This window comes from Streptomyces sp. NPDC012935, from assembly GCF_042900345.1.
GTDB lineage: Bacteria > Actinomycetota > Actinomycetes > Streptomycetales > Streptomycetaceae > Streptomyces.
Genome location: NZ_JBIBBC010000013.1, coordinates 56480 through 113489 on the forward strand (window position 1 = coordinate 56480; position 57010 = coordinate 113489).

49 protein-coding genes (2 of these 49 cut by a window edge) are annotated in these 57010 nt (G+C 70.4%); 21 read left to right on the forward strand and 28 right to left on the reverse strand.

Annotated features, from left to right (window positions below; translation table 11 throughout):
* Positions 1–946 carry the 5' portion of a phosphatase PAP2 family protein gene (locus ACFY5C_RS27880; RefSeq protein ID WP_389448753.1) on the reverse strand. The gene continues 92 nt to the left of window position 1, outside the view, so 946 of the gene's 1038 nt are visible here — the first part of the coding sequence; the start codon lies at positions 944–946; the stop codon falls past the left edge of the window.
* Between the two features lie 435 nt (positions 947–1381).
* On the opposite strand from ACFY5C_RS27880, the gene ACFY5C_RS27885 reads away from it, so the two are divergent.
* Positions 1382–2983, forward strand: coding sequence for an MFS transporter (locus ACFY5C_RS27885; RefSeq protein ID WP_389448756.1), 1602 nt, complete (start codon positions 1382–1384; stop codon positions 2981–2983).
* Between the two features lie 126 nt (positions 2984–3109).
* Entirely contained in the window at positions 3110–4300 is a 1191-nt protein-coding gene (locus tag ACFY5C_RS27890) for an acyl-CoA dehydrogenase family protein (protein WP_389448759.1), read from the forward strand.
* 37 nt (positions 4301–4337) lie between these two features.
* On the opposite strand, the gene ACFY5C_RS27895 is transcribed toward ACFY5C_RS27890, so the two are convergent.
* Positions 4338–4775, reverse strand: coding sequence for a cell division protein SepF (locus ACFY5C_RS27895; RefSeq protein WP_328882623.1), 438 nt, complete (start codon positions 4773–4775; stop codon positions 4338–4340).
* A gap of 321 nt (positions 4776–5096) precedes the next feature.
* Here ACFY5C_RS27895 and ACFY5C_RS27900 point away from each other — a divergent pair, with 321 nt between their 5' ends.
* The 5 genes from ACFY5C_RS27900 (at position 5097) to ACFY5C_RS27920 (ending at position 10723) form a co-directional block, all read left to right on the forward strand.
* A complete protein-coding gene (locus ACFY5C_RS27900; protein ID WP_389448762.1) occupies positions 5097–6344 on the forward strand; it encodes a DUF5685 family protein in 1248 nt (415 codons plus the stop codon).
* 61 nt (positions 6345–6405) lie between these two features.
* Positions 6406–7188, forward strand: a complete 783-nt coding sequence (locus ACFY5C_RS27905; protein ID WP_389448765.1) for a DUF1684 domain-containing protein — start codon at positions 6406–6408, stop codon at positions 7186–7188.
* A gap of 227 nt (positions 7189–7415) precedes the next feature.
* Positions 7416–8321: a S1 family peptidase gene (locus ACFY5C_RS27910; protein WP_389448768.1), complete on the forward strand. Its 906-nt coding sequence runs from the start codon at positions 7416–7418 to the stop codon at positions 8319–8321.
* Between the two features lie 155 nt (positions 8322–8476).
* Complete coding sequence (locus tag ACFY5C_RS27915; RefSeq protein WP_389449198.1) at positions 8477–9364, forward strand: slipin family protein; 888 nt, start codon at positions 8477–8479, stop codon at positions 9362–9364.
* 276 nt (positions 9365–9640) lie between these two features.
* Positions 9641–10723, forward strand: a complete 1083-nt coding sequence (locus ACFY5C_RS27920; protein ID WP_389448771.1) for a S1 family peptidase — start codon at positions 9641–9643, stop codon at positions 10721–10723.
* Positions 10724–11030: 307 nt separating this feature from the next.
* Here the strand turns inward: ACFY5C_RS27920 and ACFY5C_RS27925 are convergent, their stop codons facing one another.
* Positions 11031–12071 (reverse strand): ABC transporter permease, encoded by a 1041-nt coding sequence (locus ACFY5C_RS27925; protein ID WP_389448774.1) that lies wholly within the window; start codon positions 12069–12071, stop codon positions 11031–11033.
* Positions 12072–12228: 157 nt separating this feature from the next.
* On the opposite strand from ACFY5C_RS27925, the gene ACFY5C_RS27930 reads away from it, so the two are divergent.
* Entirely contained in the window at positions 12229–15681 is a 3453-nt protein-coding gene (locus tag ACFY5C_RS27930) for a DNA polymerase III subunit alpha (RefSeq protein ID WP_389448777.1), read from the forward strand.
* Positions 15678–16652 (forward strand): hypothetical protein, encoded by a 975-nt coding sequence (locus ACFY5C_RS27935; protein WP_389448780.1) that lies wholly within the window; start codon positions 15678–15680, stop codon positions 16650–16652. Before ACFY5C_RS27930 ends, ACFY5C_RS27935 begins: the two co-directional genes overlap by 4 nt.
* Positions 16653–16669: 17 nt before the next feature.
* On the opposite strand, the gene ACFY5C_RS27940 is transcribed toward ACFY5C_RS27935, so the two are convergent.
* Positions 16670–17044 (reverse strand): cupin domain-containing protein, encoded by a 375-nt coding sequence (locus ACFY5C_RS27940; protein WP_328884529.1) that lies wholly within the window; start codon positions 17042–17044, stop codon positions 16670–16672.
* Positions 17045–17139: 95 nt separating this feature from the next.
* Here ACFY5C_RS27940 and ACFY5C_RS27945 point away from each other — a divergent pair, with 95 nt between their 5' ends.
* Entirely contained in the window at positions 17140–17586 is a 447-nt protein-coding gene (locus ACFY5C_RS27945) for a MarR family winged helix-turn-helix transcriptional regulator (protein WP_389448783.1), read from the forward strand.
* A gap of 173 nt (positions 17587–17759) precedes the next feature.
* On the forward strand, positions 17760–18629 hold the full coding sequence (locus tag ACFY5C_RS27950; RefSeq protein ID WP_389448785.1) for an esterase/lipase family protein: 870 nt from the start codon (positions 17760–17762) through the stop codon (positions 18627–18629).
* 88 nt (positions 18630–18717) lie between these two features.
* Here the strand turns inward: ACFY5C_RS27950 and ACFY5C_RS27955 are convergent, their stop codons facing one another.
* The 3 genes from ACFY5C_RS27955 to ACFY5C_RS27965 all read right to left on the reverse strand — a co-directional run bounded on the left by ACFY5C_RS27955 (position 18718) and on the right by ACFY5C_RS27965 (position 23036).
* Positions 18718–19770 carry a lytic polysaccharide monooxygenase gene (locus tag ACFY5C_RS27955; RefSeq protein WP_389448788.1) on the reverse strand — a complete coding sequence of 351 codons (1053 nt, stop codon included), beginning with the start codon at positions 19768–19770 and terminating at the stop codon, positions 18718–18720.
* Positions 19771–21014: 1244 nt separating this feature from the next.
* Positions 21015–21416 carry a hypothetical protein gene (locus ACFY5C_RS27960; RefSeq protein ID WP_389448791.1) on the reverse strand — a complete coding sequence of 134 codons (402 nt, stop codon included), beginning with the start codon at positions 21414–21416 and terminating at the stop codon, positions 21015–21017.
* 1038 nt (positions 21417–22454) lie between these two features.
* The gene (locus tag ACFY5C_RS27965) at positions 22455–23036 is read right to left on the reverse strand and encodes a hypothetical protein (RefSeq protein WP_389448794.1); all 582 of its coding nucleotides are present in this window, start codon (positions 23034–23036) and stop codon (positions 22455–22457) included.
* A gap of 721 nt (positions 23037–23757) precedes the next feature.
* Here ACFY5C_RS27965 and ACFY5C_RS27970 point away from each other — a divergent pair.
* The gene (locus tag ACFY5C_RS27970; RefSeq protein WP_389448797.1) at positions 23758–24219 is read left to right on the forward strand and encodes a GNAT family N-acetyltransferase; all 462 of its coding nucleotides are present in this window, start codon (positions 23758–23760) and stop codon (positions 24217–24219) included.
* 27 nt (positions 24220–24246) lie between these two features.
* On the opposite strand, the gene ACFY5C_RS27975 is transcribed toward ACFY5C_RS27970, so the two are convergent.
* Positions 24247–24384, reverse strand: coding sequence for a hypothetical protein (locus ACFY5C_RS27975; RefSeq protein WP_389448799.1), 138 nt, complete (start codon positions 24382–24384; stop codon positions 24247–24249).
* A 149-nt stretch (positions 24385–24533) separates the two neighbouring features.
* Here ACFY5C_RS27975 and ACFY5C_RS27980 point away from each other — a divergent pair, with 149 nt between their 5' ends.
* Positions 24534–25148, forward strand: a complete 615-nt coding sequence (locus ACFY5C_RS27980) for a class I SAM-dependent methyltransferase (RefSeq protein ID WP_389449201.1) — start codon at positions 24534–24536, stop codon at positions 25146–25148.
* On the opposite strand, the gene ACFY5C_RS27985 is transcribed toward ACFY5C_RS27980, so the two are convergent.
* Both ACFY5C_RS27985 and ACFY5C_RS27990 read right to left on the reverse strand, forming a co-directional pair.
* Positions 25145–25672, reverse strand: a complete 528-nt coding sequence (locus ACFY5C_RS27985) for a DUF402 domain-containing protein (protein ID WP_389448802.1) — start codon at positions 25670–25672, stop codon at positions 25145–25147. The two genes, ACFY5C_RS27980 and ACFY5C_RS27985, sit on opposite strands and share 4 nt — an antisense overlap.
* The gene (locus ACFY5C_RS27990) at positions 25653–26582 is read right to left on the reverse strand and encodes a GNAT family N-acetyltransferase (protein WP_389448804.1); all 930 of its coding nucleotides are present in this window, start codon (positions 26580–26582) and stop codon (positions 25653–25655) included. The genes ACFY5C_RS27985 and ACFY5C_RS27990 overlap by 20 nt, the downstream gene beginning before the upstream one ends.
* Before the next feature lie 72 nt (positions 26583–26654).
* On the opposite strand from ACFY5C_RS27990, the gene ACFY5C_RS27995 reads away from it, so the two are divergent.
* On the forward strand, positions 26655–27023 hold the full coding sequence (locus ACFY5C_RS27995; protein ID WP_389448807.1) for a GntR family transcriptional regulator: 369 nt from the start codon (positions 26655–26657) through the stop codon (positions 27021–27023).
* 149 nt (positions 27024–27172) lie between these two features.
* Here the strand turns inward: ACFY5C_RS27995 and ACFY5C_RS28000 are convergent, their stop codons facing one another.
* Together ACFY5C_RS28000 and ACFY5C_RS28005 are read right to left on the reverse strand one after the other, a co-directional pair.
* The gene (locus ACFY5C_RS28000; RefSeq protein ID WP_389448810.1) at positions 27173–27943 is read right to left on the reverse strand and encodes a DUF72 domain-containing protein; all 771 of its coding nucleotides are present in this window, start codon (positions 27941–27943) and stop codon (positions 27173–27175) included.
* 23 nt (positions 27944–27966) lie between these two features.
* The gene (locus ACFY5C_RS28005) at positions 27967–29061 is read right to left on the reverse strand and encodes a DUF5925 domain-containing protein (RefSeq protein WP_389448812.1); all 1095 of its coding nucleotides are present in this window, start codon (positions 29059–29061) and stop codon (positions 27967–27969) included.
* Between the two features lie 181 nt (positions 29062–29242).
* On the opposite strand from ACFY5C_RS28005, the gene ACFY5C_RS28010 reads away from it, so the two are divergent.
* Positions 29243–30655 (forward strand): xylan 1,4-beta-xylosidase, encoded by a 1413-nt coding sequence (locus ACFY5C_RS28010; protein ID WP_389448815.1) that lies wholly within the window; start codon positions 29243–29245, stop codon positions 30653–30655.
* Between the two features lie 21 nt (positions 30656–30676).
* Here ACFY5C_RS28010 and ACFY5C_RS28015 read toward each other — a convergent pair whose 3' ends face one another.
* The 7 genes from ACFY5C_RS28015 to ACFY5C_RS28045 form a co-directional block, all read right to left on the reverse strand.
* Positions 30677–34513, reverse strand: coding sequence for a lipopolysaccharide biosynthesis protein (locus ACFY5C_RS28015; RefSeq protein WP_389448818.1), 3837 nt, complete (start codon positions 34511–34513; stop codon positions 30677–30679).
* On the reverse strand, positions 34506–35306 hold the full coding sequence (locus ACFY5C_RS28020) for a polysaccharide deacetylase family protein (protein ID WP_389448821.1): 801 nt from the start codon (positions 35304–35306) through the stop codon (positions 34506–34508). Before ACFY5C_RS28020 ends, ACFY5C_RS28015 begins: the two co-directional genes overlap by 8 nt.
* Positions 35303–36325 (reverse strand): glycosyltransferase family 2 protein, encoded by a 1023-nt coding sequence (locus tag ACFY5C_RS28025; protein ID WP_389448824.1) that lies wholly within the window; start codon positions 36323–36325, stop codon positions 35303–35305. The genes ACFY5C_RS28020 and ACFY5C_RS28025 overlap by 4 nt, the downstream gene beginning before the upstream one ends.
* A complete protein-coding gene (locus ACFY5C_RS28030; RefSeq protein ID WP_389448827.1) occupies positions 36322–37185 on the reverse strand; it encodes a glycosyltransferase family 2 protein in 864 nt (287 codons plus the stop codon). The genes ACFY5C_RS28025 and ACFY5C_RS28030 overlap by 4 nt, the downstream gene beginning before the upstream one ends.
* Before the next feature lie 389 nt (positions 37186–37574).
* Positions 37575–38672: a GNAT family N-acetyltransferase gene (locus tag ACFY5C_RS28035; protein ID WP_389449204.1), complete on the reverse strand. Its 1098-nt coding sequence runs from the start codon at positions 38670–38672 to the stop codon at positions 37575–37577.
* A 1-nt stretch (position 38673) separates the two neighbouring features.
* Complete coding sequence (locus ACFY5C_RS28040) at positions 38674–39099, reverse strand: hypothetical protein (RefSeq protein WP_389448830.1); 426 nt, start codon at positions 39097–39099, stop codon at positions 38674–38676.
* Positions 39100–39232: 133 nt separating this feature from the next.
* A complete protein-coding gene (locus tag ACFY5C_RS28045) occupies positions 39233–40441 on the reverse strand; it encodes a S8 family peptidase (protein WP_389448833.1) in 1209 nt (402 codons plus the stop codon).
* Positions 40442–40708: 267 nt separating this feature from the next.
* Between ACFY5C_RS28045 and ACFY5C_RS28050 the strand changes: the two genes are divergently transcribed.
* Positions 40709–41518, forward strand: a complete 810-nt coding sequence (locus tag ACFY5C_RS28050; protein ID WP_389448836.1) for an SGNH/GDSL hydrolase family protein — start codon at positions 40709–40711, stop codon at positions 41516–41518.
* A 2-nt stretch (positions 41519–41520) separates the two neighbouring features.
* Here the strand turns inward: ACFY5C_RS28050 and ACFY5C_RS28055 are convergent, their stop codons facing one another.
* The 4 genes from ACFY5C_RS28055 to ACFY5C_RS28070 all read right to left on the reverse strand — a co-directional run bounded on the left by ACFY5C_RS28055 (position 41521) and on the right by ACFY5C_RS28070 (position 48318).
* Positions 41521–43146 carry a serine/threonine-protein kinase gene (locus ACFY5C_RS28055; protein ID WP_389448839.1) on the reverse strand — a complete coding sequence of 542 codons (1626 nt, stop codon included), beginning with the start codon at positions 43144–43146 and terminating at the stop codon, positions 41521–41523.
* Between the two features lie 63 nt (positions 43147–43209).
* The gene (locus ACFY5C_RS28060) at positions 43210–45036 is read right to left on the reverse strand and encodes a nickel transporter (RefSeq protein WP_389448842.1); all 1827 of its coding nucleotides are present in this window, start codon (positions 45034–45036) and stop codon (positions 43210–43212) included.
* Positions 45033–46484, reverse strand: coding sequence for a tetratricopeptide repeat protein (locus tag ACFY5C_RS28065; protein WP_389448845.1), 1452 nt, complete (start codon positions 46482–46484; stop codon positions 45033–45035). The genes ACFY5C_RS28060 and ACFY5C_RS28065 overlap by 4 nt, the downstream gene beginning before the upstream one ends.
* Before the next feature lie 298 nt (positions 46485–46782).
* Positions 46783–48318 (reverse strand): DUF4331 domain-containing protein, encoded by a 1536-nt coding sequence (locus ACFY5C_RS28070; protein ID WP_389448848.1) that lies wholly within the window; start codon positions 48316–48318, stop codon positions 46783–46785.
* A 209-nt stretch (positions 48319–48527) separates the two neighbouring features.
* Here ACFY5C_RS28070 and ACFY5C_RS28075 point away from each other — a divergent pair, with 209 nt between their 5' ends.
* From ACFY5C_RS28075 to ACFY5C_RS28085, 3 genes are all read left to right on the forward strand, one after another.
* Positions 48528–49070: a sigma-70 family RNA polymerase sigma factor gene (locus tag ACFY5C_RS28075; protein WP_190073442.1), complete on the forward strand. Its 543-nt coding sequence runs from the start codon at positions 48528–48530 to the stop codon at positions 49068–49070.
* Positions 49067–49897 carry an anti-sigma factor domain-containing protein gene (locus tag ACFY5C_RS28080; protein WP_389448851.1) on the forward strand — a complete coding sequence of 277 codons (831 nt, stop codon included), beginning with the start codon at positions 49067–49069 and terminating at the stop codon, positions 49895–49897. Before ACFY5C_RS28075 ends, ACFY5C_RS28080 begins: the two co-directional genes overlap by 4 nt.
* A 126-nt stretch (positions 49898–50023) precedes the next feature.
* The gene (locus ACFY5C_RS28085) at positions 50024–50293 is read left to right on the forward strand and encodes a hypothetical protein (RefSeq protein WP_328882664.1); all 270 of its coding nucleotides are present in this window, start codon (positions 50024–50026) and stop codon (positions 50291–50293) included.
* A gap of 299 nt (positions 50294–50592) precedes the next feature.
* Here ACFY5C_RS28085 and ACFY5C_RS28090 read toward each other — a convergent pair whose 3' ends face one another.
* Both ACFY5C_RS28090 and ACFY5C_RS28095 read right to left on the reverse strand, forming a co-directional pair.
* Complete coding sequence (locus ACFY5C_RS28090; protein ID WP_389448854.1) at positions 50593–51375, reverse strand: ABC transporter permease; 783 nt, start codon at positions 51373–51375, stop codon at positions 50593–50595.
* Positions 51372–52343, reverse strand: coding sequence for an ATP-binding cassette domain-containing protein (locus ACFY5C_RS28095; protein ID WP_389448857.1), 972 nt, complete (start codon positions 52341–52343; stop codon positions 51372–51374). Before ACFY5C_RS28095 ends, ACFY5C_RS28090 begins: the two co-directional genes overlap by 4 nt.
* Positions 52344–52406: 63 nt before the next feature.
* On the opposite strand from ACFY5C_RS28095, the gene ACFY5C_RS28100 reads away from it, so the two are divergent.
* Positions 52407–53123: a TetR/AcrR family transcriptional regulator gene (locus ACFY5C_RS28100; protein ID WP_389448860.1), complete on the forward strand. Its 717-nt coding sequence runs from the start codon at positions 52407–52409 to the stop codon at positions 53121–53123.
* Here ACFY5C_RS28100 and ACFY5C_RS28105 read toward each other — a convergent pair.
* The 3 genes from ACFY5C_RS28105 to hmgA all read right to left on the reverse strand — a co-directional run bounded on the left by ACFY5C_RS28105 (position 53120) and on the right by hmgA (position 56451).
* Positions 53120–54262: a type ISP restriction/modification enzyme gene (locus ACFY5C_RS28105; RefSeq protein ID WP_389448864.1), complete on the reverse strand. Its 1143-nt coding sequence runs from the start codon at positions 54260–54262 to the stop codon at positions 53120–53122. The two genes, ACFY5C_RS28100 and ACFY5C_RS28105, sit on opposite strands and share 4 nt — an antisense overlap.
* Positions 54263–54357: 95 nt before the next feature.
* Positions 54358–55107: a GntR family transcriptional regulator gene (locus tag ACFY5C_RS28110; RefSeq protein WP_389448867.1), complete on the reverse strand. Its 750-nt coding sequence runs from the start codon at positions 55105–55107 to the stop codon at positions 54358–54360.
* Positions 55108–55134: 27 nt separating this feature from the next.
* A complete protein-coding gene (gene hmgA, locus ACFY5C_RS28115) occupies positions 55135–56451 on the reverse strand; it encodes a homogentisate 1,2-dioxygenase (RefSeq protein ID WP_389448870.1) in 1317 nt (438 codons plus the stop codon).
* A 161-nt stretch (positions 56452–56612) separates the two neighbouring features.
* Here hmgA and ACFY5C_RS28120 point away from each other — a divergent pair, with 161 nt between their 5' ends.
* Positions 56613–57010, forward strand: partial view of a hypothetical protein gene (locus ACFY5C_RS28120; RefSeq protein WP_389448872.1) — the 5' portion only. It continues 232 nt past the right edge of the window; 398 of the gene's 630 nt are visible here — the first part of the coding sequence; it begins with the start codon at positions 56613–56615; the stop codon falls past the right edge of the window.

Sequence of the window (57010 nt, forward strand, 5' to 3'; positions counted from 1 at the left end):
GTGTGCGTTCCCCGCGGGCCGTGTGCGGGCCGGGGGCCAGGTAGGCGGGCGGGTGGACCGTCGTGCGGGGCGAGTGGGCCGGGGAGGCCGCCTCGCGTGCCACGGCCTCGTCGTCGACCGCGACGGGGCGCGGCTTGAGCAGCACCGGTGTCTCGACCGGGGTGGTCGGTACCGCCACCGTGCCGGCCCGGCGCTCGCGCCAGCGGTCGCGCAGGTCGAAGATCCAGGACTCGGACCGGGCGATCAGCGGCTCGAACCACGGCAGGGCGAGCAGGATCAGCAGGCCCGCGGCCCAGCCGAGCAGGACATCGCTCAGCCAGTGCGTACCGAGGTACACGGTGGACAGGCCGACGCCCAGCGAGGTCACCGCCGACAGGGCCGACAGCCAGCGGCGCGCTCTCGGGGTCGAGGCCAGATAGGCCAGGATTCCCCAGGTCACCACGGCGTTGGCGGTGTGGCCGCTGGGAAATATATCGCCGCCGAGCCACATCTCGTTGGAGCCGACGGTCGTCGCGTAGTGCGGGCCGAGGCGGCCCATGCCGAGCTTGGCGGCACCCACCGTGACGTTCAGCAGCAGCAGGGAGACGCCGAGCGCGAGCAGCGGGCGCAGCGTGTGCTGCCGCCAGGAACGCCAGCCCAGCCAGGCCGCGACCATCACGGCCGTCGGGCCGCGCTGGCCGAGGACCACGTAGTAGTCGACGATGGCGTGGATCTCGGCCCACTGCTGGTACGGGCGGAAGAACATGACCTGCCAGTCGAGCCGGACCAGCCACGAGGTGATGATGATGGCCCACACGATGGCCACGTAGAAGGCCAGGGTCGAGGTGAACAGCACGACCCTGTGCCGCGTCATCCGCGGCACATCGATGTGGGCCGGGCGTTCCGGCTCCCGGTCCAGCCTGGCGAAGACCCGGTCCAGACGGGTCAGCTTTCGTTCGGTACACACCCAATCGACGTTACAGCGAGTGAGCGCAGTTCAACGGCGATTCCACGGCTTTGTGATGACGATGTGATGTGGGATTCCTCTCAGGTGGGGGTTTATTTCCAAGGAATCCGTAATCACCGGGCGGTACATCCTTCAATTCCTTTGATCATTCTGTTGGTTCGTTTTTTACTGCTTATGAATTCGTTCACCGAATCATGGTGTGGAATTCCCCCGGAGCTCACCGCCCGGGGGTGGCGGATGTGGTGTACGCCACACGCGTTCGCGTGGAGTCTGAGAGGTCCGCCACTCGGCACCGACGCGGACTCGCGTACTCTGACGAGTCACTCGCCCTTCGTTGCGCGGGCCGGAGACCACCGCTCCTCTCCGGCCGAGTCACGGGGAGTCCCCACCCCGTGTGCCCCGCCGAGGGCGAGGGAACATCTGGGAGGTACGTACATGTCCGGGACGACCACGGCTGCCGCTGCGCTGCGCCGTCGGGCGGCCGGGGCCGGTGCCAACCGCTGGGTCGTCCTCGTCGTCCTCTGTGTCAGCCTGCTGCTCGTCGCGGTCGACGCGACCGTGCTGCACGTGGCGGTGCCGGCTGTCACCGAGGACCTCAGGCCCGGCGCGATAGAGCTGCTCTGGATCGTCGACATCTATCCACTGGTCTGCGCCTCGCTGCTGATCCTCTTCGGCACGCTCGGTGACCGGGTGGGCCGCAGACGGGTTCTGCTGCTGGGGTACGGCCTCTTCGGCGTCGCCTCCGGCCTCGCGGCCCTCGCGCACGACCCACAGGTTCTGATCCTGGCCCGCGCCCTGCTCGGGGTCGGCGGCGCGATGATCATGCCCGCGACCCTGTCGATCCTGCGCCAGGTCTTCCCCGACCGGCGCGAGCGGGCCCTCGCCATCGGCATCTGGAGCGCCGTCGCCGCCGTCGGCGCGGCGGTCGGGCCGCTGCTCGGCGGCTTCCTCCTGGAGCACTTCTGGTGGGGCTCGGTCTTCCTCGTCAACATCCCGCTGATGCTGGTCAGCCTTCCGGTGGGACGCCTGCTGCTGCCCGAGTCCAAGGGCGACGGCAAGGGTCCCTGGGACGTGGTCGGCGCGCTGCTCGCGGCGGGCGGGCTGTTCGGCATGGTGCTGGGCGTCAAGCGGCTCGGTGGCGGAGAGCCGGTGGGCAGCCTGTTCACCGTGGTGCCGCTGGTGGTCGGTGTGGTGCTGCTGGTGCTCTTCGTACGACGGCAGCGACGGCGGGCGTATCCACTGGTCGACCTCGGGATGTTCGCGCGGCCCGCGTTCAGTACGTCGGTCGGGTGCATCGTGCTGGCGATGCTCGCCCTCGTGGGGCTCGAGCTGATCGCCGCGCAGTATCTGCAACTGGTGCTGGGTCTGTCGCCACTGGAGACAGGGCTACGGCTGCTGCCTCTGACCTTCGCCGCGATGGCGGCCGGGCTGGCCGGCGCGCGGATGCTGCGGCGGTTCGGCCCGCGGCGCATGGTGTGCGCCGGGTTCTGCGTGACGGCTGTGGCGGTGCTGCTGCTCACGGCGATGGGCGGCGAGGACAACCCCGGCCTGCTGCTCTTCGGGTTCGTGCTGCTGGGCTTCGGGCTGGAGACGACGCTCTTCGGGGCGTACGAGTCGATGCTGAGCGAGGCTCCACAGGAGCAGGCCGGCGGGGCCGCGGCGATCGGCGAGACGTCGTACCAGCTGGGCGCCGGGATCGGTATCGCCCTGCTCGGCAGCGTGATGAACGCGGCGTACGCGCCGGGGCTGGCGGACGTGTCGGGAGTCCCGGCATCGTCCTCCACGGCCGCTTCGCACTCCCTGGGTGAGGCGTACGAGGTCGCTGCCCAGCTGGGCGGGTCGGCAGGGGTTGCCCTGCGCCATGCGGCGCAGAACGCCTTCGTGCACGGGCTGCATGTGACGCTGCTGGTGAGTGCGGGGCTGCTGCTGCTGGGCGCGGTGATGGCGTTGCGGTTGCCGCGGGTCATGCAGTGCGACGCGCCGACCGTGGAGCTGCCCAAGCCGAGGGAAGTCGCGGAGTCCCGCGTCTCCGCCTGACCCGCCTTCTCCCCTGTCGGCTGCCGTGACCGGGAGTCGTACTGGACGTGCACCGCACCGCGTCGTAGCGTCAGGGCCGAGCCGTGACTAGCGGCGCTAGTTTTAGTCGTTGCCGGAGGGTGTCCCATGTCCGCGTCCTCGAAGTTGCCCCCGTTCGACCCCGCCGACCCCCTCGGCATCGACGACCTCCTGGAGCCCGAGGATCTGGCGATTCGCAGCACCGTGCGGCAGTGGGCCGCGGATCGGGTGCTGCCGTACGTCGCCGACTGGTACGAGAAGGGTGAGCTGCCGGAGATTCGTGAGCTCGCCCGGGAGCTCGGGGAGATCGGTGCGCTCGGGATGTCCCTGAGCGGCTACGGGTGCGCCGGAGCCTCCGCCGTGCAGTACGGGCTCGCCTGTCTGGAACTGGAGGCCGCCGACTCCGGCATCCGGTCCCTCGTCTCCGTGCAGGGATCCCTGGCCATGTACGCCATCCACCGGTTCGGCAGCGAGGAGCACAAGCAGCAGTGGCTGCCGCGCATGGCCTCCGGCGAGGTCATCGGGTGCTTCGGACTGACCGAGCCGGACCACGGGTCCGACCCGGCGTCCATGCGGACCTACGCCAAGCGTGACGGGTCCGACTGGGTGCTCACCGGGCGCAAGATGTGGATCACCAACGGGTCCGTCTCCGGCGTCGCCGTCGTGTGGGCGCAGACCGACGAGGGGATCCGCGGGTTCGTCGTGCCGACCGACAGCGCCGGGTTCTCCGCTCCGGAGATCAAGCACAAGCTGTCGCTGCGCGCCTCCGTCACCAGTGAGCTGGTCATGGACGACGTACGGCTGCCGGCCGATGCGGTGCTTCCCGATGTCGTCGGGCTGAAGGGGCCGCTCAGCTGTCTCTCGCACGCCAGGTACGGGATCGTGTGGGGGGCCATGGGTGCGGCGCGGTCCTGTTTCGAGGCCGCTGTCGACTACTCGAAGTCGCGGGAGCAGTTCGGCCGGCCGATCGGGGGCTTCCAGCTCACCCAGGCCAAGCTCGCCGACATGGCGCTCGAACTGCACAAGGGGATTCTGCTCGCCCATCATCTGGGGCGGCGCATGGACGCCGGCCGCCTGCGTCCCGAACAGGTCAGCTTCGGCAAGCTCAACAACGTCCGCGAGGCCATCGACATCTGCCGTACGTCGCGGACGATCCTCGGTGCCAACGGGATCTCGCTCGAATACCCCGTGATGCGGCACGCGACCAACCTCGAATCGGTGCTCACCTATGAGGGCACCGTCGAGATGCACCAGCTCGTGCTGGGCAAGGCTCTCACCGGGCTCGACGCCTTCCGCTGAACCCCACCAGCGGGCAGGGCCGATGAGCGGCCCTGCCTCAGCTCTGGTTGTAGAAGCCGTCCGAACGGTGTGCCGACGCCTCCCCGCTGATGATCTCCGTGTCGGCCGGAGTCAGCAGGAACACGCGGTTGGACACGCGGTCGATCGAACCGCGCAGACCGAAGATGAGCCCCGCCGCGAAGTCGACGACACGCTTGGCGTCGGCGGGCTCCATGGCCGTGAGGTTCATGATGACCGGGACCCCGTCCCGGAACAGCTCGCCGATGGCGCGGGCGTCCCGGAAGCTGTCCGGGGTGACCGTGCCGATCCGGCGGCCCTTCTCCTCGGCGACGTCCGTGGCCACCTTGACCCTCGGGTCGGTGACCCAGGCATCCCCGGGCTCGGTCCCTTCGGAGTAGTCGTCGTCGTAGTAACGCTCGTCATCGTTGTCGTCAACGAGGCCCAGCCAGGCACTCGCCTTGCGCACCGATCCCATGGACGCCTCCTCTCACAGCGGTCTTCTTACATTCCGCATCCCTATGGTCATCCATGATGCGGACGTCGCGCCAAGTGGATAGACGCCGCGCGGGGGGTTTGTGACGGTACTGGTGCACAGCGAATACGTCGAGAGTCCGTGTCCCCCAAGGGGCATGCCACGTACGGCTGCTGACTGTGAGTGAAATATGATTCTTCACGGCGTATGGGTGATGCGGGGTGCGTACGGGTGAACGAGTCGGCCATGGCGATCTGTGCCACGGTCGGTACGATGCGGCAGCTCAGCGTCGTCGCAGCGTCGCAAGAACCACGGGGGAGCATCGTGTTCGGAATCGTCAGGCCCTGTCGTCATCGGCTCGGAGACAAGCTCACCGGTCAATGGATGGCGCATTTGTGCGGGTTGTGCCTCTCGTTGCGTGGGGACCACGGTCAGTTCGCGCGGATCGTTACGAACTACGACGGTCTCCTTATCTCCGTTCTGACAGAAGCTCAAGCCGAAAAGAACAGCGGAATGCGGCGTACCGCCGGACCGTGCCCCCTGCGCGGGATGCGCACCGCGTCCGTGGCGCAGGGTGAGGGCGCCCGGCTCGCCGCCGCCGTCTCGCTGGTGCTGGCCTCGGCCAAGGTGCGTGACCATGTGGCCGACGGGGACGGGCTGCTGGCCCGCAGGCCGCTGGCGCTCGCCGCTCGCCGGGTGGCCACCGGGTGGGGGGCCGCGGGTGCGCGCAGCGGCTCGGCCGTCGGGTTCGACACCGCCGTACTGGTCGACGCCGTGGACCGGCAGGTCGGCATCGAGGCGCTCGCCGGGCCCGGGACGCCGATCCTCGCGGTCACCGAACCGACCGAGACGGCGACCGCCGCCGCCTTCGCCCACACCGCGATCCTGGCCGGACGGCCGGACAACGCCGAACCGCTCGCCGAGGCCGGGCGCCTCTTCGGCCGGCTGGCGCATCTCCTGGACGCCGTGGAGGACCAGGCGGCCGACGCCGCGGCGGGTGCGTGGAACCCGCTGACGGCCACGGGGACCTCGCTCGCCGAGGCGCGGCGGCTCGCCGACGACGCCGTGCACGGGGTGCGGCTGGCGCTGCGCGAGACCGAGTTCTGCGACGCGGGACTCGCACACCTGCTGCTCGTGCACGAGCTGCGGCGCTCGGTGGACCGGGCGTTCGGCACGGTGCCGGCCTGTGGGTCCCATCAGCCGGGGCCGTACGGTCAGCCGCATCAGCAAGGGCAGGGGCATGGCCCGTACGGGGCGCCGCAGAATCCGTACGGCGGGCAGAACCCGTACGCGGGCGGGATTCCGTACGCCGGTGGCGGGGGAGCACCCGGCGGTGGCGGCGGTGGCGGCGGTGGCGGTGACTTCGGTGGGTTCGGTGGTGGGCCGGCGCCCCAGCCACGGGGGCGGCGTGGGTTCTGGGCCGGCTGCGGGATGTTCTGGCTGCTGTGCTGCACCTGCAAGCTGTGCTGCGCGAAGGAGTACGAGGGCCCGTGGTCCCGTAAGAAGCGCGAGGGCTGCTGCCGTGACTGCGACTGTGACTGCGGCGACTGCTGCCCCTGCGACGGCTGCTAGGTATCAGGGCTCCGGCGGCCCGATATCGGAAATTTGGTCCCGGTATGGAAGGGTTGACGGCATGACCCCGGACTCGGTCGACGCCTGGCAGCAGTGGCACGAGCACCGCGTCGCGTCGGTTTCGGCGCCCTACGGGCCGCTCGCGCTGACCGGGACCCACTGGCTGGAGGACTGTCCGGAGAGGCGACTTCCGGACATCCCCGGGGGATGGGCCGCCGACGGTGACGAGGTCGTCCTCACGGCCGCCGAGGGGGACGGGCTGACCTTGGACGGGCAGCCCTTCGACGGTGTGGTCAGGCTCGTGGCCGATACAGGCTCGCCGAGCGGGGCGCGCGTGGCGTACGGGGAGCGCCGGCTGGTTGTGTTGAGGCGCGACGGGGCGTGGGGCGTACGCGACTTCGACCCCGCCTCCGAGGCGCGCCGGGTGTTCCGGGGCATCGAGGCCACACCGTACGATCCGCGCTGGTCGGCGCCGGGGCACTTCACGCCGTACGGCGAGGACCGGACCGTGCGGGTCGAGAACGTCGACGGGCGCCGGCGCGGTCTCGGACTCGGCGGAAAACTGGCGTTCGCCCTGGACGGGCAGGAGTTCACGCTTCAGGTCACCGTCGAGGGCGACGGCTCGCTGTGGGCCGTCTTCGCCGACGTGACCAGCGGTGACAGCAGTTACCGCTTCCGGTTCCTGCGGCCCGCCGCGCCCGACGCCGACGGCCGTACGACGGTCGACTTCAACCGTGCCCTGCTGCCACCGTGCGCCTTCGCCGACCACTTCGTGTGCCCCTTCCCGCCACCGGGGAACACCCTCGGACTCGCGATCCCGGCGGGGGAGCGCAACCTGCGCTGAGGTAGCGAGAGCGGGCTGACCGGGACAGGGACGGTCAACTCGCACAGATCGTTCAAAGATTGACGGCCGAAAGGCGCCCTTGCGGCTACCCGCCGTTCGGCCGAATACTCCCCCTCAGCGCTTGTCAGGGGCACGGCATGTTCGGAATCCGGACATCCTGCCGTTGGCTGCGCCTCACGGGCCCCGACCCCACGCGGGCCCCCGACTTCCCTTGGAGGGAACGAAACGTGAGGATCGAGCGCACCACCCCCCGCAGTGGCATTGCGAGACGGACCCGGCTGATCGCCGTATCCACCGGCCTCGTGGCTGCAGCCGCGATCGCGATCCCCAACGCGACCGCCGCGGAGATCCCTGAAACCTTCAGCGCCGCCCAGCTCAAGAGCGCCAGCGGCTCCGTGCTGAAGGCCGACATCCCGGGCACCGCCTGGGCCGTCGACAGCAAGACCAACCGCGTCACGGTGACCGTGGACTCCACGGTCTCGCAGGCGGAGATAGCGAAGATCAAGGAGCAGGCCGGCGCCAACGCCGACGCGCTCACGATCAAGCGCACCGCCGGCAAGTTCAGCAAGTTCATCCAGGGCGGCGACGCCATCTATGCGAGTAGCTGGCGCTGCTCGCTCGGCTTCAACGTCCAGGACAGCAGCGGCAACCAGTACTTCCTGACCGCCGGCCACTGCACCGACGGTGCGGGCACCTGGTACTCCAACTCCGGCCGCACCAACGTCATCGGCTCGACCGCCGGCTCCAGCTTCCCGGGCAACGACTACGGCATCGTGCGGTACTCCGGTTCCGTCAGCCGGCCCGGCACCGCGAACGGCGTGGACATCACCCGCGCGGCCACGCCGAGCGTGGGTACCACCGTCATCCGTGACGGCTCCACCACCGGCACGCACAGCGGCCGGGTCACCGCCCTCAACGCGACCGTCAACTACGGCGGCGGCGACGTCGTCGGCGGCCTGATCCAGACCACCGTCTGCGCCGAGCCCGGCGACTCCGGCGGTTCGCTCTACGGCAGCAACGGCACCGCGTACGGTCTGACCTCCGGCGGCAGCGGCAACTGCTCCTCCGGCGGCACGACGTTCTTCCAGCCGGTGACCGAGGCCCTCAGCGCGTACGGCGTCAGCGTCTACTGACACCTCGGTTCGGCCTGAACAGCAGCCGGCAGCAGGCGAGCCCCCGCACGCAAGTGTCGTGCGGGGGCTCGCCCTTGTTCGCGTGCCGGGGTTACCGTCGATGCGCAGGCAGTTCTCCCCTGTAGTGCGCCCACGTCGGACCCTGGGGGTCGGTGATGGTCGAGGAGCTGGTGGCGGCGGGAGTGGCGCTCGCGTCCGCCGGTGTGGTCTATGTGGCGGCGGCCGCGCGGGTCGTCAAGCAGTACGAACGGGGCGTGGTCTTCCGCCTCGGGAAGCTCCGGCCCCAAGTGCGCGGACCCGGGTTCACGATGATCGTTCCGGGCGTCGACAAGCTGCGCAAGGTGAACATGCAGATCGTGACGATGCCCGTGCCCGCGCAGGAGGGCATCACGCGGGACAACGTCACCGTGCGGGTCGACGCCGTCGTCTACTTCAAGGTGACTTCGCCGGCCGAGGCGGTCGTCCGGGTGGAGGACTACCGGTTCGCGGTCTCGCAGATGGCGCAGACGTCACTGCGGTCGATCATCGGCAAGAGCGAACTGGACGATCTGCTGTCCAACCGCGAAAAGCTCAACCAGGGGCTGGAGTTGATGATCGACAGTCCGGCGGTCGAGTGGGGCGTGACGATCGACCGGGTGGACATCAAGGACGTGTCGCTGCCCGAGACCATGAAGCGGTCGATGGCCCGGCAGGCGGAGGCCGACCGGGAACGGCGGGCGCGGGTGATCAACGCCGACGCGGAACTTCAGGCCTCCAAGAAGCTGGCGGAGGCGGCACACCAGATGGCCGATGCGCCGGCGGCCCTTCAGCTTCGGCTGCTGCAGACGGTGATGGCGGTGGCGGCCGAGAAGAACTCCACGTTGGTTCTTCCGATTCCGGTGGAGTTGTTGCGATTTCTGGAGAAGGGGACGCAGGTGTCCGCGGAGGCCGCCGGTGCGCAGCGGGCGCCGTCCGTCGGGCCGCGGGCCGTGCAGGAGGAACTTCCGCCTCTCGAGCCACGCTTGGACTCGGACTCCGAAGGGTCGATTTCGAGACAGGAGTAGACCTTACGCGCTGCGTATGGTTCCCTCGCGTGCAGTGTTTGCTGTGCGAATAGGCCCCGCGTGACTGTGCACGGTCAAGGTGGCGGGGGCGTGCAACCGTGTTCTACGCGCGTCCTGAAGTCGACCTTGTGCGCTCCCTGTGAGCCTAGGAATAGTGAGCGTTGTTCAACCGGCACGGGCGTGGCTTTTGTTGTGAGTCGCCTCCGTAGCCGTACGCCTTCCGGTTCGTGAGGTCCCCACAACCTCTCGGGCCGACCCCCCACAGGAGGACGTAAGTTGAAGCACCGACGCATACCCAAGCGGCGTGCAGCCGTGGCAGGTGCGGGCATCGCCGCACTGGTCGCCGCGGGAGTGACCTTGCAGAGTGCGAACGCGAGTGAGTCGCCTGACGCGTCCGCGCCGAAGACCCTTTCGGTCGGCGCGGCCGGAAAGCTCGCATCGACGCTCGCCAAGGACCTCGGCGCCGACGCCGCCGGTACCTACTACGATGCGCAGACCAAGAACCTTGTCGTGAACGTCCTCGACGAGGTCGCCGCCACCGCCGTCGAGGCCGCCGGCGCCAAGGCCAGAGTCGTCGAGAACTCGCTCGCCGAGCTGAAGAGCGCCCGTACGACGCTCAAGCAGGACGCGACCATCCCCGGCACCGCCTGGGTGACGGACCCGGCGACCAACAAGGTCATCGTCACCGCCGACCGCACGGTCTCCAAGGCCGAGTGGGCCAAGCTCGGCAAGGTTGCCGACGGGCTGGGTGCCACGGTCGAACTCAAGCGGTCGAAGGGGGAGTTCAAGCCCTTCATCGCCGGTGGAGACGCCATCACCGACGGCAGCGGCCGTTGCTCGCTCGGCTTCAACGTCGTCAAGGGCGGCGAACCGTTCTTCCTGACCGCCGGGCACTGCACCGAGGGCATCACGAACTGGTCGGACTCCGAGGGCAACGCGCTCGGCACCAACGAGACGTCCAGCTTCCCGGACAACGACTACGGGCTGGTGAAGTACACCGGCGAGGTCGACCACCCGAGCGAGGTCAACCTCTACAACGGCTCCACGCAGGCCATCAGTGGTGCCGCCGAGGCCACCGTCGGCATGGAGGTCACCCGGAGCGGGTCGACCACCCAGGTGCACGACGGCAAGGTCACCGGGCTGGACGCCACCGTGAACTACGGCAACGGTGACGTCGTCAACGGGCTGATCCAGACCGACGTCTGCGCCGAGCCCGGTGACAGTGGCGGCTCGCTGTTCTCCGGCGACAAGGCGATCGGCCTCACCTCCGGGGGCAGCGGTGACTGCACCGCCGGTGGGGAGACGTTCTTCCAGCCGGTGACCGAGGCGCTGTCGGCCACGGGTACCGAGATCGGCTGACGGTTCGTCGCTTTTGTGGAGTCCCGTCCCTCTTGTGGGGGCGGGGCTCTTCGTCGTGTGGTGCGTCTTGCCTCCGGCGGTTGGGGCGGGGTGCCTGCGGCGGCCCGTCCCTGTCCGGTGGGGGTGCGCGTAGCGCCTGCGAGTGTGGGGTGGGTCGGGGCCGCGCCGGGGGGGTGTCCGTCCTCGGTCGGGCGGTCGCCGGGCCTTGAGAGGTTCTGTTTGTTGACGCCCGCCGCTGCGGGCGGACACCCCCCGGCACGGCCCCTTGTCGCCGTACGCGGGTGCGGGTGCGTTCGCCCCTATGTTTCTACGGCGTTTTGGTGCCGCCTGTTCGTAGTTTCGCCGCCAAGAGTGTGATCGCTGCTCCTGCTGCTGCCCATGCCGAGAGGACCAGTAGGGAGGCGGTCGTGTCGTTGCCCTTGAAGTAGGCGATCGAGCGGGTGGCCCAGGTGCCTGCGCCCGGGGGCAGGGCCGGGCCGATGTCTTTCCAGAACGGTGGGAGCAGTTGGTGTGGGAGGGCGCCGCCCGCGCTCGGATTGCCCAGGATCACCACGATCAGGATCGCCAGGCCGATACCGGCCATGCCGAAGACTGCCTGGAAGGCGAGGGTGGCCGCGCCCACCGCGAAGGTGATCAGGGCGCCGACGCCCCAGAGGGCGGCGAGGCTGCCCGGTAGCGCGCCCAGGACGGGGCCGATGATCAGGGCGCCGCCCAGGCCGCAGACGATCGCCACGAGGGCCATGGCGATGAGGCGGATCGCCGAGCGTCTCGGGGTGGGGCGGCCGGCGCCCGAGCTGATCGTCATGATCGACGCGCAGAGGTAGCCGCCCACGCACCAGCCGACGGTCGCGTAGAAGGCCGTGAGCCCGTTGGCGTCGTGCCGGTCGGCCGGGGCCACGTCGATGGTGCGCAGGGTGCGTGCCTCGGATCTCTCCAGGGTGGCGACCAGGGACTCCAGGGTGGCGGCCAGCACCCTTCCGCCTCCGGTGGCGACCAGGAGGGTGTCGGTGGTGCTGCTCGAGTCGATCAGCAGGGCGCCGTCGATCTCGCGGTTCAGGATCTGCTTCCTGGCCGTCGCCGCATCGGCCACCGCGCGCGGGTCCAGGGGGTCGCCGGGCAGGTTTTCCAGCCGGTCCACCGTCTGCTGGGCGGCGACCCCGGGTGCCACGACCCCCAGCGGCACGTTCTTGGGTTTCGGGTCGTGGAGCGCGCCCACGTAGGAGGCGATGAAGAGCAGAGCGAGGCCGACGACGCCGGTCACGAGCAGCGTGGCCCGCGGGGTGACGGCGTCCTTCACTTCGGTGAGGAAGGGGCCGCGGGAGGTGTCGGCGCCCGGGGTCTGCGTCATGCCCCCCACAGTCCTGCTGGTCAGGCGTTTGTGCAGGTGGGAGGCGGCCGAACGGATGTCGCACGAGTGTTCGAGAAACGGTCCGGAAATGGTCTATGGTGGGGGTGGGAGAGTTGGGAACTGATGTTCGAGCGGCTCATGAGTGCGGGAGGTGCGTGTGCCAGGTTTCACGCATCTGCACACCGTCTCCGGGTTCTCCCTGAGGTACGGGGCCTCGCACCCGGAGCGGCTGGCCGAGCGTGCCTCCGAGCGGGGCATGGACGCCCTGGCTCTCACTGATCGCGACACGCTCGGGGGTGCTGTTCGATTCGCCAAGGCCTGTGCGAAGGCGGGCGTGCGGCCGTTGTTCGGCGTGGAGCTGGCCGTGGCGGACTTCGGGCTCTCGGAGGCGGGTGAGTCCGCGGGCCGGCGGCGGCGGGCTCCGGTGCGGGGTGGCGCCTTTGTCGACGACTCGACGCCCCGCGTCACCTTTCTTGCCCGGGACGGGGCCCGCGGGTGGGGTGATCTGTGCCGGATCGTATCGGCTGCGCATGGTGGGGAGGGGCCGCCGATGCTGCCCCGGGGGGACAACCGGGGGGACGGTCTGATCGTTCTGCTCGGGTCCGACTCCGATGTCGGCCGTGCGCTCGCCGCCGGTCGTCCCGATCGGGCGGCCAGGCTGCTGGAGCCCTGGCGGGAGGTCTACGGCGACTCCTTGCGGCTGGAGGCCGTCTGGCACGGGCGCAAGGGCACCGGCCCGGGGTCGTTGCGGCTGGCCGCCCGGACCGTCGGCTTCGCCGCCGAGCAGCGGGTGCGGCCTGTGCTGAGCAATGCCGTCCGGTACGCGGATTCCGGGCTGGGGCCGGTCGCCGATGTGCTGGACGCCGCGCGGCGGCTCGTGCCCATCGACTCCACCAAGGAGCTGGACTCCGGCGAGGCCTGGCTCAAAGGTGCGGGGGAGATGGCGAAGGTCGCCGAGCGGATCGTCGAGGCCGCGGGCTTCCGGCGCGATACCGCGCACCGGCTGCTGGAGCAGACCCGGGCGACCGCTTCCGAGTGTCTCGTCGATCCCGAGGACGACCTCGGGATCGGCAGCGTCCACTTTCCCGAGCCGTATCTCGTCGGCGCCGGGCAGCGCACCGCCCAGCGGGCGCTTGCCTCGCGGGCGGTGGCGGGCATGGTGCAGCGCGGCCTTGACGGGCGGCGGGCGTACTGGGAGCGGATGCACCAGGAGCTGGACATCATCGCCCACCACGGGTTCGCTTCTTATTTTTTGACGGTCGCCCAAGTCGTCGATGACATACGGAAGATGGGGATCCGGGTGGCCGCGCGGGGCTCCGGTGCGGGGTCGCTCGTCAATCATCTGCTCGGCATCGCGCACGCCGATCCCGTGGAGCACGGGCTGTTGATGGAGCGCTTCCTGTCCAAGCGCCGGCTGGTGCTGCCCGACATTGACATCGACGTGGAGTCCGCGCGTCGGCTGGAGGTCTACCGCGCGATCATCGACCGGTTCGGGACCGAGCGGGTCGCCACTGTGTCGATGCCGGAGACCTATCGGGTGCGGCACGCGATCCGGGACGTGGGTGCCGCCCTGTCCATGGACCCCGCCGACATCGACCGTATCGCCAAGTCCTTCCCGCACATCCGGGCGCGCGATGCCCGGGCGGCGCTGGAGGAACTGCCCGAGCTCAGGCAGCTGGCGGGGGAGCGGGACAGGTACGGCAGGTTGTGGGAACTGGTGGAGGGGCTGGACGCCCTTCCGCGCGGCATCGCCATGCATCCGTGCGGGGTGCTTCTGTCCGACGCCTCCTTGCTCTCCCGTACGCCCGTCATGCCGACCAGCGGCGAGGGCTTCCCCATGTCGCAGTTCGACAAGGAGGACGTCGAGGACCTCGGGCTGCTCAAGCTCGACGTGCTGGGCGTGCGGATGCAGTCGGCGATGGCGCACGCGGTCGCGGAGGTGAAGCGGGTCACGGGGGAGGGGGTCGATCTGGACGCGCTCGACTTCGAGCGGGGGGACGGCGATCCGGCGACGTATCGGCTGATCCGGTCCACCGAGACGCTGGGCTGCTTCCAGATCGAGTCGCCGGGCCAGCGGGACCTGGTCGGGCGGCTTCAGCCGGCCACCTTCCACGATCTTGTCGTCGACATCTCGCTCTTCCGGCCCGGGCCGGTCGCCGCCGACATGGTGCGGCCGTTCATCGAGGCACGGCACGGGCGGGCGCCCATCCGCTATCCGCACCCGGATCTGGAGGAGCCGCTGCGGGAGACGTACGGGGTCGTCGTCTTCCATGAGCAGATCATCGACATCGTGCACATCATGACCGGATGCGGGCGGGACGAGGCGGACCGGGTGCGGCGCGGACTGTCCGATCCGGAGTCGCAGGGGCGGATCCGGGTGTGGTTCGCGCAGCACGCGGCGGCCAAGGGGTACGACGCGGAGACCATCCGGCGGACCTGGGAGATCGTCGAGGCCTTCGGGTCGTACGGCTTCTGCAAGGCGCACGCCGTCGCCTTCGCCGTGCCGACCTATCAGTCGGCCTGGCTGAAGACCCATCACCCCGCCGCTTTCTATGCGGGGCTGCTCACCCATGACCCCGGGATGTATCCGAAGCGGCTGCTGCTGGCGGACGCGCGGCGGCGGGGTGTGCCGATCCTGCCGTTGGACGTGAATGTGTCGGGGGTCGCACACAGGATCGAACTGGTGTCTGAATTTGAGAAGGGTGGGGGGACTTGGGGACTACGGCTCGCGCTCTCCGATGTGCATGGCATCAGCGAGGCCGAGGCGGCACGGATCGCGCAGGGACAGCCGTATGCCTCGCTGCTCGACTTCTGGGAGCGGGGGCGGCCGAGCCGACCGCTCGCTCAACGGCTCGCACAGGTCGGCGCGTTGGACGCCTTCGGGGCCAACCGGCGTGATCTGCAACTGCATCTGACCGAGCTGCACCGGGGCGCCCGGGGTGGCGGCGGGGGACAGCTCCCGCTGGCCGGCGGGCGGAAGACGGCCGCGGCGGGACTGCCCGACCTCAGCTCGTCGGAGCGGCTCAGCGCCGAACTGGGTGTGCTGTCGATGGACGCCTCGCGCAATCTGATGGACGACCACCGGGCGTTCCTCGACGAGCTGGGCGTCGTCTCGGCGCGGCGGCTGCGCGATGCCCGGCACGGCGAGACGGTGCTGGTCGCGGGCGCCAAGGCGGCCACCCAGACGCCGCCGATCCGGTCCGGCAAGCGGGTCATCTTCAGCACGCTGGACGACGGGACCGGGCTGGTGGACCTCGCCTTCTTCGACGACTCGCACGATGCCTGCGCCCACACCGTCTTCCACTCCTGGCTGCTGCTGGTGCGCGGGGTGGTGCAGCGGCGCGGTCCGCGCAGTCTGAGCGTGGTGGGCTCCGCCGCCTGGAACCTCGCCGAGCTGGTCGAACTGCGTGCCGAGGGCGGCCTGGACGTGGTGGCGGCGCGGCTCGCGGAGCCCATGGCGGAGGGGGACGGAGACGATCCGACGCACGGCCGGCGAATCCAGATGCCGACCGGATACGAAATGCACCCGTGGGCCGATCTGCGACCGGCGGGTCAAGAGCCTTCACAGGTACGGAAGTTGTGGCATCAGAGTCCGGGGAGTGCGGGATGACCATCCTCTGCGTACGTTTCCAGCTGCCGCCGGCGGGCGAGGCGGCCCTGCCCGGGCTGCTCGGACTGCTGGAGGACTTCACGCCGGTCGTCCAGGCGCTGCCACCGGACGGAGCACTGGCCGATCTGCGCGGCGCCGAGCGGTACTTCGGGCGCGACGCGGTCGAACTGGCGTCGGTGATCCGGGTGCGTGCCCTCGCCCACCACGGGGTCGACTGTGTGATCGGCGCCGGGCCCGGCCCGATGCTGGCCCGCGTGGCGCTGCGGGACGCCAGGCCCGGGGTGACGTGTGCGGTTCCCGAGGAGCCGGACGCCATCGCGGAGTTCCTCGCCGACAAGCCCGTCGCCGCGCTGCCCGGCGTCGGCGCCGCGATCGCCCGCACCCTGTGCGAGTACGGCCTCGACACCCTCGGCCTGGTCGCCGCCGCACCGCTGTCCACGCTGCAGCGCCTGATCGGTGCGAAGGCCGGCCGCGAGCTGCGCGAGAAGGCGAACGGAATCGACCGGGGCCGGGTGGTGCCGAACGCCGTGTCGCGCTCGCTGGCCACCGAACGTCCCTTCACCCGCGACGAACTGGACCCCGACCGGCACCGCCGCGCCCTGCTCTCGGCCGCCGAGGAACTGGGCTCCCGGCTGCGCGCCGTGGACAAGGTCTGCCGCACCCTGACCCTCACCGTCCGCTACGCCGACCGCTCGTCGACGACCCGCAGCCGTACCTTGAAGGAGCCCACGGCCCACTCGCCGTCGCTGACCAGGGCGGCGTACGACATGTACGAGGCTCTCGGTCTCCAGCGTGCCCGCGTCCGTGCCCTCGCCCTGCGCGCCGAGGGCCTCGACCCCGCCGAGCAGGCCTCCTACCAGCTCACCTTCGATCCGCTCGACGAGAAGGCCCGCCGCATCGAGGAGGTCGCGGACCGCGCGCGAGCGAAATTCGGGCCGCATGCGGTGATGCCGGGATCGCTGGCCGCCTGACCCCCCTCGTGTGGACGTCAGTTGGCCCAGGGCGGCGTGATGCGCGTACCGTCGGCCAGCTCCGCCGTCAGGCCGATGGACGTGGTGACCCAGGTGACGGCGGTCCGCTCGGTCGGGTTCTCGACGGTCAGGGTCGCACCGGGGTTGATGATCAGGGTGTCGCCCGCCGCGATCCGGTCCGTGCGGTCGTCGAGCGTGATCAGCAGCTCTCCGTCGAGCAGGTGGAGGATCTCCTCCCGGTTGACGGTGTGTGCGGGTGCCTTGGTCCCGGCCGGGATCTCGCCGCGCCAGGCGCACAGTTCCTTGCTGCCGCTGGCGGGCGTGGCGTACGAGACGAAACGGGCGCCGTGGATTTCGTGGGTGACGGCTTCGGACGCGCGGATCACGGGCATGGGTGCCTCCTGGGCCTAGATGGTCAAGCTGCTTGACTATATGTGCCCATGGTCAAGCGGCTTGACCAATATGTCAAGGGTGTTTCAATGCCTGCGTGCAGAACTCCGAAGCCATGGCCCTGTCCGCCGCCCTGCTCGCCGTCGCCGGTGAGCTCACGCAACGCATCAATGACGGCGTGGTGGCCCGGGGCTTCGAGGGGGTGCGGCCCGCGCACGGATTCGCGTTCGCGCGGCTCGCCCCGGACGGTGCGACGGCCACCGACCTCGCCGCGCACCTCGGCGTGACCAAGCAGGCGGCGAGTCAGCTCGTCGACGAGATCGTGCGCAAGGGGTACGCCGAGCGTCGGCCGCATCCCGATGACGCGCGCGCCCGGCTGGTCGTGCTGACCGAGCGGGGGTGGGCCTGCACGCGTGCGGCCGAGGAGGCGGCCGCTGATGCCGTCCGGGCGTGGGTGGGCGTGCTCGGCGAGAGTGAAACGCAGGCGCTGTTGCGGCAGTTGGTGCGCATCGCACCCCATGGCCCCATCAGGCCCACTTGGTGATGGTTCATCAGTGGATGTAACCGGCCACTGGTTATCACTGGAAGTTTTTACTGACGCGTAACTTCACACATCTACTACTCGCCCGTAACTTGACGGGTGAACAGCATCCTCGTGATCCGGATCACAGGGCGTAAGGCCGTCGCAACTCCCTTGAGCCGCAAGGAGATCACACGATGCTGCCCTGGAAACGAGTGCTCAGACCCCTGGCCGCGCTGCTGCTGACCGCCGCGGTCGCCGTCGTCCCCGCCACCACGGCCCAGGCGGCCGAAGCGGCGGCGACCACGCACAGTGGCTGGAACGACTACTCCTGCAAGCCCTCCGCCGCCCACCCCCACCCCGTCATCCTCGTGCATGGCACCTTCGCGAACTCCGTGGACAACTGGCTGGGCCTCGCGCCCTACCTGAAGAACCGCGGCTACTGCGTCTTCTCCCTCGACTACGGCCAGCTGCCCGGCGTGCCGTTCTTCCACGCCCTCGGACCCATCGACAAGTCGGCGGAACAACTGTCCGCCCATGTCGACAAGGTGCTCGCCGCCACCGGCGCCGCCGAGGCCGACCTCGTCGGCCACTCGCAGGGCGGCATGATGCCCCGCTACTACGTCAAATTCCTCGGCGGTGCGACCAAAGTGAACGCCCTCGTCGGCATCGCGCCCAACAACCACGGCACCACCCTCGGCGGGCTCGCCAACCTGCTGCCGTACTTCCCCGGCGCTGAGGACCTGCTCAGCACCGCCACTCCCGCCCTGGCCCAGCAGATGGCCGGATCCGCCTTCATGACCAAGCTCAACGAGGGCGGCGACACCGTTCCCGGCGTCCGCTACACGGTCATCGCCACCAAGTACGACGAGGTGGTCACGCCGTACCGGACTCAGTTCCTGAACGGCCCCGATGTCAACAACGTCCTGATCCAGGACCGGTGCGCGGTCGACCTGTCCGAGCACGCGCTCCTCGGGCTGACCGACCGGATCGCCTTCCACGAGGTGGTCAACGCACTCGACCCGGCCCGCGCCACGCCCACCACCTGTGCGTCCGTGATCGGCTGAGCACGCCGCCGCTGAGCACGCCGCCGGGGCCTGACCGGCCTGAGCCGCCGGTCAGGCCCCGGAGTTGTGGGGCGTTTCCTGCCGCGGGTCAGCGGCCGTGGCGAGCGCCGGCCGCGCGGCGGCGCACCGACGCGAACAGGACCGCCGAGCCGAGCGCGAGGGTCGCCGCGCCGCCCATCGCGAGATACGCCGTGCTGCTGTCCCCGCCGGTCTCGGCGAGGTTCTCGCCGGCACCGGCGGCCTTCGGCCGGTTGGCCGGCGCGGACTGCTCGTCCGCGGCCGCCGCGGCCGCCGCAGCCGGCTCCGCCGACGTACCGGCGTCCTGGTCACCGTGGCCGTTGTGCTCGACCGTCGACTTGTCGGCACCGTCCTCGATCTGCTCCTCGGAGGGCGCGGAGGCGCTCGGCGCGGGCGCGGCCTCGCCGCCGGTGTTGTCGCTGCCGCTGCCGCCCGAGGTGTCGGTGCTGCCGCCACCGTCCCCGCTGCCCGAACCGCCCCCGCTCGCGCCGCCGAAGGCGACGTCCGAGCAGGAGTAGAACGCCTCCGGGCTGTCCGAGCGCTGCCAGACCGCGTACAGCAGCTGCTTGCCGGAGCGCTGCGGCAGGGTGCCGGAGAAGGTGTAGAAGCCACCCGAGGCCGCCGGGTCGGTGGACGTCGCCACCGGGTTCGCCAGGTCCAGGTCGTCCCAGGCCAACGGCTTCGACGGGTCGTACCCCTGCTTCGTGATGTAGACCTTGAAGGTGCCCTTGTGCGGTGCGGTGACGCGGTACTTGAACGTGTACGACCCGCTGTTCACGCTCGTCGCCGGCCAGTCGGCGCGGGCCAGGTCGAGGCCCTTGAACGCCTCGCTGTTCGCACTGCACAGCTTGCCGTCCGGGATCAGCTCCTGGTGCCGGCCGTCCGCGTTGCCGATGCGTATGCCGTTCCAGTCGTAGAGGGCCTGCGTACCGCCCGCCGCGACCGCCGCCTTGCACGCGTCGGACTTCGGGCTCTCCGGGCCCTCCGCGTAACACTGCGAGACCCGGCTCACCGGGTCGCCCATCGAACCGTGCGCCGACGCGGGCGCGGTGGCAAGGGCGGTGAGGACGAGCGGGGTCAGGCCCAGGGCGGCGACGGTGGCGGCCTTGCGGCGTGCGGGCATGGGGGATCTCCTCGGAACCGGAACTGATGAGTGCCGGATCCAAGAAACCGTGAAAACGCCTGTCGCAGGGGGTTCGCGGCGATCTTTAGGGTGGCCTTAAGGTGCGGCTAACCGGCGGCTCAGGATGGGGGGTTGAAGCGCCCTGTCTCACCTGTGAGCGTGCTTCGGAGTCGTTCGCGGTCGTTCGCATCCGTCCGCCCTGAGACGCTGCGGTTGGCTCCCCGAATGGCTCCCGCCGGGACGCTGAAGGCACGGTGGCCGGCCACCGGTCATCACCGACAACATGCTGTACACCGTGCTCCGCCGCCGGGCGAACGGCGAGACCGTCGAGCAGATCCAGCCCGACCTGATCATCCCGACCGGCAAGCGTCACTGTCCTGTCCGCGCGGCCGGAACCACCGCTCAACTGAGGCCCGGCATTCGGGCTGCAGAGCGTTTCGTTCGCCAGGTTCTCCAAGAGTCGTCACCATGCGTCGAATCGCCCTGCTTCTGGACCGGTGCGTGCCGTCCGTGACCACATCACTGCCGTAGATGGCTGCGGTACCAGGCGGGGACGCGGGCGGCGCAAAGCGGTGCCCGTACGGAAGTCCGAGGCCGAAAAGAGCCCCTCCCTGGGCAGGGAAACACCAGGTCAACGGTGTAATGCGCTGCCCCTCGGCCGGATTCGAATCTGCGAGACCCGCTTTGGGAGTTCGATCAGGGCACGGCGCGGCGGAGTCACCGTAGGGGGCCAACGCGCCGGGTCGTGCATGGGTGTCCGCATCCGGTGCTACCGCTTCTTGCGGATCCTGCGCTTCTTCTCCTTGGCTTCCTTCTCCTTGCGCTGGGCCACGCCGTACGCAGACCACGGTCCCTGATGCACCGGGCACCGGGAGGTGCCGGTCACCAACTTCCGCTGGCACCGTCCCCCTGTCTTGGTCGGGGCGCCGCACTTCGCCACGTAGCTTCCCCTCTGGTCTCGTCACGCAGTACGTGAAGCTATGGGCACAGTGGCTCGGCTTCTGCCAGCGGGGAAGGCGCACGTCGGATCTGCCTGGTGCACGCTGGCGCACGTCGACGCCATGAGCTTGGGAAGCTGCGGACCTAGAGGACCCGTTGTAGGCGCTGACCTGGTCGGACGGCCGGTGAGCGGTACCGTCCGGCCTGGCCACATTCACCGTGATTCCCCGCTGGTCCCCGCACTATCTGGTGCGCTAGTGGTGCGCAGCCCTGCAATGTCCAGCGGATCGTGTTGGTGAGCCGCCTTACCACTTCCGCCACTTGTCCGTGAGCTGGTACCGGCCGAGGCTGTGGCGGGCGGTCAGGGCGACGACATCGACGCCGTGCTCGGTGAGCGACTCGTCGACGTAGTCGCACAGCTCTTCACGTTCGTCGGTTTCGAAGGCGCTGCCGTTGTAGGCGTCGTCCACCGCGTTGAGGGCCAGGACTACGCGCTCCACCACATCAAATACCTGTTCGTCGGGGGCTGCGCCAAGTCCAGGAAGCTCGCCCTCGAAGGCGTCGAGGACTACGTCGGTCGCCGTAAGCAGTTCCTCGGGAAACAGTGCTGCCATGCAGGCGCATTCGGGGTCCAGGGTGCCGACGGCAAGCTCCTCGGCTTCCTCAGCTATGCCGTGACGCCAGCTCGTAGTCGGTCTCTCAGCCATGGGCGGGACCGTACAGCTCCGGACTGACAGCGAAGGCTGAACACCCCCGGGGCGGTCAGCGGCTTCCGCACCATGCGCACGCTTTCCAACTGTGGTGGTGGTGTGGTGGGCTGTATACAGGGGCCTTCACCTGCGTTTATGGACGTCTGGCCACCAGGATGGGATCGGCTCCGGGTCTCGGCTGAACGCCGGTGAACGGGGCTGAATGAGACGGAAACTGAGACGGACGTCGAGCACAAGCCGTCCCGGTCAAGGTCCCACGGCATTGCGTGCAGACCTACTCGAAGCTAGGGCCTAGTGAGTCCCGCATGGCGGCGCGGAGATGCCGCAAGGCGGTGTCGTACGGGGTATGCAGCGCCCTCCACTCGGCGGAGTCGTCACCTACCTCGACGTTAGTCGTCGCGATCGCGACTCGCAGCGCTCTCAGGAGATCGTAGGCCTCGCGTGCGGCGTCATAGACGGTAGGTGGCGCTACGAGAAACAGTTCATACCTGGCCGCTATCACGCCCGTCGAGCGAAAAGCTTCCACCACTTCGCTACTCGGAACCGGCGGGGGGCGACTCAACGCGAGTGTTTGTAATGCGGTTTCAGCCTCAGTCAATGCAGTGAGGTATCTGACGTACGCAGTCCGCCGCAGCTCTGCGTGCCGCAGCCGTTGGTCTCGTTTCGTTCGCACTGCTTCTACGACCAGTGTTGAGCCAACGCCAAGCACGCCGCCGCTCAACGTGCTGATCAGGGTCAACCATCCCATGACCCCAAGCTATGAGGCCGAGACATCACGCGGTAGGGCGCGCACCCGGCGGGCTACTCACTTCCTAGTCCGTCTCGTGCGCCGGCAGAAGAGTCTCGACGACGCCCAGAGCTGGTACAACACCGCTTTAGGAGAGAGGCTGAGGTTTCTTGCCGGTGACCTGCGGCTTCCCTGGTTGGGGTGGCGGGCACTGATGCATCCGCTCGTTCCCGTTGTTGACCGTGGCTGACTCCTGCATCTGGCAACGGTTGTGGTACGAGAACTCTCGGTCCCGAACCAGGGGGCATTCAGTCCAGGAAGTAGGACCAGAAGGAGATCGCGGCGTACTGATGGTCTTCGGGCGTCGGCACAGGGCGACCGAACTCGTGGTGGAAGTAGTCGACCAGATCAGTGCCGTAGTAAATGATGTCCGTCTGGTACATCGACAGCACAGGCGTACCGGTGCGGTCCGGATCGGCCAGAAGGTACCGGTGCGAGTAGATCGGCACCATCGCAGGGACCTTGCCCAAGTACGTGCGAGCAACTTCCAAGGCATCCTGAGTGCCTGCCGGCCGTGGCTCCCAGTCCGGATGCCAGAAACCGTTGTGCTCCACGTCGAACAGCACTCCGTCCACCGGCCACGACAACCGCTCCGCCAAGTCCTCCGGGTCGCCGTCCCGCCAATCGGGCCAACTACGGCTACCCGTGGGTAGCCCTGCGTTCAGCAGCGTTCGGTGCTCCGGCGCGAAACGGAACCCCCAGCGCTCCTCGACGTGATCAAGTTCCCGCTCGCTCATGCCTCGCTTCACCTCTATGCGAGCAGAGAGCATGGCAAGCAACGCCTGAGCGTCTTCTGACGTCAGCGGGTTCTCGGGGCTGATCGGAGTCATGCGTGGAACGGTAGGCCACCTTGGGGACTACGAGCAGGGGGATTCCGACGAGACCTCAGCTTGGGAAGCTAGTTCGTCCACGGGCGGATGCCGGGGTGACCTGGCGTGGGGGACTACGGGGGTTGATTGGTCGGCTTGGCTGGTTCCCGTGGTTCCCCGAAAGATCTGGTACGACCGTCTGCTCAATGGTCCTGACTCGCCGGTCCACCGGTCGCCGGTCTAGCCGACCGCGGGCCTGCTTTCGCTACTCGTAGGAGTCCTGCCGGAGGAGGCACGCCCCTTGACCTCGTCGCATGTCCACCTGACACCCTCACGCGAGGAGAAACCGCACGTGGACGTGTGGCGTTCGGTACGGCGGCATGGCGATACGAAGACTTGGAAGAGTAGGCGCTCGCTGGCCATGCCGAGGCAAACCGTTGTGGTTATGAAGGCGCACAAGCGTCGCGAGCAGGCCGCGTGCCGCGCGGCCGGCAAGGATTGGACCGATGAGCGACTGCTCTAGCGGCGTACCGTATCGGGCTCTCGCCCAATCATGTGACGGCCGTCAGCGCGCTGGTCACTTTCGCGGCGGTCATGGCTCCCCCTTTGGCTCCCCGAGCCTAGAAGAGTCCCCAAAGGTCATCCTCTGAACTGCGGGAATGCCGTTCCGAGCGGCCTTTGGCCTCTTACGGTCGCCTTACGGAAGTGCTCAGGCGGAGATCAGGTAGGTACGGTTCCTGGCATGAGCGATGAGCAGATCCGGCCCGCCGTCGCCGCCGACGTGCCGGCCGTCAAAGCCGTCACCGATGCCGCCTACCACCACTACATCGAGCGGATCGGCAGAGTCCCGCAGCCCATGGAGAGGGACCATGCGGCGAACGTGACCGAGGGAAAGGTGTTCGTCACGGAGGAACCCGGCACGGGGCGCGTGGTCGGGCTCGTCGTGGTCGAGGCGTACGCGGATCACCTGTACCTCGACAACATCGCCGTCGACCCCGACGCCCAAGGGCAGGGCGTGGGGCGACGGCTGCTGCACTTCGTGGACGCACACGCGCGTGCGCTGGGTCTGCCCGAGGTCAGGCTCTACACGAACGCGCTGATGTGGGAGAACCAGAAGATCTACCCGAAGTACGGCTACGAGGTCATCGAGCGTCGCGTGGACGGGCCGTACGACCGCATCCACTACCGCAAGCGGCTCGACTGACGTGTCTGACGGGGCCGGCGGGGCGTTTCAGCCGTCCGGCCACCAGGTGCGTGCGATGTCCTTGCGGACCTCGGGTCGTCCCGAGGGGCGCTCGTCGGCCTCCTCACGGATCCGGCGGGCGTCCGTGGTCCTCTTCAGGGGCTTCTGCACGGTCATGCGGCGCATGGCTGCCTCCTTCAGGGGCTACCGGGTTCCGCGTTCTTACGGTGGTAGACCCTTGCGGGGAGAGTTCCTCATCGCCGCTGGTCCTGTCAGTGGCCGCTGTCACGATTTGACTGTCAGTGGCGGGTGTCACTCTTGGCCGCATGACCGACATGACGAACGGTGAACAGGCCGTCACAGGGCAGGCCGTGGACTGGGACGCGGCCGCCGCCTCCTTCGACGACGAGCCGGACCACGGCCTGCGCGACCCCGAGGTGCGCCGGGCCTGGGCTTACCGGCTGCGCTCCTGGCTGCCCGAGCGCGCGTCCGACGTCCTCGACCTCGGCTGCGGCACCGGCAGCCTGTCGCTCCTCGCCGCCGAACAGGGACACCGGGTCACGGGAGTGGACCGGTCCCCGGCGATGGTGGACCTCGCCCGCGCCAAGCTGGCCGGGCGTGACGCGGTGTTCCTCCTCGGTGACGCGGCGGCGCCGCCGGTGGGGGAGGAGCGGTTCGACGTCGTGCTCGTACGGCACGTCCTGTGGGCGCTGCCCGACCCGGGCCGGGTCCTGCGGCACTGGCGCGGGCTGCTGCGCCCGGGAGGACGGTTCGTGCTGGTCGAGGGCGTGTGGGGGAGGGTCGACGCCGTCGGCGTACCGGCGGACCGGCTCACCGGGCTGCTCGCCCCGCTCGTCGGGCACGTGCACGTGGAGCGCCTGTCCGGCGACGAACTGCTCTGGGGGAAGACCGTGGACGACGAGCGGTACGCCGTGGTGGCGACGGCCTAGGGCCACTCTCGCGACAGGCCCTGTGCCAGCAGGGACTCCAGACCGCCCTCGACGGTGGCGAACGCCTCCAGCTCGTCCAGGGCCGCCGCGGCCGCCGCGGCCGCCTCGGGGTCCGTCTCCGCCAGACCGCTCTCGGCGAACTCGTCCTCGTCCAGGCGGAGTACGTCCGTGCCGTCCGCGGAGCGCCACAGGTCCAGGTCGAGGTCCTCGACGACCAGCTCGCTGCCGGACAGCGCGGCCGGGCGGGTGACATCGCAGTACCAGCCCTTGAGGGCACCCGAGGCGTCCCGGACCTCCTTCACGGCGTACCAGCGGTCGCGCCAGTAGTACTCCGTGAAGACGTCGCCCGGCTCGAAGCGGACGAAGCCGAAGTCGCGGACCCCGTCTCCGGACCAGGGTGCCCGGACGGCGATCCGGTTGCCGTCGTCGGCGACCAGCTCGGCCGCGTAACGGATCTTCGTACGGCCGCCCTTGACGAGGACCACGTCCAGCGGGCGTCCCGGCTCAGCCGAGTTCACGGACATGGCGCACCTCCGTCGCGCAGACCTCGTAGCCGAACCACTTGTTGATCGCGAGCATCGGGCCGTTGCCGGCGTCGTTGCCCGTGAACGCCTCCGTGTACCCGGCGGCGCGGGCGCGATGCAGCGAGTCGTTCTTGGCCAGCTTGGCCAGGCCGCGGCCGCGGAAGGCACGGGCGCTGCCGGTCATGGCGGTGCCGTAGCGGGTGGCGCCGTCCGTGCGGGCGGCGCTGAAGGCGGCGGGGCGGCCGTCGACGAGCACCACCGAGGTCAGCTCGTGGTTGTTCAGCGGGTGCCGCCAGGTCTCGTCCAGCCAGGCCTCGTAGTCCGTGAACTCGGCGTCGACGTCACCGGGTTCGTCCAAGGTCGTCTCCGCGTCCAGTTCGAACAGCGGGCGGGGATCCTCCGCGAAGTCGGCGGCCGTGCGCAGTTCGACACCCGGCGGAAGCGCCTGCAGCGGCGGCAGCGTGCCGTTCGCCAGGTCGAGGCGCAGGAAGTGCGCGGAGCGGCTCGCGCGGTAGCCGTGCCGTTCGGCGAAGGCGCGGTTGTCGGGCTCGTCGAGCACCCAGGCGTACAGGGTCGTCGCGCCCACGGCGGCCAGGTGTTCCTCGGCGGCGCGGAGCAGGAGCGCGCCGGCACCGCGACGCGTGCGCTCAGGGTGCACGTACACGTTGACGAAGCCCTGCCCGGGCTCCGGGCTGTCGTGGGCGATGCCGACCTGGGCCGTACCGATGATCTCGCCCTGCTCCACGGCGAGGAGAGGCCGGGCATGTGCGTCGGGGTGGGCACGGGTGGCGCCGTGGACGACGGACTCCGGGGTGATCACGAGATACGGGAGTGCGCGGTGCCAGACACCGACGAACCCCTCGACATCGGCTCGCACTTCAGGACGCAGATCGCGGACGGAGACGGTCATGTGGCCGCACGCTACGCGGGCGATGTGCCGGGGTGCCTCTCATTTTCCGGCGGGTACGGGACAATCGGCCTTGTGACATTGAAGATCCACATCGACGACAGTGCCGCGCCGTACGAGCAGGTGCGGGCGCAGATCTCGGAGCAGGCGCGCTCGGGGGTGCTGCCGGTGGGGTACCGGCTGCCAACCGTGCGGGGGCTGGCGGCGTCGCTGGGCCTGGCCGCCAACACGGTCGCCAAGGCCTACCGCGCGCTGGAGAGCGACGGGGTGATCGAGACGCGCGGGCGTAACGGCACCTTCGTGGCCGCGGCGGGCTCCGCGGCGGAACGGGAGCTCGCGTCGGCCGCCCAGACGTACGTCGAGCGTGCTCGTCGGCTGGGGCTGACGGAGGCGGATGCGCTGGCCGCGGTGCGGGATGCCCTGCGGGCGGCCTACCGGGGCTGAGCGTTCCGCCGGGCCGAGTCGGACGGGTGGTCGGCAGCGGCGCCGTCGTGGCTGGTCGCGCCCACGCGGCGGAGCCGCAGATCGAACGCAGCCCCGCGTCCCTTCCGGCGCGCCTGCGAACCGACGTCAACTACGCCGAACCGCTCGGGTCAGCGCCGTGCCGTGAACTCCGGCGTTCGCGTCACCGTCCGGCCCGCTCGCGTCGCCGCCCGCCCGAAGGCCACCGCATCCGCCACCGCCGCCCCGCCGGGGTCGTTGTTGAAGTACGCGTACATGTCCTCTGCGTCGGACCAGGTGGTGGCGATGCGGTCGACCCAGGTCTCCAGGGAGCGCCGGCCGTAGCGGGGCCAGGGGTGGGCGCGGCCCTCGTGGAAGCGGACGTAGCCCCAGTCGGCGGTGCGCCACAGGGGCGTCACCGGGCGGGCCTGCACATCGGCCCAGCACAGGGCGGCACCCCGGGACTCCAGCACCTTGCGGGTGCCGGCCACCCACCAGGACTCGTGGCGGGGTTCGACCGCGACCCGCGTCCCGGACGGGAAGCAGGCCAGGCAGGCGTCGAGGAGGCCGGGGTCGGCGCGCAGGGTCGGCGGGAGCTGGAGGAGGACCGGTCCCAGGCGGTCACCCAGGCCCGCCGCATGGGACATCAGACGGTGCACCGGCTCCTCGGGATCCTTGAGGCGCTTGATGTGGGTGAGGTAGCGGCTCGCCTTCACCCCGACCACGAAGTCCCCCGGCACCCGGTCACGCCAGGCCTCGAAGTTCTCCCGCGTGGGCAGCCGGTAGAAGGCGTTGTTGATCTCCACCGTGGCGAAGTGCCGCGTGTACTCCTCCAGCCACAGCCGCATGGGCACATCGGCGGGGTAGAGAGCACCCCGCCAGTCCCGGTACTGCCACCCCGACGTCCCGAGAAACAGGGTCATACGACCATGAAAGCACCGGAGAGCTAGAGGTACAGCCCCGCGTCCGCCCCGTCCCGCGGGTCCGGCAGCGACGTCGGGGACGTGCCCCGCTTCAGCGCGTACAGCTCCGCCAGCGTGGCGCCCTCACGGCCGATGCCTTCCTCGGCGCCCAGCCAGGTGGTCGCCTCCGGGCGCGTCAGCGGACCCACCTCGATGCGGGCCAGACAGCGGCCGGGGCGCACGACGGCGGGGTGGAGGCGCTCCAGGTCCTCGTTGGTGGTGACGCCGACCAGGACGTTGCGGCCCTGACCGAGCAGGCCGTCCGTCAGGTTCAGCAGCCGCGACAGCGCCTGGCCCGCCGTGTGCTTCGCCTCCCCGCGGATCAGCTCGTCGCAGTCCTCCAGGAGCAGCAGCCGCCAGCGGCCCTTGCCCGTCGAGTCGTCCTCGCCGATCGCGATGTCCATCAGATAACCGACGTCACTGAAGAGCCGCTCCGGGTCCAGAACACAGTCCACCTGGCACCAGTCGCGCCAGGAACGGGCCAGCGTCCGCAGCGCCGACGTCTTGCCCGTGCCCGGCGGGCCGTGCAGCAGGAGCAGCCGGCCCGCGATGTCCTCCGGGGTCGTCTTCATCAGGCGGTCCATCGCGTCCGCCACCGGCGCGGTGTAGTTGGCCCGCACCTCGTCCCAGGTGCCCGCGGAGATCTGCCGGGTCGTGCGGTGCGGGCCACGCCTGGGGGAGACGTACCAAAAGCCCATGGTGACGTTCTCCGGCTGCGGTTCGGGCTCGTCCGCCGCGCCGTCCGTCGCCTCGCCCAGGACGCGCTCCGCCAGTTCCTCGCTGGTCGCCGTCACCGTGACGTCGGCGCCCCGGTTCCAGCGGGAGATCAGCACGGTCCAGCCGTCACCCTCCGCCAGCGTCGCGCTGCGGTCGTCGTCGCGGGCGGTGCGCAGCACCCGGGCACCCGGCGGCAGCAGCGTCACCCCGGACCGGACGCGGTCGATGTTCGCCGCGTGCGAGTACGGCTGCTCGCCCGTCGCGAAGCGGCCGAGGAACAGCGCGTCGACGACGTCGGACGGCGAGTCGCTGTCGTCGACGTTGAGCCGGATCGGCAGAGCGTCGTGTGGGTTCGCAGACATGCGGCCATGATCCGTCACGCGGACGGCCCGTGCACCCGGTTTCCGTGCCACACCCCGCCAACGGACGATGCCCGCCGCCCGCGCCGATGCTCCCGGTGCAGCCCCACCACCACCCTGTTACAGGACCGTGCACTGCCGAAACCTGCCCGCGCGGATGCCACCACCGTTACCGTTGTCCTTGATGGGACGTCATGGGTGGAATTCGGGGGCAGGGCGGTGGCGGCTCACCGCGCTGCTCGGGGTGGGCGCGGCGGCTCTGGCGCTGGTGGTGACCCTCCTCAACACGCTGCCGGGCAACGGTGTGAACACGGACGGCACCTCACGCGACGGCGACAAGGTGCACGGCAACCCGACCGCCACGCCGGACGCCAGGAATCCGGAGGTGGGCTGGGGGTTCACGCACACCCAGTACAGCGCCGACGAGGGCGACTTTGCCGCAGTCAAACGGGTCAGGGGACGGCTGGCAGACGCCGGCGGGCTGCCGCAGATCCAGCACATCATGGGCTGGGGCTCCGACAACCCCGAGCCGGTCGAAGGGCGTTACGACTTCGAGGCGATGGACCGCCGTATCGACTTCATCCGCGCCTCCGGCAGCACCCCCGTCGTCACCCTGTGCTGCGCCCCCGACTGGATGAAGGGCGGCAAGGCCGGCGTCGACAACACGAACTGGAGCCAGGCCGCCCTGGAGACACCGCCCGAGCCCGAGCACTTCGAGGACTTCGCCGCGCTCGCGGTGACCGTCGCCAAGCGCTATCCGGACGTACGGCACTTCATCGTGTGGAACGAGTTCAAGGGCTTCTGGAACGACGCCGAGGCCCGCTGGGACTACGAGGGCTACACCCGGCTCTACAACCTGGTCCACAAGGCGCTGAAGAAGGTCAACCCCGACATCATGGTCGGCGGGCCCTACCTCGTGATGGACAGCGTCGACCCGCGCGCGCAGGAGGCCTCGACCGAGCTGAAGGGCTCCTGGGGCGCCATGGACCAGCGCACGATCGACGCCTTCGAATACTGGAACCGCCACAAGGCAGGCGCTGACTTCGTCGTCGTGGACGGCTCCAGCTACACCCGGGACGACGAGCTGCTGCCCGACGAGTTCACGGCCACCGACAAGTTCACGGCCGTCAGCCAGTGGGTGCGGCGGCAGACCGGTGACCTGCCGCTGTGGTGGGCCGAGTACTACGTCGAGCCCGCCGACGGCAACGACGACCGCAAGGGCTGGTCCGAGGCCCGCCGGGTCGCCGTACAGGCCACCGGGATGATCGCGCTGGCCAGGGGCGGCGCCTCCTCCGCCTTCTACTGGAACCCGGAGGAGGAGAAGGGCACCGAATGCGCCGGCTGCCTGTGGACGCCGACCGACACCGCGGGCGGCGGTGCGAAGCTGCCCATGTACGACCTGGTCGCCCGCTTCGGCAAGGAGTTCCGGCCGGGCACCGCGTACAAGAAGGTGTCCGTGGACAAGCCCGACGTGCGGGTCCTCGCCACGGACAGGACGGTCCTCGTCGTGAACACCCTCGACCGGCAGACCAGCGCGAAGGTCGACGGCGAGAAGGTGGAGCTGCAGGCGTACGAGGTCAAGTGGCTCAAGCGCTGAGCCACTTGACCGTCACCGCCCTCACTTGATCGTCAGGAACCGCTGCACCAACGAAGCCAGCAGCACCGCGAGCAGCGGCAGCGAGAACCAGAAACTGCTCTGCAGCCACCGCAGTTGCCGCACGCTGGGCGCCATCGCCACCCGGACGAGCTCGCGGGCCATCAGCAGCACGATCAGCGCGAGCGCCGCGAGCCCCCCGACCACCGACCACGGCGTCCAGGTCACCTGAGGCCCGATCGGCCCGGGATCGGCTTTCGGGACCGCGCCGGCCGGCTGCTTGCGCAGCGCGTACATCGTCACGTCGGTGTTGGCGAAGACCTTCTTCAGCTCCTGCCGCTTGTCCAGGTTCTGGATCAGCCGCGGCTCCCAGCTCGCCGAATAGCCCACGTCCATCCGCAGATAGGTGACCTGACCCCGGTTGATCATGAGATACGAGTTCGGACCCGCGTCCTTGAGCGCCTTGACCAGCCCCGACACCAGCACAGGGTCGGTCGGCGCCAGCGTGGGCAGATACTCCACCTTCTCCATGTCCTGCGAGCCCCACGGCATCGACGGCGTCACGACGTTGACCGGATCGTTGCTCAGCCACAGCAGCCGCACCGTCGGATCGTCATGGGCGTACACGTACTCCATGGCGGCGACCTCGCCGGGCCGGATCCGCTCGAACGGCTCGTTGCCCCAGCGGGCCACCAGGAAGCCGCCCATGAGCACCAGGCCCGCCATGAGCGCGGCCAGCGGCGCGAGGCTCACCCGGTCCTTGTCGCGCTCCTTCGCGGTGATGCCGGTGCGCGGGAACAGGGCGAGTCCGGCCAGCAGGGCGGCGCCGGGCAGGGCGAACATGAAGACGCGCAGCGCCATCTCACCGCCGTACGACTGCATGCCGAAGCCCAGGAACGGCACGAAGGTCAGGACGAGCAGCGAGCGCTCCCGGTAGTTGTGGAAGCGCCGCCGCCACCAGCCCCAGCAGGCGAAGGCCATCACACCGCCGGCCAGCAGCACGCGCGTGTAGAGGACGAGCTTGTGCGTCGAACTTCCGCCCTCGATGCGGCCGGAGACGGAGGACGACACATTGCTGCCCACGCCGCCGACCCCGCCGAAGAGCTCGTCGAAGTGCCCGGACCAGTACGGCTCGGCCAGGAAGCCGATCCAGACCGTCACCATGACGCCGAACAGGATCGGCAGACCGCGCAGTTCGGACTTGCCGATCAGGACGAGTGCCGTCAGCACGCCCAGCATCACGAACGGGGTGAGCTGGTGGGCCGGCACGCTCGCCGCGAACAGGCCGATCACGACCGCCAGCAGCACGGCCCGCTGCCGCCGGTCCGTCGGCTCGACCTCGACCTCGCCGGGCCGCCGCTTGGTCCAGATCACGCGTGGCGCGCGGAACCAGACCAGCAGGACCGCCGCGAAGACCAGATACAGCAGATACGTGAAGCCCTGCGGCGAGAAGTAGTCCTGGCCCACCCAGCCGCTGAGCACGAAGATCCAGACACCGGTCCACTTGGCACGCCAGCTCGCCCGCATCGAGCGCACGAGCAGGAACATCGGGACCAGGTACAGCAGTTGCATGGCCAGCGGCCACCAGCGGATGACCTCGCTGAGATCGCTGACCCCGCAGGCCTTCGCGGCGAACGCGGCCACCGCGAAGAAGCCCGGCCAGCTCCAGCGCGCGTCCAGGTCGGGCACGGCCGACCCGGTGCGGTCGATGTAGTCGAGGAAGCCGAGGTGCTGCCAGGCCGTCGCGAACCGCGGCTCGGTCTCGATCAGGGCGGGCAGGGCATGCAGCGACACGACCGTCGCGAGCAGCGTGACCAGCAGCAGCGCCCGATGCTCGCGGCCCAGCCACAGCAGTGAGGCGAACACCACCGTCAGCAGCGCGGCCCCGACCAGGGTGGGCAGCGGCAGTACGGAGACCAGGCCGAGCCCGCCCATCCCGTCCAGGTCGCTCTCGCCGAGTCGCAGCGCGGGCACCCAGTACAGCAGCAGCGCGGCGATCAGCAGACAGCCGAGCACCACTCCGAGGCGGGTGGGCAGCAGCCGCTCACGCCAGGTGAGCGCGGGCACCGCGGGCGCCGCGGGCTGTCGTACGGCCTCTTCGTGCATGGGCGGCTCTTCCCGTACGGCAGCCTCCTCGCGCTCCTTGGGTACGGCCTCGTCGAACGGCGCGTCCACCTCGGCCGGCCCCAGCGACGCCTCCGAACCGGGCTCCCTCCCCCACTCTCGAATGCGCTCGAGCGGGGGGACCCCCCTCTCGACCGGCAACCCCACTGCCGGCGTGCGCGCCCAGGCCGGGCGGTGCTCCGGGCGTACCGGCGGGGTGCCGGTGGGCGGCGTACCGGGACCGGGGCGGACATCGGGCCGGCGTTCCAGGTGGTCGAAGTCGACGTGGACGCCGAGGGCGAGCGTGTCGGTGTCGAGCGCCCAGCCCGGCCCCCGCTTGCGCGCCCCCTCGGCCACCTCGCGCGCCCCCAGGTCGGCGAGATCACCGTCGGGGGCCGCCCCCGCGGGCACCTCGGCCGAGGTCGCCCGCACCGTCTTGAACAGCTTGGGCGCGGCGATCGCGACGATCACCGCGAGGGACACGATCTCGGCGACGCCGGCGCCGGTCAGGCCCATGCGGGGGAGCAGCAGCAGCGTCAGGCCGAGCACGAGAGCGCACAGCAGGCCCTGCAGCCAGGCCAGTCCGGCGGTGCGGCTCTGCGCGCGCAGTACCGCGAAGTACGTCTCCATCACGACCCGCAGCAGCGCACCGGCCGAGAACCAGCGCAGCAGCGGCGTGGCCGCGTCCGCGTAGCCCTGGCCGAAGACGCCCAGGATCCAGGGCGCCCCGAAGAACAGGATCGCGGCGACCGGCACCATGATCCGCGCCATGCGCTTCAGCGCGGCCCGGGTGTTGGCGGCCAGCCGCCCCGGGTCGTGCGAGCCCTCTACCGTGAGGGACGCGCCCATGTTGATGGCGAGCAGATTGACCGTGCCGCCGATGGTGGCCGTGATGTAGAAGTACGCGTTGTCCTCGGCGGAGACCTGTGCGGCCACGATCACGGGGATCAGATAGACCACGGCGAGGGAGAACAGGGAGCCGGTGTAGTCACCGGCCAGGAACTTCCCGACCTCCTTCAGGGACGGGGGACTGATGCGGTCCTCGGTCGCCTTCACATGGCGCGGCACCAGGCGCCGGAACACCAGCCAGCCCAGCGGCAGTACGGACACCGCGATCGCCGCGACCCACGACACGAAGACACCGGCGGTGGGGATCGCCACCGCGAAGGCCACCAGCAGGCCCAGCTTCACCGCGGAGAACACGGTGTTGCCGACCGGCACCCACACCGCGCTGCGCAGCCCGGTCAGCACGCCGTCCTGCAGCGTGAGCAGATTCCAGGCGATGACGGCCACGACGAAGAACAGCCCGTTGACCGGCCCGCTCAGGAACCGGTACGACGGCCCCCACAGGTCCAGCGTCAGCAGGAAGACCCCCGCGGCCAGGGCCACGACCACGCAACTGCCCGCGTACGTCCGGAAGATCAGGCGACCGCTCGTACGTCCCGCGACCGGAATGAAACGGGCCAGCGCGCCCGTCAGCGTCACCGCGGTCAGCCCCGCGAGGAACTTCATCGCGGCGATCGCGGCGGACCCCTGGCCGACCGCGGACTCGGAGTAGTAGCGGGCGGCGGCCAGCCAGAAGCCGAGCCCCAGCACCGCGGAGACACCGGTGTTGATCATCAGGGCGTAGGCGTTGCGGAACAGCTGGCTGCCCCCGGAGGACCCGCCCATGCCGGGCAGGCGAAGGCGGCGCCCCGACTGCTCGGGCGCCGGCGCGTCGGTCGATGCGGGCTCGGTCGTGGTCGTCGTGTCAGACACGGGAACGGATGGCCTTCCGGCGGACCTGTCGGGCTCTGCGGACGACGGCGTACCCCTTGGTGAGGGCACGGTCCCTGGCGAAGGTGCGGGCGATCGCACGGCCCTCGACCATCCGCCCGAACTCCTCGATTCCGGTGGTGCGGCGCACGGTCAGCCGGGTGAGCGCGTACGGCCCCTGCCGGCGCCGCGCGAGGCCGTTGTTGACGGCGAGCGCCTGGGCGTACCCCGTCTCGCGCACCGCCTCGCGCACCCGGCGGCTGGAGTACCCGTACGGGTAGGCGAACGAGGCCGGGACGGTGCCCAGCCGGTCCGAGATGATCTCCTTGCACAGGATCAGCTCGGAGCGCAGCCCTTCGTCCGGGAGCTGGTCGAGCTGGGGGTGCGTGTGGCTGTGGCCGCCGATCTCGACGTCAGCCTCGGCGAGTTCGCCGACCTGGTCCCAGTCGAGCATGGTGTCCAGGCCGCCGCCCATGTCGTGCGGGCCCTTCAGCCAGCCCGTGGAGACGAACACCGTGGCCGCGAAGCCGTGCTTGGCGAGCACGGGCAGGGCGTGCCGGTGCACGCCCTCGTAGCCGTCGTCGAAGGTGATCAGCACCGGCCGCTCGGGCAAGGGCTTGCCCGAGCGCCAGCGTGCGGCGAGATCGGCGGTCCTGACGGGCGTGAGGCCCAGATCGCCGATCAGCGCCATCTGCTCCGCGAACGCCTCCGGCGCCACCGACAGATCGCGGGTGGCGTCGTTCGGCGAGGTGGAGACGGCGTGGTACATCAGGATCGGCACGCGCGTGTCGGTCATCTGCTGCCCCCCTCGACGCCGGCTGCCCCCTCGCTGCCGGCTCCCGCTGCGGTCCCCGCCACCGAGTACGTAACGCCGCCCCGGCGGACCCGGACACTCCCCACCACGTACCCACCGGCGGCCGTGAGCACCCCGGCGACGATCGCACCGGCCCGCCCCGCACCCCCCGGCCGGGCGAGCAGGGCGTCCCGCAGCCCGCGCGCGACCCCGGCCGGCAGGACCCGGGTGGTGTACCGGCGCTCCGACTCAAGTCCCTTGTCCGCGCCGACACTTCGGGCCACCAGAGCCTTCGACAGGCCCTCGGCGTAGGTGCGCGTGCGGAAGTAGCGGAAGTGCTCGCGCGCCGAGGGCACCCGGTGGTGGATCACCGCGCGGTCGTCGATCAACAGGACCGCCTCGGGCCGGGCTCGGGTGAGCCGGATGCACAGCTCCGTCTCCTCGCAGCCCAGCGGCAGCCGGTCGCCGTCGCGTCCGATGCCGCTGGCGAAACCGCCCGCGAAGTCGAACGCCGTACGCCGGAAGGAGGCGTTGCCGCCGAGGACGTTGCGCACCTTCACGCGCCCGCGTGGCAGGCCGCGGTAGGTGCAGCCGACCACCCAGTCGAACTCCTCGGGGAACCAGTCCGGCCGCCTCCCCGACGCCCAGATCGGCTCGGTGCGCCCGCCGACGGCCATCACGTGCGGGTCGGCGTACCCGGCCGCGAAGTGCTTCAGCCAGTCCCGCTCGGCCACCGCGTCGTCGTCGAGGAACGCGATGACCTCGCCGTACGAGGCGGCGATGCCGGTGTTGCGGCCCGCGGACAGGCCACGGGGGCCCGCGTTGGCGAACACCCGCACATCGGTCGCTTCCTTGTACTCCTTGGTCAGCCGGTCCAGGAGCGCCTCGTTGTGGTCGACGACCAGCAGCGTCTCCAGCGCCGGATACGACTGCGCCCGCACCGAGGAGACCGCCGCGAGGATGTCCTCCCAGCGGTCCTCGGTGTACACGCAGATCACGACGGAGATGTCGGGACCGCTCAAGACGCCTCTCCCCGGACCGAGTGAACCCGGTGAGCCGGCTGAACCGACGGCACCGAGCCGAGCGTCGGGGAGTGCGCCGCGGCGGTGCGGCGGCGCAGCGCACGCCGGTTGGAGCGCTCCTTGAGGATCACCTTGAGCACCCGCAGCCCGTCGCGCACGGCCCGCAGATTGCTCGTGCCGTGGATGCGGAGGTACTCGTGGCTCGGTATCTCCTGCACCTTCAGGCCCGCCTTGACGACCCGGATGTTCATCAGGGTCTCCACCTCGAAGCCGGTGCAGTCGAGGTCGATCTTGTCGAGGCAGTGCCGCCAGAACGCGTTGTATCCGTAGCAGAGGTCGGTGTAGCGGGCGCCGAACTTGCGGTTGACGGCCGTGCACAGCGCCCAGTTGCCGAGCTTGCGGATCGGCGTCATGTCGTCCGTGCCGCCGCCGTTGGCGAAGCGGGACCCCTTGGCGAAGTCCGCGCCCGAGACCAGGGCGGAGACATAGCTGACGATCTCCTGGCCGTCGGCCGAACCGTCCGCGTCGACCATCACGATGATGTCGCCGGTGGCCGCCTCGAACCCGGTGATCAGGGCATCCCCCTTGCCCTTGCCGCGCTGCCGCACGACCTTGACGTCAGGCCACAGCTCGCGGGCCACTTCGACGGTGTTGTCGGTGGAGTTGCCGTCGACCAGGACCACTTCGTGTATCCAGTCCGGCAGTGTCTTGAAGACGTACGGAAGGTTCTCCGCCTCGTTCATGGCCGGGATCACCACGCTGACCGGTGGCGCGATGGCCAGGTGCGTGGAGACCGGCCGGTACTTGCCGGCTGTGGACGGACCTTGGTCCGCGACCGCCGGGCGCAGAAAAGAACTCACGAGTCTGGTCCCTCTCGTCCGGTGGACCGCCCGCCCCTGGGCGGCCCGGCATTGTGTCCGGTTCGAAAGGGGGGTTCTCACGTACGGCACGGACGCATTGATCTCCGTGCACGCATGGTGAGCTGGCATATCTGGCCGACCACCGATAATCGGCAGCCGGTCGCGCGGCACGACTCGGTCGCAAGTGCGGACACCTTCACCGAGCACCCCCCTACCGCGCCCCGCGCCGGGACTGTCGCGGTCTTGAGCCCTCCCCTAGGCCGCTTGGTGACAGTCCGATGCGAGTGAGATGTACGACGGTATTGATGATTGAGACTGTATGGCAAGAGCTGGAACGAGCTCTCACGTTTTTGTTGGTTTGACCGTAACCGGCCGAGTTGCCTCGACCGTCACCGGCGTCCCGAGCGGATCTTCCCCATGCTCTTCAGCAGCCGGTCGGCCGGTTCGAAGAGCTCCGGCCGGGTCTGCACGGTGTTGCGCAGCGCCCGGACCGGAGCACGGCGTGCCCGGTGTCCGAACGCGACCGGGTGACGCCGGGTCACCCACCCCTCGGACACCAGCAGCTCGCGTGTCTTCAGGGAGTCCTTGTATTCCTTCTGGCCCCGGCCGAGGTCGAGATACGCGATGCCGTCGGCAGCGGCCGCCTCGGCCATCCGCAGATGCAGGACCAGCCCCGGCGAGTACTTCGAGAACGCCGGGTCGTACGCCGGGAACCAGCAGGCCAGCACCCGCTCGGTGCGCAGCCCGAAGTGTGCCGCGATCGGCTCGCCACCCGCGTACAGCACCGAGAGGATCCCCGCGAACGGCTCGGAACGGGTGTGGAACAGCTGATCCACCAGCCCAGTGATCCACTCGTGCGCGAACCGGTCGCTGCGTCCGGTCCTGCGGTACTGCGCGGACTTCCAGGCCATCAGCGTGCGCAGGGCCGCCGGATCGCGCTCGTCGTGCACGTAGCGCACGCCCTCGTGATCCCGGCCCAGCTTGCGCTCCTTGGCGAGCGTCGACTTGGTGAACTTCGGTGACCGCTCGCGCAGTTGGCCCAGATAGGCCTCGTACCCCTGGTCGATGTCCATGACCGGGGACGGGAACGTGCCGGACGCCGCCTCCTCGAACGCCGCCTGGCCCTCCACCAGGTGGTCGAACTCCCATACGGCGAGCCCGCACGCCTTCAGCAGCTCCCGGGCGTCCCACGTGAACCCGGGCCGGTGCACCACCCCCTGCGCGTCCGAGACGCCGAGCCCGATGGCCCGGCCGACTCCGGCCGCCGTCCGCTGGAACGGGAAGAACGCCGCCGGCTCGCCGCCCTGCCGGACGACCGCGATGCGCACCCCGCGCCGGCAGCGGCCGACCGCGAGGGCGAACTCGGGCGAGAGGAAGGGGTTGGCCAGCTCGGGCGACCCCTGAAGGTGGGCCTTGGACTGCATCGATGTCCACGCCGCCCGGTCGGCGGCGCTGAGCTCGCCGGGGCGGTACACGCTGATGTCCACGTCAGTCATTCCGCCTTCGCGTCGTACGGCCGCGCAATCGCCGCACCAGAACCAGCACGAGAATGAGGGCGCTGATCGCGGTCACGGCCACGATCCCGCCGCGGACCGACCATCGGTGCACGGCCAGCATGCCCTGGGCCACCAGCATGTTGACGACGACCGAGCCCGCAACCGCGGCCACGGTCCTGCCGAAGGGTTCCAGTCCGCGCAGCGCCGCGGCGATCGCCACGGCCGGTGCCGCGAGCAGGAAGAACAGCGTGAACGGGCCGCGCAGCGGTGACTGCGAGCCGACGAGCGCGAGAACCGCGCCGAATCCCCCCACGGCCGTCGCGGCGCCCGCGAGCAGCGGTGTCAGGTCCCTCCCCGGACCTGACCGCTCCCGCTCGGCGTCCTGAGACGCACCTGTCTTGCTACGTAAGGTCTGCATTGGCGACTTTGCCCCCCGAAGCGCCGGATGCCGGGCTTCAATGTCGCTCAGCTCCGTGGGGGCCGTCAAGACGTTCCCCGGAGACGGCGGTCGTCTCCGGGGAACTGGTCGTTCTGGTCGTACGGGTGTGCTGTTACGGGACGAGCTTCAGCAGCCGGTTGGGCGAGCCGGTGCCCGGGCCGGTGACCACGTTGGCGGTGGCGCCGCCCGTCAGTGCCGAGGCGACCGTGGCCGGGGTGGCCGAGGTGTGGTTCGCCAGGTAGACCGCCGCCGCGCCCGCGACGTGCGGGGTCGCCATGGACGTACCGGAGATGGTGTTCGTCGCGGTGTCGCTGGTGTACCAGCCGGCCGTGATGGAGGAGCCGGGGGCGAAGATGTCCAGCACCGAGCCGTAGTTGGAGTAGCTCGCCCGGGCGTCCGAGCTGGTGGTGGCGCCGACGGTGATCGCCTCGGTCACGCGGGCCGGGGAGTACGAGGAGGCGTTGGCGTTGCTGTTGCCGGCCGCGACCGCGTAGGTCACGCCGCTGGCGATGGAGTTGCGCACGGCCGTGTCCAGCGAGGCGGAGGCGCCGCCACCGAGGGACAGGTTGGCGACCGAGGGGCCGGAGTGGTTGTTGGTCACCCAGTCGATGCCCGCGATGACGCCCGCGGTGGTGCCGGAGCCCGCGTTGTCGAGCACGCGCACCGCCACGATCTTCGCCTTCTTGGCGACGCCGTAGGTCGAGCCCGCGATGGTGGTCGCCACATGGGTGCCGTGGCCGTTGCCGTCGGAGGCGGTGGTGTCGCCGTCGACCGCGTCGTAGCCGTAGCTTGCCCGACCGCTGATCTGCTGGTGGGTGATGCGTACACCGGTGTCGATGACGTACGCCGTCACGCCGCTGCCCGCGCTGTCCGGGTAGGTGTAGGTGCCGGAGAGCGGAAGCGAGGTCTGGTCCGTGCGGTCCAGGCCCCAGGGGGCGCTGGTCTGCGTGGTGTCGGCCAGCTGGACGCGCTGGTTCTGCTCGACCGAGGCCACGGCCGGGTCGGCGGCGAGTTGTCTGGCCTCGGTCGCGGAGAGGGTGGCGCTGTAGCCGTTGAGCGCCTTGGTGAACGTCTTGTTCACCGCGCCGCCGTACTCCTTGACCAGGCCCTTGCCGGCGGTCGAGGACGCCTTGAGGCCGGCACTCTTCCTGAGCGTGACGATGTAGCTGTCCTTGATCGCCGTGGCGGAGCCGGCGGCCAGGACCTCGCCCTCGGCCGGAGCGGCGTGGGCGGGAAGGGACGTGAGTCCACCGACGAGGGCGGCGGTCGCCAGGCCGGCTATCGCGGCGAACCGGAGTGTGTTGCTACGCAGTTGTGCCATTGCGAGGGAGTCCTCCTCGAGGCGGTGCGCAGGTGGTGCGCGCACATGTGGGGGGTGCGTGCGCGGTCGCACGCACGGCCCTGGAACGGCGCGTTCCTGTTCCGGGGCCGAGGTAAAGGCTCTGTGGTCCCCGCATGACTGACAAGGGGGTTGACGATCTGTCAACAATCCTGTCATGCACACGAAATATCTTGGCATGGACACTTCCCGTCAACACGCGTAGTTGGTACGACGGTTATGGCAGAGATCCTGCTATAGGGAGGTTCCATGAGACGTTCCCGACTTTCCGCATACGTCGCCTCACTCCTCCTCGCCGTCGGCACAGCCCTCACCGGGGCCGCGACAGCGCAGGCCGCCGACAGTGCCGCAGCAGGCGGCTTTGTGGCCCTCGGCGACTCCTACTCCTCGGGCCTCGGCGCGGGCAGCTACATCGGCTCCAGCGGCGACTGCAAGCGCAGCACAAAGGCCTACCCGTACCTCTGGGCCGCCGCGAACTCACCCTCGTCATTCGACTTCACGGCATGCTCGGGCGCTCAAACGGGTGATGTCACGGCCAGTCAGCTCGGCCCGCTCAGCTCCGCCACCACGCTCGTGTCCATCTCCATCGGCGGCAACGACGCCGGCTTCGCGGACATCATGACGACCTGTGTGCTCCAGGGCGACAGCGCCTGCGTCGCACGCATCAACACCGCGAAGGCCTTCGTCGACTCGACGCTGCCCGGCAGGCTCGACAACGTCTACACGGCCATCCGGACCAAGGCCCCGTCCGCCCATGTGGTCGTGCTCGGCTACCCCCGCTTCTACAAGCTGGGCGCGTCGGGGTGCATCGGCCTGTCCGAGACCAAGCGCAGGGCGCTCAACGACGCCGCCGACTACATCAACGCCGCCACCGAGAAGCGTGCCCTGGACCACGGCTTCACCTTCGGCGACGTACGGCCCACCTTCACCGGGCACGAACTGTGCTCCGGCAGTTCATGGATGCACTCCGTGAACTGGCTCAACATCCCGGAGTCGTACCACCCGACGGCCGCGGGCCAGTCGGGTGGTTATCTGCCGGTTCTGAACGCCGCGGCCTGAACCTAGGAGCCGGGCGATCCGGTAGGCGTAGGCGAGACCCCGTCGGTCGGGGTCTCCGTCTCACAGGTCACCGAGAACGGCACCGAGTTGGACTTCGTCTCCACCGGGTCGCGCACCTCGACACTGATCTCGTTCTCGAACGTCCCGCTGTCGTCGTACGTCGTCACGAAGGCCCTGTCCTGCTTGTTCCGCCCCCCGCCCTCCGGGAAGGACAGGGTCTTCCAGCCCTGGTCCATGACCTCGCCGTCCTGCGACACCCAGCGATAGCTGACCTGCGCCGGCAGCCGCCCCACCGTGAACGTCGCCGTGAAGGCGGGCGCCTGCCCGTCCGGCGGCGGACAGGACCCGGAGTACTCGGTGTTGGCGCCCGCCAGCGTCACCTTCACGGACTGCGGGGCGGGAGTCGTACGGCTGCTGCTCGGACTGGGCGTCGGGCTCTGACCCCCGTCGGTCGCCTCCTCGTCGTCCGTCTCGGTCGGCGAAGTCGCCTCGCCCGTACGGGTGGTGGTCTCCTGGCCGCCCGCGTTCCCGCCGTTGCCGTCCCCGCGGTTGAGGAGGGCGTACGTCAGCCCTGCCACCGCAAGTGCGAGGGCGGCGATGCCCGCGATCAGCGCTACGGCGGCGCGGCGGTTGCGCTCGGGCCGGACCGGAGCGGTGTTCTGGCCGGACGCGGCAGCTGCCGTGGGCCGCGTGGGTCCGGGCGGCGGCACAGGGGCCGTGGGGGCCGTCCGCGGCGGCGTCCGGTGGGCCGCGACGGTCGGCGTGTACGGAGTCGCCTGTACGGCGTCCGCGCGCGGTGTCCCTCCCGCACCGATGATGCGCAGGTCCTGCTCGGCCCGGTCGGCGGGCAGCCGCTCGGCCGGGTCCTTGCGCAGGAGGCCCTCGATGACGGGGGCGAGCGGTCCGGCCCGGCGGGGCGGGGGCAGCTCCTCGTCGACGATCGCGCGCAGGGTGCTGAGGGGGGTGGTCTGGCGGAACGGGGAGTTGCCTTCCACGGCCGCGTACAGGAGCACGCCGAGGGACCACAGGTCGGACTGCGGGCCGGGCGTGCGGCCCAGCGCCCGCTCCGGGGCGAGGAACTCGGGGGAGCCGATGACCTCGCCGGTCATCGTCAGCGCGGAGCTGCCCTCGACCATGGCGATGCCGAAGTCGGTCAGGACGACTCGGCCGTCGTTCGACAGCAGCACGTTCGCCGGCTTCACGTCCCGGTGCAGCACCCCCGCCTCGTGCGCGGCCCGCAGCGCGGACAGCACCTCGGCGCCGATGTGCGCGACGCGCTGGGGGTCCAGCGGCCCCTCGGCGTCCAGCAGCTCGGCCAGCGAGATGCCGCGGACCAGCTCCATCACGATCCAGGGCCGGCCGTCCTGCGTGGCCACGTCGTACACCGTGACGACATTGCGGTTGGCGACCCGCGCCGCCGCCCACGCCTCGCGCTCCAGCCGGGCGTACATCCGCTCGACCTCCGGGCCCGGCAGCCCGTGCGGCGCGCGCACCTCCTTGACCGCGACCTCGCGGTGCAGCAGCTCGTCGCGGGCCCGCCACACGGTGCCCATGCCGCCCTCGCCGAGCGGGGACAGAAGGCGGTAGCGGCCCGCGATCAGACGTTCACTGCCCGGTTCTTCGGACACGGGCGTCCCCCATTCGCATCCGAGCGAAATCTGCACTCCGCGTGATTTCTCCACAAAAGTAGCTCAGCCGAGTGCGGATGCCGCCCCCTGGAGAACCAATCCGGCCCCGATCAGCACGACGAGCACCGCGGATCCCAGTGGAGCGGTCCTGCGGACGAAGACCGTCAGCGGGTGCGCCATCCAGCGGGGCTGCCTGTCCAGCACCCGCGTCACTCCCGTACCCAGCCTCACGACGGCGAACCCGGCCGCGGTGAGGGTGAGCGCGAGTCCGACGCCGTACGCGACGACGAGCAGCAGCCCGAACCACGCCTTCCCGAGCGCCGCAGCGCCGACGAGCACGACGACCGCGGAGGGGCTGGGCACGAGGCCGCCGGCGAATCCGAGGAGGATCGTGCCGCGCAGGGTGGGGGCGGTGGAGTGGGTGTGGGTGAAGCCGCCGTGTGTGTGGGTGAGCAGGCCACGGGTGGTGCGGGGGTGACTGTGCGGGTGGGGGTCGTCGTGTGCGTGGTCATGTCCGTGGTCGTGGTCGTGGTCGTGGTCGTGGTCGTGTCCGTGGTCGTGGTCGTGGTCGTGTCTGTGCTGGTGGGTGTGGCCGGCGGGGGCGTGCGCATGGACGTGGCCGTGCGCGGGGGTGGGCGCCGGTGTCGCGGTGTGGGCGTGAGCGGCGACCAGGACTGGTTGGCGCTCGTGGGTGTGGTCGGCCTCGTGGGTGTGCTCGTGTCCGTCGGCGTGGTCGTGCGGGTGGGTGTGGCCGTCGTGCGGGTGGGTCTGGTCGTCGTGCGCGTGCCCGTGGGGATGGTCATGGCCGTGCACGTGTTCGTGTCCGTGTGTGGGGAGGCGGCCGTGGCCGCGGATGTGCCAGGCGCGGCGTACGAGCGTCGCGCCCGCCACGATCACCAGGGCGCCGCTCGCGATGCCCAGCCAGGTGATGACCGAGGGTGCCGCCGCCGAACCGGCCGTGACCAGGAGGCCCAGGGCGACGACCCCCAGGGTGTGCGTGACCGTCACCGAGGCGGCCAGGGGCAGGACGTCCTTCATGCGGGCCCGGCCGCCGCGGGCCGCCGCCACCGCCGCCATCAGGGTCTTGCCGTGGCCCGGGGCGAGCGCGTGCATCGCGCCGAGGAAGATCGCCAGGAGCAGGGCGAGTGCGGCGAAGCCGACGGTCAGGTCGTGGCGGGAGACCAGGTCGTCGAGGGCACGCGTCCAGCGGTCGGCGCCCCGCGGCAGGACGGAGGACGCGGGGGCGTTCTGGTCCGCCTCGGCGAGGGCGGGTCCGCCCGGGCGCACCCGCAGGGACGCGGATTCGGTGTCCGCCGGAGAGGAGAGCAACTCCTCCGGATACTCGGTCAGTTCGCGGGAGATCGACTCCTTCGGCACGTCCGAGGCGGTGAGCGTCATACGGTCGCCGCGTGCCGTGACCTCCCGCCAGCCGGGGCCGGACTCCGCGCCCGCGCCGCGGAAGCCGAGGTCGAGCATGGCGTCGCCGGCGTTCTCGGGCAGCGGCGCCGCCATCCGGCACTCGACGCGGAGGGTGTCGAGCCCCGCCTGACCGGGCCGCACGCGCGCGTGGCTGCTGTCTAGCGCCAGTTCGACCGTACGGCCGTCCACGGTGACCTCGCTGCCCCGCACGGCTTCCTCGCACCGCTGCCGGGCCCATGCCGTCATGCCCGCCTTCTCGATGTCCGGCCCGGCCTGGGTCGCCGGGATCTCGGCGAGGTCCTCGACGTGATGGACACGTAGTTCGCCGGGGGTGGCGACGAGGCCGTCGTAGCGGTTGACGGTGAAGTTGCCGAGGGGGTGCGCGCTCGCGGGAGGGGAGGAGAACAGCGCGAGCGCGCAGGCCGCCGTGAGGACGGCGGCGCAGGAGGCGAGCGGACGACGCAGGGTCACTTGGCCGCCTCCGGGTTCTTGAGGGCCTTACGGGCTTCCTCGGCGCCCAGCGGTGCGAAGCCTGGGTTCAACTTCAGCGCGGCCCCGAGGTGCTCGCGGGCGTTCTCGGCGTTGCCCGTGGCGCGCTCGATGATTCCGCGGTGGTAGAGGAACGCGGCGTTGCGGTAGCCGGTGGCCGTGGCCCTGCGGGCGTAGGGCAGGGCTTCCTCGTCCTTGCCGTTGACGTGCAGGGCCCAGGCGAGGGCGTCCGCGGTGTGCACGGTGTGGCGGCGGTTCCACTCGGCGCGGGCTGCGCGCAGGGCGGACGCCTTGTCGCCGTGGTCGGCCGCCGCGAGGGCGGTGTCGAGGTCGGCGTTGACGCCGTTGGCGCGGGCGAGAGCCGTCCACGCGTCGACGAGGGCGTACTGGTCGTCGGCCTTGGTCCGGTCGCCGGCCGCTTCGTACAGCTCGCCGAGTTCGACGAGCGGGCCCGGGAGCGGGTAACGGGCCACGACGTCCTTCAGCCCCTTGATCGCGCCGGCCCTGTCACCGCTCGCTGCCTGGGCGCGGGCGCGGCCCTCCAGCGCGGGGACGTAGTTCTCGTCGGCGGCAAGGGCACGGGCGTAGTGGGTGAGGGCGGTGTCGTAGTCGCCCTGGTTCCAGGCGAGTTGGCCGAGCTGGGTGGCGACGTAGGCGATGTCGCCGGGGGTGGTGGCGGAGGAGAGGGCCTGCTCCAGCACCCGCTCGGCCGTCCGTACGTCACCGCGCAGCTCCTGCACGTACGCGTACCGCGTGAAGACCGGGACACCCGGCCGGCGGTCGTCGGCCGTCTTGGCGGCCTTGGCCGCGTCGGCGTAGCGGCCGAGTTCGACCAGGGCGTCGGTACGGGTGCACAGGGCGCGTTCGCTGTAGGGGTTCACCTTCAGCGCCTGGTCGGCGTACTTGAGGGCGGCCTCGAAGTCGTGGCGCGCGGCGGCGAGGGCGGCGCGGCCGGCGAGAGCCTGGTCGTTGTCGCGGCTCAGCTCCAGTGAGCGCTTGAAGGCCTGCTCGGCCTGCGGGTAGCGGGAGGGGTCGCCCTTGGTGCGGGCCTGCTCGACGTAGGCGAGGCCGAGGGTGGCCCAGCTGCCGAAGTCCTTGGGCTGGTCGCGCAGGTGGGCCTGGAGGGAGGAGATGCCCGCGTCCAGGTCGCCGGTGGCGAGGAGGCCGGGCGACACCGCGGCGGACGCCGGGGCGAGGCTCTGGCTCGCGTCGTCGCGGGCGGCGCCGAGTGCGATGGAACCGGCGGTGAGTGCCACGGCCAGCAGGGTGGCGCAGCCGGTCAGGTGGAGTGCGCGGCTGCGGCGTGCGGCTGCGGCTACGCGGCGCAGTGCGGCCACGCGGTTCTCGCCCCCGCCGCCCTTACCCTTCCCGTCCTCCAGGGACTCCGCCCCTTCGACCCCGCCAGGGGGCTGCGCCCCCTGGACCCCCATCGGCCTGAACGGCCTCGTCCTCAAACGCCGGACGGGCTGGGATGCGCTGTCGTTCGTACGCGGGGCCATGCCCTCTCCTCGATCGGCTTTTCTGCGACGGTGGTTGCTGCGTGCGGCGGCGCGGCCCGCGCCGTGGGGGATGAGTACTGCGCGGGCCGCGCCAGTTGGAGAGCCCGGTCGGGCACGCCCCGCAAGGGGCGCGGGGCTGTATCGCTGTGCGGCTTCGCCGCGGGGGCGCGACCAGCCACACTGGACCCGCAGACGACCGGCTGCCGTTCCCGGCGGTTTCGCGGAGCGCCTAGTACGCCCGGTCCCGCATCCGGCGCCACCACATCAGGGCCCCGCCGATCAGCAGGATGCCCAGCGCTCCGGCGCCTGCCGAACCGGCGATCAGGGTCATGTCGTCCGTCCCGCCGGAGGCCCCCGCCGGCTGCAGCGCGTCGCCGAGCTGGCTGCGGACGTCCGTCTCGCCGTCCGTGCCCTTGGCGAGCGGGCCGCGGGAACCCTCGGTCGGGAGGGCGACGTACGGGAAGGCCTTCTCGAAGTCCTTGTCGTTCTTGTCGACGGCGTCACCCAGGTCGTTCTTGGCGCCGAGCAGTTCACCCTCGACGACCTGGAGCGAGGCGTCGATCACGTCGTCGGTGAGGCGACGGCCGTTCGGGAAGCCGGCGTTGTCGCCGTCGAGGACACCGAGCCGCTTGGGTTCGGCGGTCGGCTTGATCGAGGTGTTCAGGCGCAGCATCTCCGAAGGCGTGACGTGCGGAGGCTGGTTGAGGCCCTTCACGCCCTTGAGGAAGACGTCGACGAGGTCGTTGCGCGGCTCGTCGGGCGCCGGGATCTTGTAGATCGCCTCGATGAGCTTCGGCAGCTCCGGGTTGGTGACGTTCTTCAGGAACTGGGCGTCCTCCCAGGGCGAGGACGCGTTGAACTTGTCCTTGTCCTTGATGGGGTTGACGACCTCGTTGACGAGCGGGCTGCCCAGGCGCGAGACCTGCTCGAAGTGGCCCTGCGCGTTCTTGCGCTGGGTCGTCGACCAGATGCCGACGATCGGCTGGTCCGCCGACTCGGCGATCATGTGCGTCGGGACCTGCAGGGCGATGGAGTTGACGTTGTAGCCCTTGAGCGTGTCGTTGCCGACCTCGGAGAGGTTCCCGCCGTACAGCAGGTCGAAGACGCGCAGGTCCAGGAAGAACGGGTCGTCGGCCTGCCCGGCGAACGAAGAGGCGTCGCCCGCGAGCTTGTGCACGGCCTGGTCGCGCAGCTTGGCGTAGTCCGGCATCGACGCCTTGCCGACGTTCGACGGCGCCACCGGTACGTCGTTGGCGACCTTCGTCTTCGACACCAGGTGCTGGTCCTTGAGCTTCAGCAGCTCCACGTCGTACGTCTGCGTGATGTTGAGGTCGGGGTCGTCCAGGCTCTCGACCGGACCCGTGTTGTACAGGAACGTCTTCTTGTTCTTGGTGTGCGTCTTGAAGGTGAAGCGGTACAGCAGCTCGCCCTGCGCGTCACCGTTGTTGTCGATGTGGATGTCGTACTGGGCGTCCTCGGCGAAGGTGAAGAAGTTCGGTCCGCCCGCGGGCTCCTCGAACGGTATCCAGTTCGCGACGATCGTCGTCGTGTCCGGCTTGTCCGGGCTGACGAACGCGTACACGTCCGTGTTGTCGTACTGCGGAGTCCCCGAGATCAGCGGGGCCTCGCGGTGGCTGGAGGCGGAGGCCGCCCCCGGTTCCAGCGCGGTCACGCCGGCGGCTGCGAGCCCCCCGGCGGCCAGCGCACCGCATACGAGGGTCGCGAGGCCCTTGCGTCCCGCACCGCTCCTGGAATTAGGTGTCATGCCGTCCGTCCTCAGTGCCAACTTGCCTGACGCACCGGGATTCGGAGCCGGGGACGGGCCGGATTGGTCGATCTCGAAAACAAATTTTTCGGCTGCTCGACCCGCTTTTTCGGTCCGTTGATCCGTAACCCCATCCGGAGGTGTGTTCGTTGCGAATACCTCGTGGGACAAGACGGCCGAGATGCGGTCTGGCTGGAGGGGGAGACGAGTTGGAGGCGGACGAGCTGCTGGTGCTTGTGGCGGGCGGGGACCAGAAGGCGTTCGAGGAGCTGTACGGGCTGGTCTCCGGGCCGGTGTTCGGGCTCGTACGGCGGGTCGTGCGCGACCCCGCCCAGTCGGAGGAGGTGGCGCAGGAGGTGCTGCTCGAACTGTGGCGGTCGGCCGCGAAGTTCGACCCCGGCCGGGGCAGTGCCCTGTCGTGGATCCTCACCCTCGCCCACCGCCGCGCCGTCGACCGGGTGCGCAGCGCCCGCGCGGCCGGCGAGCGAGAGCAGCGCGAGGCGCTGCGCGCGAACCACCCCGCGTTCGACCATGTCGCCGAGGAGGTCGAGGCCGGCCTCGAACGCGAGTGGGTGCGGCGCTGCCTGGAGCGGCTCACGGCACTGCAACGCCAGTCCGTCACTCTCGCCTACTACGACGGCTACACATACCGTGAAGTGGCCGAGCGGCTCTCCCTGCCGCTCGGCACGGTCAAGACCCGGATGCGCGACGGACTCACCCAGCTGCGCAAGTGCCTGGGAGGTGTCGCGTGAGCTTCGTCGACCGACTGCTCCGGCGCGAGGACCTGCACTCCCTCGCCGCCCCCTACGCCCTCGACGCCCTGGAACCCGGCGAGCGGTACCGCTTCGAGAAGCACCTGCGGAACTGCGCCCTCTGCGCCGCCGAGGTGCGCGCCCTGTCCGAGGACGCCGTGCGCCTCGCGTGGTCGACGGCCGCCGCACCGCCCGCCGCGATGCGCGACCGGGTCCTGGCCGCCGTACGGTCGACTCCGCAGGAGTCCGCCGGGCAGGCCGTCGGTCGGGAGCCGGCACGCGCGCGGGCCACCCAGCTGCCGCCGCATGTGTGGGGGAACCAGCCGCCGCCGCGCACCCGTGCGACCAGGACGCGCCCTTTGCTGGCGCCGTTCGCCACCCTCACGGCCGCCGCGGCCCTCGTCGTCGCGTCCCTCTTCGCCGTCCAGGCGACCAGGACGCAGGATCAGCTGGACGCCCAGCGCGCGCGGGCAAGTGAGATCGCTAACGTTCTCGCCGCACCCGACGCCCGGGCGACCTCCGGCGAGGACGCCGAGGGGCGGACGGTCGGAGTGGTCGCCTCCGCATCTGAGGGGCGCGCGATCGTCACTCTGAGCGGCTACGGCGATCTGCCGAGCGGCCGGGTGCACCAGCTCTGGGAGATGCGCCCCGATGTGCAGCCGCGCTCCCTCGGGCTTTTCGACGGCGACACGCCCTTTCTGGCGTCCGGTCTCGACAAGTCGGCGACGTCACTGGCTGTGACCGTGGAACCGGACGGAGGGTCTCCGCAACCCACCAGCCAGCCAGTTGTCCAACTCGCCCTGAAATCGGTTGGATTCGGAGAGTAATCACGGACGAGTCGTCAACACCCTTACGGGGAAGGTGAATCCTGTGACCGCGATACACGAGTGCCCCACCGGGGCGATAGGGTTAACCTGCCCGGGCCGGGTGGACTCGTACGGGTGGGGAGTGACATGGATCAGATAACAGTGCGCAGCAGGGCCAGGGTCCCTGCGATCACCTGCGGGAGCAGCGCGACCAGTTCGCGCCTCGACCGCCATCTGTCGGTGCTGGCGGGTCCCGCCGTGCCGCAGACGGAGGCGGCCGAAGCGACCTCGCTGATGCGTGAGCTGACCAGTCGTGACACCACGCACGCGCGTAGCGACCGGGGTGCGCGGGTCCGCCGCGTCTCGCTCTTCGCCCCGCTGCGTCGACTGCGTCGTTCGCTGTTCGGCGGGCGCTGACTCGCACCGGCGTTCCCCGGACGACCTCGGAAAGCCCGCGCTCGGCAACCCGCTCCGACCCGGCGTCGCACCGCGCTGTCGCCGCCGTCATCCCCACGGCACGCAGCGACGCCACGGAGCGCTACCCCGGCGCGGGCCCAACCTCGAACTCCACCCACCCCGCTCCTCGGCCCGCGTCCTCCCCGCGTAACACCTCGGTCACGTACGGACGTTGACGGGCCGCCCAGCACGAACCGACGACCGCGTCGGCGACCCACCGGGCCGCCGACGCGGTCGTCGCGTCATTCAGTCGCCGGACGTCACCGCTCCCCGCGCGTATACCGGCGTACCGCGAGCGGTGCGAACACGGCTATGAGCACCGCACACCAGGCCAGCGACCCGGCGACGGGATGGGCGACCGGCCAGGCGGCACCGTCCGGTATCGGCGCGTTGCCGAAGAGGTCCCGCAGGGCCGTGGTGACCGCGCTGATCGGATTCCACTCGGCGAGGGTGCGCAACCAGCCCGGCAGACCGTCGGTCGGGATGTACGCGTTGGACAGCAGCGGCAGGACGAAGGTCGCCCCGCCCAGCTGACCGGCGGCCTCCTCGTTACGGGTCAGCAGCCCGAGGAAGATCCCGACCCACGACATCGCGAACCGGAACAGCAGCAACAGCGCCACCGCGCCCGCCGCTTCGAGCGCGGACCCCTCGATCCGCCAGCCCACCGCGAGCCCGACCAGCAGGAAAGGCACCGTCCCGGCGGCCGTCACCAGCAGATCCGCGGCCGCCTGGCCCAGCGGCACGGCGGCCCGGCTCACCGGCAGTGTCCGCAGGCGGTCCATCACGCCGCGGTGGGTGTCCTGGGCGGCCTGGAACATGCCGGTCATGAGCCCGTTGGCGGCCGTCGCCACCAACAGGCCGGGCACCAGGAAGGAGCGGTACTGCGCGCCGGGCATCGCCAGCGCGCTGCCGAAGACGTAGCCGAAGAACAGCAGCATCGTGATCGGCATGGTCTGGGTCAGGATCAGGACACCCGGGTTGTTGCGGAGCCGCCGCAGCTGCCGGCCCAGCATCGCGCCGCCGTCGTACGCCAGGGTGCTCATGCCGCACGCTCCTCTTCCTCGGTCTCCTGGGCTTCCTGGGCTTCCTGGGTGAGTCGCAGGAACACGTCGTCGAGAGTCGGCGGTTTGAGGCTCGCGTCCAGCAACGGCACGCCCGCCGAGTCGAGTTCGCGCACCAGGCGGGGGAGCGTGAGTGTGGCGTCCCGGGTGACCGCGGCGACGGCCCGCCGTTCGTGGTCGAACGACGGCTCGGCGCCGGTGAGTTGGTCCAGCACGGCAGCCGCCTTCACCATGACGTCCGCGTCGGTGACGACGACCTCGACATGTGCGCCGATGACCGACTTGAACTGCGCCGGCGAGCCCGAGTGCGCGACCCGTCCCCGGTCCACCAGGGCGATGTCGTCGGCGAGTTGGTCGGCCTCCTCCAGATACTGCGTCGTCAGCAGGACGGTCGTGCCCTCGGCCGTCAGCTCTCGCACGGCGTCCCAGATCCGGCCCCGGCTGGCGGGGTCGAGGCCGGTCGTGGGCTCGTCCAGGAACAGCACGTCCGGGCGGCGCACGAGGCTCGCCGCCAGATCGAGGCGGCGCCGCATGCCGCCGGAGTACGTGGATGCCGGCCGGTCGGCCGCCTCGGCCAGCCCGAAGCGGTCCAGGAGCTCACCGGTCCGCTCGGCCGGCCCGCGCACCCGGTGCAACCGGGCGAACAGCCGGAGATTCTGGCGGCCGGTGAGGTCGCCGTCGACCGTGGCGTACTGGCCGGTCACGCCGATGCTGCGGCGGACGGCCGCCGGATCGCGCAGCAGGTCGTGCCCGGCGACCCGCGCCGACCCGGCGTCCGGACGCAGCAGCGTGGTGAGGAGCCGTACGGCCGTCGTCTTGCCCGCGCCGTTCGAGCCGAGGAGGCCGCAGACGGTGCCCTGCGGGACGGCCAGATCGAGTCCGCGCAGGGCGTGGACCTCACCGAATCGCTTCTCCAGGCCTTCACTAAGTACAGCGTACGTAGAAGTCATGGGTCGACCATAGCGCACTACGTACGCTGTACGTAACTAGGATGGTGGCCGAGGTGATGATCGATGGCGGGCAAGGCGGCCGAACCCCACGTGATCTGGGCGCGTCCCGAGCGGACCGGGCGTGGCCCCAGGCCCGCGTTCACGCGGGCGGACATCGCGGCTGCGGCGGTGCGGATCGCCGACACCGGCGGGCTGGATGCCGTGTCCATGCGGCATGTCGCGGCCGAGCTGGGCTGCGGGACGATGTCGCTCTACAACTACGTCCCCCGCAAGGAGGACCTGTACGAGCTGATGATCGACGCGATCGGCGCCGAGCACGACATCCGGGAGCCCTTGGGCGACTGGCGTGCCGACATGATCCGCAACGCGCAGGAGACCCGGGCCATCATGCACCGCCACACCTGGGTGCCCCGGCTGATGTCAGGGGTGTACGGCTTCAGCCCCAACACCCTGCGCTACCTGGAGCACTGCCTGGCCTGTCTCGAACCGCTCGACGTTCCGTACAGCGTGAAGATGGAGCTGGTCGCGCTGCTCAACGGCGTGGTGACGACGTACACCGCGAACGAGATCGCCACCGCCGAGCGCACCCGTGCCATGCCCTGGTCCGAGGAGGAGGAGAACGCGGTCCGCATTGCCTACCTCGGCAGCCAGGTCGCCACCGGCGCCTATCCGCGGCTGGCCGCGGCCTTCATGGCGGACAGCGGGCCGATCGATCTGGAGGCGGTGTTCACGCGGGCGCTCGAACGGGTGCTGGACGCCTTCGACCCCGACCCGCGTTAGATCAGCGCGAGTTGCCCCTCCGGGCCCTCCTCGCGCCCGTCCAGCACCGACGCCGGCCTGCGTGCCGCCCCCGGCACCGGCAGGACTCCGGCCTCGTGGAGGTCGGTTGCGGTGATGGCGGAGGTCAACTCCTCTCGGAGCGGCCGGAGTTCCGCCAGCAGGGCCAGGACCGTGATCAGTTCCAGCAGCTCCGACGTCCACGCCTGCGGCCAGGTCGCCGGGCGGATCGCCGCCAGCGTGCCGGGCTCGGGCTCTACGACCCGGGCTGTGAACCACTGCTCCAGAACCTTCGCGCCGGCCGTCTCGAAGTCCCAGGCCTCCGGCGGCACGGGGGAGATGCGGCCCTCGTCGAGGTGGAGGGCCTCCTCGTCGCGGTCGTAGTGCAGGGTCAGCGGGCGGGCCGGGAGCGGGGCACGGACGTAGGGGCGACGGCCGCCGGGGAGCTTCGGGCGGTCGCCGTGGCGGAGCATCAGCCAGAGCATGCGGTGGCCCGACTCGACGCCGTGCGCCCAGAGTTCGGGGTCCTGCGGGAGCGGGACGGTGAGGTCGGGGCGGGCGGCGGCCAGAATCCAGGCGAGGACGTCCGCCGGCGCGGGGGAGTGGCCCAGCAGGGAGGCGAGGTGCGGCAGCAGGCCCGGGGCCAGGTTGGGTTCCGTGCCGCCGGGGCGGCGGTACAGCGGGCGGATGCGTCCCGGGCGGACGAGCGGGAGCGCGGAGGTCGCCAGCAGGCGGGACTCCGGCGTCTCGAGGACGAAGACCTGGTGGGGGTCCATCACGCGCCACAGCTCCGGGCGGGCCGCGTCGATCAGACGGTGGTCGGGGATCAGCCACTGCTCGTCGAACGGGGCGTGCAGCACCCGTACCGGCTCCGGGCAGGGGCCCGAGGCGCGGATCAGCTTCTCCGTGCCGGTGGACCGGCCGGGCAGCTGTCCGACCGCCGAGTGCAGGGTGCGGGAGCGCGTGGGCTCCAGCAGGGTGGCCCGGTCCGGGCCCTCGGCCTTCACGAAGGCGTCCCAGCGGGCCTTCAGGGACGCCGCGTCGGGGCCCGTCGGCCACCCCCGGCCGAGCCGCGGCGGTGCGACGGACCACGGCATGAGGTCCGCCAGCAGCGGAGCGTCGTCGTGCGTCACGCTTGGCATCGTACGATGCCGCGAGCGCCCCGAAAGGGGCGCGGGGAACTGCGCGACCAGCCCCCACCGGCCCGCAGCTGGGTCACCTGCTTCCAGCGGAGCGCTCACGTGGCGTCCAGGGTCACCGTGAAGGAGAAGCGGTCGCCGCGGTAGTGGATGACCGCCGCGTCGAGGACCCGGCCCTCACCGTCGTACGTCACGCCCGTGTAGTGCAGGATCGGGCTCAGCAGCGGGACTTGCAGCAGCCGTGCCGTCTCCGGGTCGGCCAGCCGCGCCTCCACCGTGTCCGTGATGCGGCTGATGTCCGCCCCGACGACATCCCGCAGCACCTTGGTCATCGGCCAGCGGACGAGGTCGTCCAGGTCGATGCGCGCGGCAAGTTCGGGGCGGACGTAGTTGCGGGCGTGGTTGGTCGGGTCGCCCGACTTCTCCTCACTGCGCAGACGGTGGTACGTCGCCACCTCGTCGACATCCGGGAAGAACTCGGCGACTTCGGCGGGCACGGGTGCCCTGCCGTGGTCCAGCAGCTCCGTGACCATGCCGGACTGCTGGGCCACGATCGCGTCCACCGAGCCGAGCAGCCGCACGGGGGCGCCCGGGAGGGCGTCCGGCTCGATGAAGGTGCCGCGTCTGCGGTGGCGCGTGATCAGCCCCTCGTCCTCCAGCTCTTTGAGCGCCTGGCGCATGGTCAGCACGCTCACGCCGTAGTGCTCCGCCAACTGCTCCTCGGTGGGCAGGCGCAGCGGGTCGCTCGGCCGGCGGCCCAGTATCGAGGCGCGCAGTGACTGCGACACCTGGTACCAGAGCGGCAGTTTGCGGTTCAGGACGATGGAGTCCGGGGCGAAGGAGGTCACGGGGCCATCCGTACCGGTCGGGGATCTTTACTGCAAGGGGCGGAAGTGCCGCTCCATGCCGTGCCAGACGTCGTCGTAGCGCTGCTGAAGGTGCTCGGCGCGGGCGGCGTGCGGGGTCAGGGTGAGCGGCCAGCGCGTCTCGAACATGAACGCCAGGCCGTCGTCGATCTTCTGCGGCTTCAGCTCGGCCGCGCTCGCCCGGTCGAACGTCTCCCGGTCCGGGCCGTGCGCCGACATCATGTTGTGCAGCGACCCGCCACCGGGCACGAAGCCCTCCGCCTTCGCGTCGTAGGCGCCCTCGATGAGGCCCATGTACTCGCTCATCACGTTCCGGTGGAAGTACGGCGGCCGGAAAGTGTCCTCGCCCACCAGCCAGCGCGGGGCGAACACCACGAAGTCGACGCCCGCGAGGCCCGGTGTGTCCGACGGGGACGTCAGCACCGTGAAGATCGACGGGTCGGGGTGGTCGTAGGAGATGGTGCCGATCACATTGAAACGGCGCAGGTCATAGATGTACGGCACATGGTTGCCGTGCCATGCGACCACGTCGAGCGGGGAGTGGTCGTACGTGGCGGTCCAGAGGTTGCCGCAGAACTTGTTCACCACCTCGACCGGGCCCTCGACGTCCTCGTACGCGGCCACCGGCGCCTTGAAGTCCCGTGCGTTCGCGAGGCCGTTGGCGCCGATCGGGCCGAGGTCGGGGAGGTGGAAGGGCGCCCCGTAGTTCTCGCACACATAGCCGCGGGCGGAGCCATCCAGCAGCTCCACACGGAAGCGCACCCCACGCGGAACCAGCGCCACATGTCCCGGCTCCACATGCAGCAGCCCGAACTCCGTGCGCAGCAGCAGCCCGCCCTGCTCCGGCACGATCAGCAGCTCGCCGTCGGCGTCGCTGAAGACGCGGTCCATCGAGGAAGTGGCGTGATACAGGTGCACGGCCATGCCGGTGCGCTGGGTGACGTCGCCGTTTCCGCCCAGGGTCCACAGGCCGGCCAGGAAGTCGGTTCCGGGGGCGGGCTCGGGCAGGGGGTTCCAGCGCAGCCGGTTCGGGTCCGGCTCGGACTGGGTGAAGGGCGCCGTACGGATCGCGCCGTTGTCGGTGCGTGTGAAGGCCGGGTGGGCGGCCGACGGGCGGATGCGGTACAGCCACGAGCGGCGGTTGTGGGCCCTCGGCTCGGTGAACGCCGAACCGCTCAGCTGCTCCGCGTACAGCCCCAGCGGGGCGCGCTGGGGTGAGTTCCGGCCCTCGGGAAGGGCGCCGGGCACCGCCTCCGAGCTGTGCTCGTTGCCGAAACCGGAGAGGTAGGTCAGCCCTTCCGCGGTCTTCCGCGCGTCCCCGCTCATGATCGCTCCCTTGAGATCTGATTCCTATGCTTCACCGTAGGATTGCGATTTCGCCGGCGCAAGTGATCTGCCGGACCTCATCTGCGGGGACGACGAGAACCGGACGGGAACCCGACTCCAGGGGGACCCGGCTGTCGGACCGGTGTTCTAGTCTCCCGGGCATGTCGTGGACGCGGACCCTGCTCGCCGCGCTCGCGGTCTGTGTCCTGCTGCTGACCGGATCCGCGGGCTGCGGCTCCGGTGACGCGCGGCAACAGGGTGCGGACGCGGTCTCGCCCTCCCCGGTCGGCAAGGTCCTCGACGACACCGACGCGCAGGGGCAGCACTATCGCGCGGTGGACAAAGGCGACGCCCCCGAGGTCGGCATCGAGGTCCAGCCGGACCCGGACGGCGGCGACCGGGGCTGGGACGTACGGCTGACGGTCCGCAACTTCCGCTTCTCGCCCGCCGGTGCGCCGGAGCGGGCCGTCGCCGGTCGGGGGCTCGCGTACCTCTACATCGACGACCGCCTCGTCGCCAGGCTGCGCGGCCCCGGCCACCGTCTCCCGGCGGAGCTCGT

What these genes read in the sequence shown, in the direction of transcription:
- ACFY5C_RS27885 (WP_389448756.1), top strand. Translation starts at nt 1,382, where the DNA reads ATGTCCGGGACGACCACGGCTGCCGCTGCGCTGCGCCGTCGGGCGGCC.
- ACFY5C_RS27890 (WP_389448759.1), top strand. Translation starts at nt 3,110, where the DNA reads ATGTCCGCGTCCTCGAAGTTGCCCCCGTTCGACCCCGCCGACCCCCTC.
- ACFY5C_RS27895 (WP_328882623.1), bottom strand. Translation starts at nt 4,775, where the DNA reads ATGGGATCGGTGCGCAAGGCGAGTGCCTGGCTGGGCCTCGTTGACGAC.
- ACFY5C_RS27905 (WP_389448765.1), top strand. Translation starts at nt 6,406, where the DNA reads ATGACCCCGGACTCGGTCGACGCCTGGCAGCAGTGGCACGAGCACCGC.
- ACFY5C_RS27915 (WP_389449198.1), top strand. Translation starts at nt 8,477, where the DNA reads ATGGTCGAGGAGCTGGTGGCGGCGGGAGTGGCGCTCGCGTCCGCCGGT.
- ACFY5C_RS27925 (WP_389448774.1), bottom strand. Translation starts at nt 12,071, where the DNA reads ATGACGCAGACCCCGGGCGCCGACACCTCCCGCGGCCCCTTCCTCACC.
- ACFY5C_RS27935 (WP_389448780.1), top strand. Translation starts at nt 15,678, where the DNA reads ATGACCATCCTCTGCGTACGTTTCCAGCTGCCGCCGGCGGGCGAGGCG.
- ACFY5C_RS27940 (WP_328884529.1), bottom strand. Translation starts at nt 17,044, where the DNA reads ATGCCCGTGATCCGCGCGTCCGAAGCCGTCACCCACGAAATCCACGGC.
- ACFY5C_RS27950 (WP_389448785.1), top strand. Translation starts at nt 17,760, where the DNA reads ATGCTGCCCTGGAAACGAGTGCTCAGACCCCTGGCCGCGCTGCTGCTG.
- ACFY5C_RS27955 (WP_389448788.1), bottom strand. Translation starts at nt 19,770, where the DNA reads ATGCCCGCACGCCGCAAGGCCGCCACCGTCGCCGCCCTGGGCCTGACC.
- ACFY5C_RS27960 (WP_389448791.1), bottom strand. Translation starts at nt 21,416, where the DNA reads ATGGCTGAGAGACCGACTACGAGCTGGCGTCACGGCATAGCTGAGGAA.
- ACFY5C_RS27965 (WP_389448794.1), bottom strand. Translation starts at nt 23,036, where the DNA reads ATGACTCCGATCAGCCCCGAGAACCCGCTGACGTCAGAAGACGCTCAG.
- ACFY5C_RS27970 (WP_389448797.1), top strand. Translation starts at nt 23,758, where the DNA reads ATGAGCGATGAGCAGATCCGGCCCGCCGTCGCCGCCGACGTGCCGGCC.
- ACFY5C_RS27975 (WP_389448799.1), bottom strand. Translation starts at nt 24,384, where the DNA reads ATGCGCCGCATGACCGTGCAGAAGCCCCTGAAGAGGACCACGGACGCC.
- ACFY5C_RS27980 (WP_389449201.1), top strand. Translation starts at nt 24,534, where the DNA reads ATGACGAACGGTGAACAGGCCGTCACAGGGCAGGCCGTGGACTGGGAC.
- ACFY5C_RS27985 (WP_389448802.1), bottom strand. Translation starts at nt 25,672, where the DNA reads ATGTCCGTGAACTCGGCTGAGCCGGGACGCCCGCTGGACGTGGTCCTC.
- ACFY5C_RS27990 (WP_389448804.1), bottom strand. Translation starts at nt 26,582, where the DNA reads ATGACCGTCTCCGTCCGCGATCTGCGTCCTGAAGTGCGAGCCGATGTC.
- ACFY5C_RS28000 (WP_389448810.1), bottom strand. Translation starts at nt 27,943, where the DNA reads ATGACCCTGTTTCTCGGGACGTCGGGGTGGCAGTACCGGGACTGGCGG.
- ACFY5C_RS28005 (WP_389448812.1), bottom strand. Translation starts at nt 29,061, where the DNA reads ATGTCTGCGAACCCACACGACGCTCTGCCGATCCGGCTCAACGTCGAC.
- ACFY5C_RS28010 (WP_389448815.1), top strand. Translation starts at nt 29,243, where the DNA reads ATGGGACGTCATGGGTGGAATTCGGGGGCAGGGCGGTGGCGGCTCACC.
- ACFY5C_RS28020 (WP_389448821.1), bottom strand. Translation starts at nt 35,306, where the DNA reads ATGACCGACACGCGCGTGCCGATCCTGATGTACCACGCCGTCTCCACC.
- ACFY5C_RS28040 (WP_389448830.1), bottom strand. Translation starts at nt 39,099, where the DNA reads ATGCAGACCTTACGTAGCAAGACAGGTGCGTCTCAGGACGCCGAGCGG.
- ACFY5C_RS28045 (WP_389448833.1), bottom strand. Translation starts at nt 40,441, where the DNA reads ATGGCACAACTGCGTAGCAACACACTCCGGTTCGCCGCGATAGCCGGC.
- ACFY5C_RS28050 (WP_389448836.1), top strand. Translation starts at nt 40,709, where the DNA reads ATGAGACGTTCCCGACTTTCCGCATACGTCGCCTCACTCCTCCTCGCC.
- ACFY5C_RS28065 (WP_389448845.1), bottom strand. Translation starts at nt 46,484, where the DNA reads ATGGGGGTCCAGGGGGCGCAGCCCCCTGGCGGGGTCGAAGGGGCGGAG.
- ACFY5C_RS28070 (WP_389448848.1), bottom strand. Translation starts at nt 48,318, where the DNA reads ATGACACCTAATTCCAGGAGCGGTGCGGGACGCAAGGGCCTCGCGACC.
- ACFY5C_RS28085 (WP_328882664.1), top strand. Translation starts at nt 50,024, where the DNA reads ATGGATCAGATAACAGTGCGCAGCAGGGCCAGGGTCCCTGCGATCACC.
- ACFY5C_RS28090 (WP_389448854.1), bottom strand. Translation starts at nt 51,375, where the DNA reads ATGAGCACCCTGGCGTACGACGGCGGCGCGATGCTGGGCCGGCAGCTG.
- ACFY5C_RS28095 (WP_389448857.1), bottom strand. Translation starts at nt 52,343, where the DNA reads ATGACTTCTACGTACGCTGTACTTAGTGAAGGCCTGGAGAAGCGATTC.
- ACFY5C_RS28100 (WP_389448860.1), top strand. Translation starts at nt 52,407, where the DNA reads ATGGCGGGCAAGGCGGCCGAACCCCACGTGATCTGGGCGCGTCCCGAG.
- ACFY5C_RS28105 (WP_389448864.1), bottom strand. Translation starts at nt 54,262, where the DNA reads ATGCCAAGCGTGACGCACGACGACGCTCCGCTGCTGGCGGACCTCATG.
- hmgA (WP_389448870.1), bottom strand. Translation starts at nt 56,451, where the DNA reads ATGAGCGGGGACGCGCGGAAGACCGCGGAAGGGCTGACCTACCTCTCC.